Genomic DNA, 55,401 nt, shown 5'->3' with positions numbered 1-55,401 from the left:
TGGGCTCGTCGCCCTGGTGCTGCTCGTTCATGATGTCGTCCTCGTGGCCGGGGCCGCCCCGTTCGGCGACCTGGGTCCATTCGACGACCGCGCGCATCGCGGCGGCTGGACGAATCCTATGGGCGGCTTATGAAGGTGGGGGAGGCGTTGACCGGGCGTGGCCGCCCCCGTTGATCGAGTAGCCCGCGAAGCGGGCGTATCGAGATCCACCAGCGTCGGACGGGCGGATCTGAGGAACGGTCTGCTGAAGCTGGTGGGTCTCGATACGCCCCTGCGGGGCTACTCGACCAGCAGGCGGGGGAGGGGATCGATCGATCAGCAGGAGTCGGCAGGAAATAGTTGTGGCTACAACTGAGTTGGGTCTAGCGTGAACGAGATGACCGCCACCGCACCCGACCTGCTCGCGCCCGACACCACGATGGGCGCGGTCACCCTCCGCGTCGCCGACCTCGACGGGATGATCGCCTACTACCGCGACGCCGTCACCCTCGACCTGCTCTCGCACGACGGACCGGTCGCGGTGCTCGGTCGCGGCGGTGTCGCCTCCGTGATCCTGCAGCACGCACCGGAGCTCCGGCACGCCGGGCCGCGCAGCGCGGGGCTGTTCCACACGGCGATCCTCTTCGAGTCGGAGGCGGCGCTCGCCGCAGCGGTCTACAGCGTCGCGACCCGGCACCCCGGCTCGTTCACCGGCAGCTCCGACCACCTCGTGAGCAAGGCCTTCTACTTCGACGACCCGGAGCACAACGGCGTCGAGCTGTACTGGGACCGCGACCGCACGCAGTGGTCGTGGACCCACGGCCGGATCGAGATGTCGACGCTGTTCCTCGACCCGAACGAGTTCCTCCGGGAGCACCTGATGGACGAGACGATCGTGCAGCCGCGGCTGGGCGGCGCCTCCGTCGGGCACGTGCACCTGAGCGTGGGCGACGTCGCGACCGCGAAGGAGTTCTACGTCGACCGGCTCGGCTTCGAGACGACGATCGCCTACGGCGGGCAGGCGCTCTTCGTGTCGGCGGGCGGCTACCACCACCACATGGCCATGAACACCTGGAACTCGCTCGGCGCCGGTCGACGCCAGCTCGCGCTCGGCCTCGGGCAGGTGGAGATCGTGGTGCCGGGGGCCGACGATCTCGGCGCCCTCGGCGAGCGACTCCGTCACGCGCGGGTCGCGACGCAGGACGACGGGCGGACGCTGGCGTTCGAGGACCCGTGGTCGAACGCGATCCGGGTGACGCCGGCGAGCTGAGGCGCGCGCCCGCTCCGCGGGATTCCGCGGCGGGTACGATGGGGGCGCGGAATTCGCACTCCCCCGAGACTCCGGAGTACACGGTGCCCACGATCGTCGTTGAAGTCATGCCCAAGGCCGAGCTGCTCGATCCGCAGGGGAAGGCCGTCGCCGGAGCGCTCTCGCGGCTCGGGCACTCGGCGGTGACGGGCGTGCGCGTGGGCAAGCGCTTCGAGATCACGGTCGACGAGGTCACCGACGAGGTGCGCGCGACGGTCGAGGCGATCGCCGACGACATGCTGTCGAACTCGGTCATCGAGGACGTCGTCGGCATCCACTACCCGGCGGCCGTCTGATGCGCATCGGCGTCATCACGTTCCCGGGCTCGCTCGACGACCGCGACGCCCAGCGCGCGGTCCGCTTCGCGGGGGCCGAGGCCGTCGCCCTCTGGCACGGCGACCACGACCTCGACGGGGTCGACGCGATCGTGCTGCCCGGCGGCTTCTCGTACGGCGACTACCTGCGCTGCGGAGCCATCGCCTCCCACTCCCCGATCATGCGCGAGGTCATCGACGCGGCGAACGCCGGGATGCCGGTGCTCGGCATCTGCAACGGCTTCCAGATGCTGACCGAGGCGCACCTGCTGCCCGGCGGCCTGATCCGCAACGACGTCGGCTCGTTCGTCTGCCGCGACCAGCGCCTCCGCGTCGAGAACGCGTCGACGGTGTGGACCGGCGAGTTCGAGGCCGGCCAGGAGATCACGATCCCGCTGAAGAACGGCGAGGGCGGCTACATCGCGTCGGCCGAGACGATCGCCGAGCTCGAGGGCGAGGGTCGCGTGGTGTTCCGCTACCTCGGCAAGAACCCCAACGGCTCGATGAACGACATCGCCGGGATCAGCAGCGCCCGCGGCAACGTCGTCGGCCTGATGCCGCACCCCGAGCACGCGGTCGAGGCGGGCTTCGGCCCCGACACTCCCGCCGCGATGCGCTCGGGCGTGGACGGCCTGGCGTTCTTCACGTCGGCCGTGAACGCGCTGCTGCAGACGGCGTAGACGCGGTTGGGGCGCATCACCGTCGCCGGCCCGCTGGTCGAGTAGCCGCCGCAGGCGGCGTATCGAGACCCACCACGTCAGAACGGGTGCCTGCACACCTCGGCTTCTGACGCTGATGGATCGCGATACGCCCGCTGCGCGGGCTACTCGATCAGCAGGCGGACGGACGCGCCTCCAGGTCGAACCGCGGTCGAGGCCTACGGGCCCGTCATCACCTCGGGCTCCGCGGCCATCGTGATCGTGGGGATCGAGGCGGTGATCACGGTGCCGTCGGAGCGGCGGGTGCCCTCGATGTCGGACGTGGTCGGCGCGCCGATCAGGCGCGGGCCCTGGTGGCCGAGTCCGACGCGGACCGGGTTGCCGGCCTCGACGTGCACGCGCTCGTCGCGGACGGTGATCGAGGCGGCGTCGCCGGTCTCGACGGTCAGGAGCACCGACTCCTGCGTCACCTCGACCCGTACGCGGGTGCCGTGCAGCGTGATGCGGAAGGTCAGGCGGTCCCAGTCGTCGGGGAGGCGCGGGTCGAGCGTGATGCGCCCGCCGTGGTCGCGCATCCCGCCGAAGCCGTAGACCAGCGCGCTCCACACGCCGCCGGTCGACGCGACGTGGATGCCGTCGGCCGTGTTGCGGTGGAGGTCGGCGAGGTCGACGAACAGCGCCGACAGGAAGTAGTGCCGCGACAGCTCGTTGTAGCCGACCTCGGCCGCGATGATCGACTGCACGACCGCCGAGAGGGTCGAGTCGCCCGTGGTCAGCGCGTCGTAGTACTCGAAGTCGGCGCGCTTCTGCTCGGCGGTGAACTCGTTGCCCTGCAGCAGCAGCGCGAGCACGACGTCGGCCTGCTTGAGCACCTGGAAGCGGTAGATCACCAGCGGGTGGAAGTGCAGCAGCAGCGGGCGCTTGCTCGCGGGCGTGTTCTCGAGGTCCCAGAGCTCCTTCTCGAGGAACGCGGCGTCCTGCGGGTGGATGCCGGCCCGGTCGTCGAAGGGGATGTGCATCTTGTCGGCCGCGCGGGCCCACTCGATGACCTCGTCCTCGACGACGTGGAGGCGCGCGACCATCCGCTCGTAGGCGGCCGGCTCGACCGCCTTCAGCAGCTCGACGGCGCGCGCCGCGGCACGGAGGTTCGAGCGGGCCATCACGTTCGTGTAGAGGTTGTCGTTGACGACGGTCGTGTACTCGTCGGGGCCGGTCACCCCGTGGATGTGGAAGTGGTCGTCGCCGTTGCTGCGCCAGAAGCCCAGGTCGGCCCACATCCGCGCGGTCTCGACGAGGATGTCGATCGCTCCGCGGGCGAGGAAGTCGTCGTCGCCGGTCGCCGCCACGTACTGCATCAGCGCATACGAGATGTCGGCGTCGATGTGGTACTGCGCGGTCCCGGCGGCGTAGTACGCCGACGACTCCTGACCGTTGATCGTGCGCCAGGGGAACAGCGCGCCGCGCTGGTTGAGCTCGGCCGCGCGGGAGCGGGCGGAGTCGAGCATGTTCTGCCGGAAGCGCAGCGCGTTCCGAGCGACGAGCGGCGCGGTGTAGCTGAGGAACGGGAGGACGTAGACCTCGGTGTCCCAGAAGTAGTGCCCGCCGTATCCGGAGCCCGAGACGCCCTTCGCCGCGACGCCGCCGCCGTCGGTCCGCGCGGTCGACTGCGCGAGCTGGAAGAGGTTCCAGCGGGTGGCCTGCTGGATCGCGGGCTGGCCGTCGATCTGCACGTCGGAGCGCTGCCAGAAGTCGTCGAGCCACTCGCGCTGCTTCGCGAACTGCTCCTCCACCGGCGTCTCGCGGGCGCGGTCGAGGGTGCGGTCGCAGCGGTCGGCGAGCTCGCGCACGGGCACGCCGCGGGAGGTGTGATAGGTCAGCGTCTTGACGAGCCGGACCGGCACTCCAGCCTTCGCCTTGACGCGGTAGACGTGCTTGGCGAGGTCGTCGTCGATCTGGGAGGTCTGGTCCCACTCGTTCTCGGTCTCGAGCACGTGCTCGGCACCGCAGGCGATGGTCATCCCGGAGTTGGTGGTGCGGTAGCCGAGCAGGTAGCGGGTGCCGTTGACCCGCTTGAGGCGCGGCTGGAGCACGCGCTCCTCGAAGGACTCGGCCTTGCGCGGGTCGAAGCCGGCGCCCTCGCTGCCGGAGGGCGCGTGGTACTCGTCGATGCCGTCCTGGCGGTTGAGGATCTGGCTCGAGATGAGGACGGACGCGTCGTCGTCGATCATCTCGACCTCGTAGTCGAGGATCGCGAGGTGCCGGTCGGTGAACGACACGAGGCGGCGCGCGCGGATGAGCACCCGCTTGCCCGACGGAGTCCGCCACTCGATCTCGCGGGTGAGGACGCCGTTCGCGAAGTCGAGGCGGCGCGTGTAGGCGAGGACGTCGGCCTCGCTCAGCACGAACGGCTCGTCGTCGACGTAGAGGCGGAGGATCTTGGCGTCGGGGACGTTCACGATGGTCTGGCCGACGCGGGCGAAGCCGAACGCCTCCTCGGCGTGCCGGATGGGCCAGGTCTCGTGGAACCCGTTGATGAAGGTGCCGTAGGCGTAGCCGTCGCGACCCTCCTCGACATTGCCGCGGAGGCCGAGGTAGCCGTTGCCGGTGGCGAAGAGCGTCTCGGTGCGGCCTTGGAGCTCGGTCGCGAACTCGGTCTCGACGAGGGCCCACTCGTCGACCGGGAAGCGGTTGCGGTCGAGCGGGTCGGAGGTGATGGGGTTCATGCGGCGTCCTCGGGGGCGGGGGCAGAGGGGAGGAAGGGGAGCAGCTCGGCGAGGTCGTCGACGACGATGTCGGCGCCGTGGGCGAGCAGGGTCTCGCGACCGACGCCGCGGTCGACTCCGACGACGAGGCCGAAGGCGCCCGCGCGGCCTGCGGCGACTCCGGAGTGGGCGTCCTCGACGACGACGCACTCGGCGGCGGTGAGCCCGAGGAGCTCGGCGGCGTAGAGGTAGGTGTCGGGGGCGGGCTTGCCCGCGATCCCCCGGTCGGCGGCGAGCAGGCCGTCGACGACCACCTCGAAGCGGTCGCGGAGGCCGGCGGCCTCGAGCACGGGCACGCCGTTGCGGGAGGAGGTGACCACGGCCACCTCGACGCCCGCGGCGATCGCGGCGTCGAGGAACGCGAGCGAGCCGGGGTACGGGGAGACGCCCTCCTCGTCGAGCGTGGCGTTGAACGCCGCGTTCTTGCGGTTGCCGAGACCGCAGACCGTCTCGAGTGCGGGGTCGTCGCTGGGCGAGCCCTCGGGCAGGGTGATCCCTCGGGAGGCGAGCAGCGCGCGGACGCCGTCGTAGCGCGGACGCCCGTCGATGTACTGGAAGTAGTCGGCGTCGCTGTAGCCGCGCTCGATGCCCTTCGACTCGAGGTACGGCGTGAACAGGCGCGCCCAAGCGTGCATGTGCACATCGGCGGTCGGGGTGAGAACGCCGTCGAGATCGAACAGGAGCGCCTTCAACCCGCGCAGGGCGGAGGCGTCGGGGCGCGGCGGGGAAGCAGTCACGGCGGGGAGGCTCTCGGATCGGGGCTCGATGCGGCGGGATCCGCCGGTGACGGCCGTCCGCCGAGGACTGGAAGGTATCGTATCGGCCCCGCGGGCGCCTCCTGGAACCGTTTACACGTCTGACATCTGCGCGCCGTCGAGGGCGGCATCGCGCGCCATGGGCGGCGACGGAGCCGCAGCGGCGTCAGGCGCTCTTCGTGTACTCGAGCGAGCCGTCCGAACCGGCCTCTGACGCGAGCTGCGAGACGCGGGCGGGACTGATGTGCAGGGCGGCCGCGGCGGCCTCGACGGTGTAGCCGCCGCCGCGGAGGGCCCGAACGGCCTCGCGACGGAGGTCGCCGGCGTGCCGGAGCGCGGCGCGAGCCTCCTCTTCGGCGCGGGCGCCCTCGTTCCACTTCGCGAGGATCTCGGCGGGTGCCTCGATGGTGACCCGCACATCCACCTCGTCGACTCCGACGTCGAGGAACACCGCCGCCAGTTCGCGCGCCGCTGCCGGTATGCCTCTGGTCGAGACCGCACCCCCTGTCGCGACCAGGTCGACTCCGTTGGGCGCCGTCGACCTGAGCTCGGGGATCTCGATCGTCCACCACCCGCCGCTGTCCCGGTAGGCGCGCGCAGTGAGGACGCGGGGCTCGCTCGTCATGCTCGATTCCATTCGCTCGGGGTGTCGTCGAAGACCGACTGCAGCTGCCGGACCACGCCCGGCGAGACCTGGCCCCTGTGCTGCACGAGGGTGAAGGTCGTACCGCCTCCGGCCGGGCTCCATGTCTCGTGGCTGCCCCTCTGGCGAGTGCGCTCCCAGCCACGGGAGCGGAGGAACCTCGTGACGTCGCGGTACTTCTGCGGCCTGGTCATCAGGCTATTCCAGCCCTCCCTTCACCTCAAGTGTCAGGGTGGGCTTCAATCTGGTGAGGATCCGGCTGTTCCACTCCTGGGGAGGAGACTCTGCGCTCTGAGGGCGATGCAGCGATACCGCGGCGCGCGACCGAGGACCGCGGTCACCGGCGTCCGTGGCTCACAACTGAGGCTGAGGCAGGGGAAACGCTGGATTCTCGAGGATCTCGGCCGTTCAGCCTTGCTTGCGAGGGTCCGGAGCCAGCCGGTGGCGGCCGAGGGGCAGCATCAGCGGCGTGCCGGAGGTGGGGTCGGTGATGATGCGGCTGTCGAGGCCGAAGACGGCGAGCACGGTCTCCTCGGTGAGCACCTCGGCCGGAGTTCCGGAGGCGTGCACCGCGCCGCCCGCGAGCGCCACGAGGTGGTCGGCGTAGCGGGCCGCGAGGTTGAGGTCGTGCAGGACCATCACGATGGTCGTGCCGCGGGTGCGGTTGAGGTCGACGAGGAGGTCGAGCACCTCGATCTGGTGGCTGACGTCGAGGAACGTCGTCGGCTCGTCGAGCAGCAGCAGATCGGTCTCCTGGGCGAGGGCCATCGCGATCCACACGCGCTGGCGCTGGCCGCCCGAGAGCTCGTCGACCGCGCGGTCGGCGAGGGAGGCGGTGTCGGTCGCGTCGAGCGCGGTGGCGACGGCCTCGTCGTCGTGGGCGCTCCAGCGGCTGAGCAGGCCCTGGTGCGGGTGGCGGCCTCGACCGACGAGGTCGGCGACGGTGATCCCCTCCGGCGCGATCGGCGACTGCGGCAGGAGGCCGAGGGTGCGGGCGAGCTGCTTCGCAGGCGTCCGGTGCACAGCTCTGCCGTCCAGCAGCACGGTTCCGGCGCGCGGGGCCAGCAGCCGCGACATCGAGCGGAGGAGGGTCGACTTGCCGCAGGCGTTCGCGCCGACGATCGCGGTGATGCGGCCGGGCGGCACGACCAGGTCGAGGCCGGTGACGACGGTGCGATCGCCGTAGCCGAGGGACAGGTCCTCGACGACGAGGGTGTGGTCTGCGGTCACAGTGAGCCTCCCGACCGGTTGCTCCGGACGATCAAGTAGATGAGGTAGGGGGCGCCGAGGACGCCGGTGACGACTCCGACGGGATAGCGGATGTCGAGGGCGAACTGCCCGACGAAGTCGGCGACGAGGACCAGCAGCGCGCCGACCAGGGCCGAGGGGACGAGGAGGGAGGCGCCGGGGCCGACGAGGCGCGCGGCGATCGGACCGGCGAGGAAGGCCACGAAGGCGATCGGCCCGGCGGCGGCGGTCGCGAAGGCGATCAGGCCGACGGCGGCGACGATCACGACGAGCCGGGTCGCGTTCACGCGGATCCCCAGGGCGGAGGCGGTGTCGTCGCCGAGCTGCGTCGCGACCAGATCGCGCGAGCGCGAGAGCAGCACCGGAGTGAGGACGACCACCGCGATCAGAACCGGCACGACCTGGCCCCAGCTCGCGCCGTTGAGGCTGCCGGTGAGCCAGCGGGTGGCCTCCTGCAGATCCCACGCGGCGGCCTGGGTGAGGACGTAGGCGGTGAGGCTGTCGAGCATCGCCGCGACGCCGATCCCGATCAGGATGAGGCGGGTGCCGGCCACTCCGCTCCGATACGCGAGGGCGTAGACGATCAGGGCGACGACGAGGCCCGCGGTGATGGCGAGGATCGAGACCTGCGTGGACCCGAGCGACAGGGTGACGATGGCGAAGGCCGCCGCCGCGCTCGCTCCCGCGCTGATGCCGATGATGTCGGGGCTCGCGAGCGGGTTCCGGAGCATGGTCTGGAAGCTCACGCCGCCGAGCCCGAAGCAGAGGCCGACGAGGACGGCGAGGACCGCGCGCGGGAGGCGGAGGCGGCCGACGGTGAAGGTCGCGCCGGGCACCTGCTCTCCGGCGATCACGCGAAGGACCTCGGCCGGCGTGTAGACGGTCTGGCCGACGAGCAGCGAGACGGCGAACGCGGCGACGATCAGGAGCGCGAGGACGAGCACGACGACGCGGCGGCGGGCGCCCCGGCGACGGCGGCCGGCCGCGACGGCCAGGGCGGTCGGGCCGGGGGCGGGTGCCGTCACAGCTCGCGCACCTTCTGCCGGCGGACGATCGCGATGAAGACCGGCGCCCCGATGAGCGCGGTGATGATGCCGACGTCGATCTCGCTCGGCCGCGCGACGAGGCGGCCGATGATGTCGGCGCCGACGAGCAGCACTGCACCGGTGACCGCCGAGAACGGCAGCAGCCAGCGGTGGTCGACCCCGACGAGGAGGCGGCACGCGTGCGGCACGACGAGTCCGACGAAGCCGATCGGTCCGGTGACCGCAGTGGTCGCTCCGCAGAGGACGACGGCGCCGAGGGCCGCGGCACCGCGCGCCACCGCCACGCGCTCGCCGAGGCCCGCGGCGAGCTCGTCGCCCAGAGCGAGGGTGTTCAGGCTCTTGGCCGAGAGGACGCAGAGCGCGAGGCCGGCGACCAGGAACGGCAGGACCTGGCCGATGCTCGCGTAGCTGCCGCCGCCGACTCCGCCGATCTGCCACGAGCGGATGCCGCCGGCGAGATCGGCGCGCGGCAGGACGATCGCGCTGATCAGCGAGACGAGGGCGGCCGAGGTGGCGGCTCCGGCGAGCGCGAGCTTGAGCGGAGTCGCTCCCCCGCGGCCCAGCGAGCCGACGGTGTAGACGAACAGCGCGGCGAGCGCGGCCCCCGTGATGGCGACCCAGATGTAGCCGGTCGCGGTGTCCAGCCCGAAGAAGACGATGCCGGTGACGACCGCGAGCGAGGCGCCCGTGTTGACGCCCAGGATCCCGGGGTCGGCGAGCGGATTGCGGGTGACGCCCTGCATGAGGACGCCGGCGACCCCGAGCGCCGCGCCGGCGATCGCGGCGAGGAGAGTGCGCGGGAGGCGCTTGGCGACCGCGGCCTGCTCGAATCCGTCGGTGGAGCCTCCGAGAGCCGCGACCACGTCGCTCCACGACACCTCGCGCGAGCCGACCGTCACCGACAGCACCGCGACGGCCGCCAGCACGACGAGCGCGACGAGCAGCCAGAGGGCGCGCCGACGTCGCGGACGTCGCACGGCGGCGACGCCCGCGGCGGGCGGGGCGGTGACGGTCACGCGGAGACTGGCGCTACTCCGCCTTGTCCGCGGCCTCGGCGAGGAGCTCGAGGTAGTCGTCGAGCACCCACGAGATCGACAGCGGAGCCGGGTTGGCGGCGGTGCCGAGCGGGGTGGAGGGCAGGCGCACGATCGCGTCGTCCGCCACGGCCGGGATCTGCGAGAGCAGCGGGTCGCCCTTCAGCGCGTTCACGAGCTCGTCGTCGCCGTAGGTGACGATCACGTCGACGTCGCTGAACGCGTCGGCCTGCTCGGCGCTCTGGGTGAGCGAGAACTTGTCGGTGGCGTCGGATGCGGTCGCGATGCTCTCGGGAGTGGTCAGGCCGAGGTCGGCGAAGAACGCCGGGCGGGTGTCGTGGGTCGTGTAGAAGCTGACCTGGCTGAGGTCGGTCGGGTCGACGTGGGTGAGGAACATCGCGGAGGTGTCGGCGAGCTGCGGGTACGCGGCGACCTTCTCCTCGATCTCGGTCTCGAGGTCGGAGATGAGCGCGGCGCCCTCGTCGGCCTTGCCCATCGCCTCGCTGTTCAGCGTGATCATGTCGCGCCAGGAGGTGCCCCAGGCGGTCTCGGGGTAGGCCACGACGGGAGCGATCTCGCTCAGGGTGTCGTAGTCCTCCTGGGTCAGGCCGGAGTAGGCGGCGAGGATGACGTCGGGCTGCGTGTCGGCGACGGCCTCGAAGTCGATGCCGTCGGTCTCGTCGAAGAGGACGGGGGTCTCGCCGCCGAGCTCGTCGAGCTTCTCGGTGACCCACGGGAGGAGCCCGTCGCCGTCGTCGTCGCCGAAGTTGGCGGCGGCCATGCCGACCGGGACCACTCCCAGCGCGAGGGGGACCTCGTGATTGGCCCAGTTGACGGTCGCGACCCGCTCGGGCTCGGCCTCGATGGTCGTCGTGCCGAGCGCGTGCTCGATCGTGATCGGGGTGAAGCCGCTCGAGGCCTCCTCCGACCCGGTCGCGGCGGAGGAGCAGCCGGCGAGGCCGACGGTGAGCAGAGCAGTGGCGAGCAGCGCGAGCGGCTTCGTGGCGCGGGGCATCGTTCCCTTTCGGAAGGCGGTTCGTGGGGTGCCCGCGACCCTTGGGAGGGGTGAGCACTAAGGACAGCCTAACCAAAGAATGTGCGGGTTCTCAGCCGGGGTCGGTCGTTGCGAGCGGATCTGCGTGCACAACCGAGGTTCAATCCGGGCCTGGGGCGTCCCTGGCAGGAGACGCGGCCTCTCCGCCTCGGTTGCGCACATCGGCGCCTCGGGCTCAGGTTGAGACGAGCTTCTCGACGGTGCGGAGGTTGCGCGTCGTCGTCGTCGAGCGGTACGCCGCGCGGGCGAGCACCTTCGCGGCGGGGGTGTCGGTCGAGGAGCCGCGGGGGCAGCGCCAGTAGACGACTCCGTCGCCGCGGGCGAGCAGCTCGATCGCGGGGTCGGTCTCGCCGATCGCGGCCTCGAGCGCATCGAGGGCCGCGTCGTCGGAGCCGAAGACGACGTAGGGGTGCGCCTCGTCGTCGATGCGCGGGAACGGGTAGGCGCGCGCGGCCGCGGCGAGCGCCTCCTGAGTGAGGAGCACGATCCAGGCGTCGTAGCCGAAGCGCTCGCCGAGGGCCGCCTCGAGCACGGGCTTGAGGTCGTCGCGGTCGGAGTCGAACGCGACGTTGCCGCTCGCGAGGACCGTGCGGACCCGCTCCACCCCGAGCGCGGCGACGGTCTCGGCGAGCTCCGCGCTCCGGACGGTGCGTCCGTTGACGTTCACTCCGCGCAGCAGTGCGACGAATCGGGTCATGCGGCCGACGGTAGCGTGGCCGCATGGCGCACGGAAGACGACGGAGCGACGGGCTCGAGGACGACATCCTGCGCGCGAGCACGCGGGGACCGGGGGCGCGCACCCGGGCCGAGGTCGCGCCCGCGTCGGGGCGGCACCTGGTGCTGCCGGCCCACTCGGGGACGGTGCTCGACGTCGACGTCGAGGCGCTGATCCGGATCGCCGCCGCTGCCGATCTGGTCATCGCGCTGGAGCGGCGACCGGGCGACTTCGCCGTGGCCGCGACTCCGCTGCTCTCGTGGTGGTCGTCGATCGAGACGATCCCGACCGAGGAGGAGGAGCGGCGGCTCGACGCGGAGATGCTGACGGCGGTCGCGCTCGGCCCGGGCCCTGGGACCGACGTGGACTCGCAGCTGCGGGCACTGGCGGCCGGCGGCGGCCTCGATGCGCTCGCCTCCGCGCTGGCCCTGCTCGCGCGGGTGCCGGATCCGCCGGCGGCGTTCCAGGACGCGGACGGGTTCCTGCGGGTGATGACGCCCGAGGAGCCGTTCGAGCGGCGGCTGGCGGCGGTGCCGCTCGAGACGCTGCCGGTGGAGCGGGCGCTGCTGCTGCTCCGGGACTGCGCGTTCACGGCGACGCTGCCGCGGCGGCGCGCGGCGGTGGCGGAGGCGTCGGCGCGGGTGGTCGCGGCGGCTCCCGAGGCGACGGCGCGGGTGGGCGAGCTGGCGGACGCGGTGGAGGCGGCGCTCGATCGGCGGTGGTCGGCGGTCTGACGGACCTCGGGCTCGTGGGAAGGCGTTGGGCTCGTGGGAACCGGCGGATTCGACGAGCCGAACCGGGATCTTCGAGCCGGAGGCGATCGGGGCTGCCGGGCGGTCGGGGCGGGCGGCCGATTCCGGCGCGGAACGGCGACCGGCGCGCCCGGTCAATAGGCTGGACGGATGTCCCTCCCCGGTCTCGACTTCCGACGCTTCCCCGCCGCCCTCTCCGCCGACGGCGGTCCCGACACCGCCACGGCGTCCTGGGGCGTCGCGATCAACGCGGGGTTCCACGAGAAGGAGTACACGCCGGAGCAGTGGCGCGACTGGGCCGAGCACATGGTCGCCGACCGCCGCGTGCTGACCGCGGTGCTCGACTCCGCCGCCCCCGAGGGACTCGACGGCGCGGGCGTCCCCGTCGCGACGTACGCCGGCTTCCCCGGCTCGCTGCAGGTCGGGCGCGGGCGCGAGATCGCCGCGCACCTCGTCTCGCAGGTGACGGTGCGGGCGACGCACCGACGCCGCGGCATCCTCCGCGCGATGATCACGGAGGATCTCCAGCTCGCCCAGGAGAGCGGCGCCGCCGTCGCCGTGCTCACCGCCAGCGAGGCCTCGATCTACCGCCGCTTCGGCTTCGGCCGCTCGGCGTTCACCCGCTCGGTGCGCGTCGACACCGGACCTCGGTTCGGCCTGCAGGTCGAGCCCGCCGGCCGCGTCGAGGTCGTCGCGACGACCTGGCTGCAGTCGCGGGTCGAGGAGGTGTTCACCCGGTTCCACGCGCGGACGCCCGGGTCGCTCACCCGCCAGTCGCGCTACGCCGCGAACGCCGTCGGCACCGAGCCGGGCGCGACCGATCCGGCGCGCGACGTCCGCTCGGCCGTGCACCTCGCCGCCGACGGGACCCTCGACGGCTACGTCACCTACCGCGCCACCGGTCCGGACGAGGACGACCGCGTCCTCGAGATCGTGGACTTCGTCGCGGGCGGCGACGAATCCTACCTCGGACTCTGGGGCTTCCTCGGAGCTGTCGACCTCGCCTCCTCCGTCACCTGGGACATGGCGCCCGGCGACGACCCGCTCGCGTGGGCGCTGCGCGACCCGCGCGTGGTGTCGGTGACCGGGGTCTCCGACCTCATCTGGACGCGGGTGCTCGACGTCGCCGCCGCGTTCGGCGCGCGCCCGTGGACGACCGACGGCACTCTGGTCGTCGCGGTGCGCGACGCGCTCGGACTGGTCGAGGGCTCCTACCGGATCGCGGTCGAGAACGGCGAGGGTCGCATCGAGCGCACCGACGAGAGCGCGACCGTCGAGCTCGACGTCGCCGACCTCGGGTCGCTGCTGCTCGGGTCGGTGCGGCCGTCGACGCTGGCGCGCGCGGGCACGGTCGACATCGCCGACGGGGAGCGCGAGCGAGTCGACCGCTTCTTCGCGCCGATCGCGGAGCCGTACTGCATCTCGTTCTTCTGAGCCGGTTCGCGGCCGCGACTCGCAGGCTCCTCCGGGCCTCCCCGCATCCGTCGTCGGTCATGCTGGAGGACCCCCGCCCGCCGAGACCGTGAGGAGCCCCGCATGGGTGCATCGGTGATCGTCGACGTCCTCGTCGTGCTCAGCCTGGTCGGCGCGCTCGTCGACGGACTCCGCCGCGGGCTGTTGCGCACGGTCGGCGGGCTCGCGGGCATCGTCGCCGGCGCCGTCGCCGCCTCCTTCGCCGTGCCGGCCGTCTCGTCGTGGGCCGCGGGCAGCGAGTGGCGCCTCCTCGCCGTCATCGGCACGGCGGTCCTGTGCCTGGGCGTCGGCTACGCGATCGGAGCGGCGCTCGGCGCGGTGATCGGGCGCGGCGCCGACAAGGTGAAGCTCGGGCTGCTCGACCGCCTGGCGGGAGGCGTCGCGGGCGTCGCGATCACCGGCCTCGTCTGGATCGCGATCACCTCCGCCGTCTCGCTCCTCGGGATCCCGTTCGTCACCACCTCCGTCGCCGGGTCCACCGTCATCCGGACGATCGACGACCTGACCCCGGATCCGGTCCGCGGGTTCCTCGCCCAGCTGCAGTCGACCGTGGTCGACCAGGGCACGTCGTGGATCGTCGAGGCGATCGACGCGCCGACGCAGGCGCCGAGCATCCCCGACGTCGCCACCGACGACGCGGAGGTGGCGAGCGCCGTCGCGTCCGTCGTGCGCGTCTCCGGCACGGCCTGGGCGTGCGACGTGGGAGTGACGGGCAGCGGATTCGTGGTGGCCGACGACCGCGTCGTCACCAACGCGCACGTGGTCGCCGGAGTGTCGGAGCCCGTGGTCGAGGCGCCCGGGGAGCCTCCGCGCACCGGCCGGGTGGTCTACGTCGACGCGGTCGCCGACCTCGCGGTCATCGCGGTCGACCGCCTCGACGCGACTCCGCTCGCCCTCGACGACGCGGTCGCGGCGGGCGACGACGCGGTCGTGGCCGGCTACCCGTTCGGCGGGCCGCTGACGCTCGGCTCCGCCGAGATATCCTCCGACGCGATCGTCTCGCTGATGGTCGACGGCACGCCGACCCTCCGCGAGGTGCTGACACTGGCCGCAGTGGTGAACCAGGGCAACTCGGGCGGACCGCTGCTCTCGCTCGACGGCACGGTGTCGGGAGTGGTGTTCGGCAAGGCGGCGTCGGTCGACAACGTCGGCTACGCGATCCCGCTCTCGGTGCTCGCGCCGGTCGCGTCGCAGGCCGCGGGACTGTCGGCGTCGGTCGATCCCGGAGCGTGCACCTCGTCCTGAGGGCCGAGGCGTCAGGGCGCGCCGAGCACGAGCGTCAGCCGGTCGAGCTGCACCACCACCGGATCGGTCTCCAGGTAGGCCTCGACCTCCGGGACGACGGGGAACCGCGCCGACCGCTGGATCGCGATCGCGACGATCCCCTCCGCCTCCGGATCGGTCGTGACGCGGTCGAGGATGTACGGCGCGTAGACGCCCGACGACATCCCCTGCACCAGGATCAGCCCCTCGTCGAGCCCGCGCTCGCGCAGCGCGTCGGAGACCCGCGCGATCCCGGTCGGCCGCTCATGGGCGATCCCGGCCGACGTCGCCGCGGCGATCACGACGGAGGCGGCGAGCAGCAGGGCGCCGAGCGGTCGCGCGAAGGGCACGACCAGCCCGCCGCGCAGCGCCTCCGCGATGCCGACGCCCGCCAGCGCGCAGAGCAGCCACGCCCACGCCTCGTAGTAGTGCGGGAGGGCGACCGAGCTGATCAGCAGGTGGAAGACCAGGAGGAGCGCGGTGGCGCCGCCGAGGTAGAGGACGAGGGCGCGCTGTCGCGGCGCGAACAGGGCGAGGAGGCAGCCGATCACCAGGACGGCGAGCGCGAACGGTCCGATGCCCGCAGCCGTGAACCACAGGTTCGCCCACCACGGCGGGAACTGGTACGCCCGGCCCGCGACGTCGATCAGGTGCCCTCCGGCGTTGTGCTCCGACTGGAAGTCGAGCAGGTAGCGGATCGCCTCGACAGGATGCACGGGCAGGTAGAGGAGCAGCCCCGCGACCAGGAAGGCGGCGGAGAACGCGACGAACCCGCGCACCGCGCGGCGGCGACTCCCGACCATGATCAGCGGCAGGAGGAAGACCGGCGCCAGCACGACGGTCGTCAGCTTCGACGTCACCGAGAGCGCGAAGAGCACGCCGGCGAGGGCGATCAGCCAGCCCCGGTCGCGCTCCTCCGATGTGCCGCGCCGCGCCCAGGCCCACGCGGCCGCCATCGCCGCCACCGCGAACAGCACCATGAACGGCTCGAGCAGGGCGAGCCGGTCGATGCGGGTCGTGCCGTCGGGCGTGGTCCGCGGGAAGAGGAGGAACAGGCCGGCGGGGACCAGCGCGAGGACGGAGCCCAGCTCGCGCTTCAGCCAGGACCAGAGGATCACGCCGGTGAGGAACGCGGCGGCGCCCGCGGCGATCCGTCCGGCGAGGAGCCCCTCGCCCAGGAGGAGCTGCGCGGCGCCGAGCAGGTACTTGGCGGTCGGCGGGTGCTCGAGGTTCGCGCTCACGTCGCCGTGCAGGTAGTCCCAGCCGGCGGTGAGGTAGACGGGCTCGTCCGAGGAGACGTTCGCGGCGCCGAGGCTGCCGAAGCACTGGTAGAGACCCCAGACGAGGATGCCGATCAGCGCCACCCGCCTCGATGCCACCCGTCCCGCTGCCGCCCGCTCCACCCGCCCGAGCCTAGGCGGGCGGCACCCTCGGGGGCGCCTCCGACGGCCGGTAGGATCGTCGGGCATCCCGCCCCCCTCTCCTGGAGCTCTCGAGCCATGGCACACAGCGTCCCCGACACCACTGCGAACGCCGAGGCGACGCCCGAGCGCGAGCAGCCGTACGCCGCCCTGGGGCTGAAGCCCGACGAGTACGCGAGCATCCGCGAGATCCTCGGCCGGCGCCCCACGAGCGGCGAGCTGGCGATGTACTCGGTGATGTGGAGCGAGCACTGCTCGTACAAGTCGTCGAAGATGTACCTCCGCCAGTTCGGGCAGAAGGTCTCGCCCGCCATGAAGAAGAACCTCATGGTCGGCATGGGCGAGAACGCCGGAGTCGTCGACGTCGGCGAGGGCTGGGCCGTCACCTTCAAGATCGAGAGCCACAACCACCCGAGCTACATCGAGCCGTTCCAGGGCGCGGCGACCGGAGTGGGCGGCATCGTCCGCGACATCATCTCGATGGGCGCGCGGCCCGTCGCCGTCATGGACGCGCTGCGCTTCGGCCACATCGACGACCCCGACACGGCCCGCGTCGTGCACGGCGTGGTCGCCGGCATCTCGTTCTACGCCAACTGCCTCGGCCTGCCCAACATCGGCGGCGAGACCTACTTCGACTCCGTCTACCAGGGCAACCCGCTCGTCAACGCGCTCGCGGTCGGCGTCCTCCGCCACGAGGACCTGCACCTCGCGAACGCCCGCGGCGTCGGCAACAAGGTCGTGCTCTTCGGGGCGCGCACCGGGGGCGACGGGATCGGCGGCGCGTCGATCCTCGCCTCCGACAGCTTCGCCGACGGCGGCCCGACCAAGCGCCCGGCCGTCCAGGTCGGCGACCCGTTCGCCGAGAAGGTGCTCATCGAGTGCTGCCTCGAGCTCTTCGCGAAGGACCTGGTCGAGGGCATCCAGGACCTGGGCGCCGCGGGCATCTCGTGCGCCACCTCCGAGCTGGCCTCGAACGGCGACGGCGGCATGTTCGTCGAACTCGACTCGGTGCTGCTGCGCGACCCCTCGCTCACCGCCGAGGAGATCCTGATGTCGGAGTCGCAGGAGCGGATGATGGCGGTCGTCCGCCCCGACAAGCTCGACGCGTTCCTCGAGGTCGTCGGCAAGTGGGACGTCGAGACCAGCGTGCTCGGCGAGGTCACCGACTCCGGCCGCCTGATCATCCACTGGCACGGCGAGGAGATCGTCAACGTCGACCCGCGCACCGTCGCGGTCGACGGCCCGGTCTACGAGCGCCCCCTCGAGTACCCGGCGTGGCTCGACGCGCTGCAGGCCGACTCCTCCTCGCGTCTGCCCCGCTCGAGCGACGGCGAGGCCCTGCGCGCAGAGACCCTCGCACTGCTCGGCTCGGCGAACCTCGCCGACAAGAGCTGGATCACCTCGCAGTACGACCGCTACGTGCTCGGCAACACGGCGCTGAGCTACCCCGACGACGGAGGCATGGTCCGCGTCGACGAGGAGTCGGGGCTCGGCTTCGCGGTCGCCACCGACGCGAACGGGCGCTGGTGCCAGCTCGACCCGGCGCAGGGCGCTCGCCTGGCTCTCGCGGAGGCGTTCCGCAACGTCGCCGTGACCGGGGCGACCCCGGTCGCCGTGTCGGACTGCCTCAACTTCGGCAGCCCCGAGAACCCCGAGGTGATGTGGCAGTTCCGCGAGGCCGTGGGCGCTCTCGCCGACGCGTGCCTCGAGCTCGAGATCCCCGTCACCGGCGGCAACGTCTCGTTCTACAACCAGACCGGCGACGTGCCGATCTTCCCGACGCCGGTCGTCGGCGTGCTCGGCGTGATCGACGACGTCGCGCGCCGCATCCCCTCGGGCTGGCAGGACGAGGGCGACAACGTCTACCTGCTCGGCGTCACCCGCGACGAGCTCGACGGCTCCGCGTGGGCCGGCACCGTGCACGACCACCTGGGCGGCCTGCCTCCGCAGCTCGACCTCGGCGACGAGAAGGCCCTGGCCGAGCTGATCTCGGCGGGCGCGCGGGAGTCGCTGATCGCCTCCGCCCACGACCTCGCCGACGGCGGACTCGTCGTCGCCCTGGCCGAGTCCGCGCTGCGCTTCGGCGTGGGCGTGCGCATCTGGCTCGACGAGCTGATGGAGCGCGACGGCGTCGACGCGACCGCCGCCCTCTTCTCGGAGTCGACCGGCCGCGTGCTCGTGTCGGTGCCGCGCGAGGACGACGTGAAGTTCCGCGGACTCTGCGAGGGCCGGGGCTACCCGGTGCTCCGGATCGGCGTGACCGACGCGGAGAGCCCCGTGGTCGAGGTGCAGGGCCTGTTCACGCTCCCCCTCGACGAGCTGCGCGCCGTGAACGGCGCCGTGCTGCCCGCGCACTTCGCCTAGGCGGCCGCCTGGAGCGTTCCATCCGCCAGGAGTTGTCGTACTCGGCCTCCCAGCACGACAACTCCTGGAGTCTCGATCGACCCCGGCCCGCGGCGCTCCTCCGCGTGCCCGCTCGCATGCACGCTGGTCTGAATCGTTCCACCCTCCAGAAGTTGCGGTAGTCGCGCTCGACTACCGCAACTTCTGGCGAGTGGGCGGGACTCGGTTTCCGTTATTACGGAATGTTTGCAATAGTCGAGGCATGACCGAACCTCCGCGTGACCTCGGCGCCGAGCTCGACGAGCTCCGGGAGCGGATCGACCGACTCGAGAGCGCGGGTGCCGTCGCCGCACAGCGCGACGCCTCCGCGGAGAGCACCGACCCCCTGTGGGCCCTCACCGCCCTCAAGCAGCGGCTGCCCTCCCCCGGCGGCGTCGTCTTCGCCGGCGCGGTCGGCACCCCCGAGGGCCCGGTCGAATGGCAGTACGGCCTCACGACCGACGCCTTCTTCGAGCGCGACTGGGGATCGAGCCCCGGCCCGACGGCGCTGGCCGCGCTCGGCAGCCCGGTGCGCCTGCGCTTCCTGCAGGCGATCGCCGGCGGAGTCGAGACCGTCGCCCAGCTCGCCGAGAGCGAGGGCGCCGGCACCACCGGTCAGATCTACCACCACGTCAACCAGCTCGTCGCGGCCGGCTGGCTCCAGGCGCGCGGGCGGGGCCGCTACGGCATCCCGCCCGAGCGCCTCGTGCCGCTGCTCGTGATCCTGCTCGCCTCGGGAGGCCCTCGATGAACCGTCTGAAGATCGCCGCCGGCGCCGCCGCACTCGCCGTCCTCGCCGCCGGCTTGCTGCTGCGCCCGACCGTTCCGGCCCTCTCGGCCGAGCGCACCGGCGATGCCGAGATCGCCGACTGGCTGCACGAGAACGTCGAGCGCGGCGCCCGCGACCAGCTCGTCGCCGCCGTCGTCACCCCCGACGGCGTCCGCTTCGCCGGTCTCGGCGCCAACGAGAGCACCGAGGTCGAGATCGGATCCGTGACCAAGACCATGACGGCCCTCCTGCTCGCGCAGAGCGCCGCGAACGGCACCGTCTCGCTCGAGGACCCGGCCGCGGACCACGCCGAGCTCGGCGGCTTCCCCGGCACCCTCGAGGAGCTCGCGAGCCACCGCTCCGGGCTCCCCCGGCTCTCGTCCGACCTGCGCGACACCGCCGTGACCCTGCTCGCCCAGCTGCGCGGCAGCGATCCGTACGCCTCGTACTCGGCCGAGGACGCCCTGCGCCACGCGGCCGCGGCTCCGCTCGGCGAGCCCGAGGTCGCCTACTCCAACCTCGGCGCCGCCGTCCTCGGGCAGGCCGTCGCCCGAGCGGAGGGGGTCGAGTACGCCGACCTGCTGCGCGAGCGCGTGTTCACGCCGCTCGGGATGGACGCCAGCTCGATCCCGACGACCGCCGACGCCCTGGCGCCCGACGCGCCGACCGGCTACTCCGAGTCGGGCCGCCCGGTCGACGCGTGGACCCTCGAGGGGTACGCGCCGGCGGGAGGCGTGCGCTCGACCGCCGCGGACATGGCGCGGTACGCCGAGGCGCTGCTGACCGACGACCCGGCGCTCGGAGTCCCGGCCGCCGAGGTGCTCGATCCGCGGTTCGACGCGGGTGGGAGCGGCCGGATCGGGCTCGCCTGGTTCACCTCCGACGCGGTCGGCGGCGGCTCGGCGACCTGGCACAACGGAGGCACGGCCGGCTACTCGACGATGCTCGCGATGGACCGCGAGCGCGGAGTCGCCGTCTTCGTCAACGGCAACACCGCGAGCTCGGTCGACGGGCTCGGGATGCGACTGCTCGACCACGTCCTGGAGGAGGACTCGTGATCACCATCGCCAGCGTCATCGCCCTGATCATCGCGGCGTACACGGCCGTCCGCTTCGCGCTGGGGGTCGTCCCCCTCCGCGCGAAGCTCCTCGACCGCGACCGGCTCCGGGTGCTGACCCGCGGCGTCGAGGCGGCCGTGGTCCTGCTGATCGTGCGCGTGTTCGCCGACTGGACGCTCCTGAGCATCGTCCCCTGGCTCGCGCTGGTGCTCGTGACGGCAGGGGGCGCGGCCGGCGCGGTCCTGCGCTGGGGGTCGCTGCCCTGGCTCGAGGACCCGTCCCGGCGCCGCAGTCGCGCGATCGGCTTCGCCGGCACGCTCGCCCTGTCGGCCGCGTTCGTCGGCGTCGTCGGCCTCTGAGCACCGGCTCCGCGCCGCTGGACCGTTCCACGCCGCAGAAGTTGCGGTAGTCGAGCTCGACTACCGCAACTTTCGAGGAGTGGGAGGCGATCGAAGCGGCCGGGGAGGTCGAGACGAGACGGGCGAGCCCGAACGCCGGTCAGTCCTGGGCGGGCAGCGGCTCGGGCTCGGGGTTCTCGAGCACGCGCCCGTTCTGCGTGCCGACGCTCGTCACGGTCGACGGGCTGAGGTTGAGGGTGTCGCCGCCGTACAGGCTGTCGATCGAGACGCCGTCGCGGCGCACCGAGTTGAGCGCGTCGAGGTACTCGGGGCTGACGCAGAACCGGTCGGCGATGCTCTCGCTGATGTCGCCGGCGGCGACCAGGTAGGAGGCGGGCGTGCCGTCGGCCGCCGTCGTCACCTCTCCGGTCGCGCCGGTGCGCGGGCCGCGGTCGCGGACCAGCTCGATGTCGAGGCCGCCGACCGTGCCCGCCTCGGCGGCGTCGACGTAGCCGACCTCGCACTCGCCGGTGGCGGGGACCGGCTGGGTCGTGCTGACGACCGGCTCGGGCGTGGCGGTGACGCTCGGGACCGGCCGCGGGCCCGCCTCCGCCTCGCCCGACCCCGTCTCTGCGGGGGCGGCGGGCGCCGCCTCGGACGACGACGGGGTCGCCGCGTCCGACGTCGCCGCGGTCTCGGGCGCCGAGGTGCAGCCCGCAAGCAGCAGCACCGACGCGAGGGCGATCACGGCGCGCGGGGGGAACGTCCTGGTGGTCACCCCGCGACTCTAGCCCGGGGCGGAGGCGCCGATCGGGCACCCCGCCGCGCGCCCATTCACCTCCGCCGCCGCTGAATCCCATCGCGCCTCCGTGTTGGACACCCGCCACGCGGAGGCGTTGGCTGGGGTCATGCAGTACACCCACCTCGGCCGCACCGGCCTGTCCGTCTCCCGCGCCGTCCTCGGCACCATGAACTTCGGCCCCGAGACCACCGAGCCCGACTCGTTCGCGATCATGGACCGCGCGCACGAGCTCGGCGTCAACTTCTTCGACACGGCGAACGTCTACGGCGGCGAGGGCGCGCGCGGCGCGACAGAGGAGATCGTCGGCCGCTGGTTCGCGCAGGGCGGCGAGCGCCGCGAGCGCACGGTGCTGGCGACCAAGTTCTTCGGCGACATGGAGCAGTACGCGGCGCCCGGATCCGAGCGCGGCCGCGACTCCTGGCCCAACGGCGGCCGCCTCTCGGCTCTGAACCTCCGCCGCGCCCTCGACGACAGCCTCCGCCGCCTGCAGACCGACCACATCGACCTGTACCAGTTCCACCACGTCGACCGCTCGACCCCGTGGGACGAGATCTGGCAGGCGATGGAGGTCGCCGTGCAGCAGGGCAAGGTCCTCTACGTCGGCTCGAGCAACTTCGCCGGCTGGCACATCGCCCAGGCGCAGGAGGCGGCGAAGGCCCGCCACTTCACCGGCCTCGCCTCGGAGCAGTCGATCTACAACCTCACCGTGCGCGACATCGAGCGCGAGGTTCTGCCCGCGGCGCTGCACTACGGCCTCGGCGTCATCCCCTGGTCGCCGCTGCAGGGCGGCCTGCTCGGCGGCGTGCTCGAGAAGACGGAGGCGGGCGGGCGGCGCACCTCGGCCCGCGGACTCGAGGCGATCGAGAAGCACCGCCCCGCCCTCGAGCAGTACGAGGCCTTCGCCCGCGAGCGCGGCATCGCGCCCGGTGAGCTCGCGCTCGCCTGGCTGCTGCACCAGCCCGGCGTCACCGGACCGATCACGGGTCCGCGCACGATGGCGCAGCTCGAGAGCGCGGTCGCCGCGGTCGACATCACCGTCGACTCCGACGACCTCGCCCGCCTCGACGAGATCTTCCCCGGGCACCGCACGGCGCCCGAGGACTACGCGTGGTGACGGGCTCCGCCTTCGTCTCTCGCTGATCGGTCAGCTCGTAGCGGCCCCCTTCTCGCTGATCGAGCCCGCAGCCCGCGCAGCGGGCGTATCGAGATCCACGTCCGTCAGAAGGCCGGGTCGGAAGGCCTCTCTGCTGACGGACGCGGGTCTCGATACGCCGCCTCCGGCGGCTGCGGGCTCGACCAGCGAGCCTGTCCCCCACTCCTCCCCCACACGAAGGACCACACCCATGAAGCAGCGCACCCTCGGCGACCTCCAGGTCGGCGCCATCGGACTCGGCGGCATGCCCCTCTCGATCGAGGGCCGCCCCGACCGCGAGCGCGGGATCGCCACGATCCACGCCGCCCTCGACTCCGGCGTCACCCTGATCGACACGGCCGACGCCTACCACCAGCCCGTCGAGGGCGACCTCGGCCACAACGAGCTCCTCATCGCGGAGGCGCTGCGCAGCTACGGCGGCGACACCTCCGCCGTGCTCGTGGCGACGAAGGGCGGGCACCTCCGTCCCCCGGGCGAGAACTGGACCCAGGACGGCCGCCCCGAGCACCTGAAGGAGGCGGCACGCGCCTCCGCCCAGCGCCTCGGCGTCGAGGCGATCGGCCTCTACCAGTACCACCGGCCGGACTCGCGGGTGCCCTACGCCGACTCGATCGGCGCGCTCGCCGAGCTGCTCGACGAGGGTGTCATCGTGCGGGCCGGCATCTCGAACGCCGACCCCGACCAGATCCGCGAGGCGCACGGGATCCTCGGCTCTCGGCTCGTGTCGGTGCAGAACCAGTTCTCGCCGTCGTTCCGCTCGAGCGAGCCGGAGCTCGAGCTGTGCGCCGAGCTGGGGCTCGCGTTCCTGCCGTGGAGCCCGCTCGGAGGCATCGGCGGAGCCGCCGAGGTCGGCACGCGCAACGCCGCGTTCGGCACCGTCGCCGAGGCCCACGGAGTCTCGCCCCAGGTCGTCTGCCTCGCCTGGGAGCTGGCGAAGGCTCCCGTCGTACTGCCGATCCCCGGCGCGTCCCGGCCCGAGAGCATCCGCGACTCGGCGACCGCGGCCGAGCTGACGCTCACCGCGGAGGAGCTGGCCTCGCTCGGCTGAGGTCGCCACCCATGCTGATCGAGCGACTCGCGGGGCGGGCGGATCTTCTCCCGCTGATCGAGCCCGCAGCCCGCGCAGCGGGCGCATCGAGATCCACGTCCTTCAGAACGCCGGGGCAGAAGCCTGATCTGCTGACGCTCGTGGGTCTCGGTACGCCCCTGCGGGGCTACTCGACCAGCATGCACCGGCCACTCCTTGATTGCGTTGCTCAGCCAGCAGGCAAGGAAGCGCCAGGGTCGGGCGGCTCGACCAGCAGGGGCAGAGCCGCTCCTCAGTCCTGCTCGGCGCCCGGCAGGGCCGCGACGAACGCTCGCGCCGCCGCGCTCGGCCGCTCCGGGACGGCCACCATCGTCCGCCAGACCAGCAGCGGCTCGTCCAGCGGCACCGCCGTCAGCATTCCGGGCCGCTTCTCGGCGAAGTGCGCCGGAACCACCGCGATCCCCATCCCGTACTCGACCAGGTCGAGCAGCGTGTGCACGTCGTTGACCTCGAGCTCGACCTCGAAGGGCACGCCCTGCTCGGCGAACGCCTGCGCCGCCAGGTGCCGCGCGCCCCAGTGCTCCTGCAGCCCCACGACGGTCTCGCCCTCGAGGTCCGGGATGCGGCAGACGTCGCGATCGGCGAGCGGATGATCGGGGTGCAGGAGCACCGCGAAGCCCTCGCCGGCCAGCGGTCGCGTCCGCACCCCCGACGGCGTCGCGCCGATGTCGGCGACGAGCGCGAGATCGAGCCGGCCGGCGGCGACCGAGTCGAGCAGAGTGCCCGACCCGTCGTGCGTGAGCCGCAGGGCGATGGCCGGGTGCTGGCGGCGGAACGTCGCCAGCTCGCGCGGCAGGTGCACGCCGCCGAGGCACTCCTCGGTGCCGACGGAGAGGCTGCCGCGCAGCACTCCCTGCACCGCGAGCACCGCGTCGCGGGCGGCGACCGCGCTGGCGACCGAGCGCTCCGACTCCTCGAGCATCGCGCGGCCGGCCGGGGTCAGCTCGACCCGGCGGGTGCTGCGGGTGAAGAGCGGGCTGCCCAGCTCGCTCTCGAGCGCGCGGATCGACGCCGACAGCCCCGACTGCGAGATCTGCAGGGCGCTCGCCGCGCGGGTGAAGTGCTGCTCCTTCGCCACGGCGAGGAAGTGTTCGAGCTGACGCAGTTCCATGGGTCCATCCTCGTCGGGCGGAAGCGCCGTCGGGGACGCGGTGGTCAGCCGGTAGTGCGAGAGATCGCCAGCACGACGGCGGTGAGGGTGCTGCGCAGGCGCTCGAGCGCGGCCGCGTCGGAGTCGGCCTCGAGGATCGACTGCTTCACCGCGTCGTCGTAGCTCGCGATGAGGAGGCGGACGGCGGTCGTCGGCTCGAGCGCGAACTCGCGCTGCACCTGGGCCAGAGCGTCGTCAACGATCTGCACGAGCGACGCGTCGAATCCAGCGCGGAAGTCGCGGTACTGCGGAGCGATCGCCGCATCGCGCAGCGCCAGCAGCTCGAACTCGGACTGCACGACGCACCAGCGCCGGTTGTCGTTGAACGGGCCCTGGAGGAAGTCGAGGATGACGACGGCGAGCGTCACGGCCGTCAGCGGTTCGTCGGCCACCTTCGGGAGGGTCCGCCCCATCTGCTCGACGAGCGTGGCGATCCGGGCATCGTTCTCGCGCTCCATCAGGGCGAAGAACAGCTCCTCCTTGCTCGAGAAGTTCGAGTAGAAGGCGCCGCGCGTGAACCCGGCGGCCTCGCTGATCTGCTCGACCGAGGCGGTGTGCACGCCGGTGTCCGCGAAGACCTCGTAGGCCGCGTCGAGCAGGCGCTCGCGGGTGCGACTGCGGCGTGCGGTCTCCGGGACGTCGGAGGTCATCCTGTGTCTCCTCCCGGAGCATCGGAACGGCGTTGAGATACATCACTGTATCGGATACATTCACGTATCGGATACGTTCTTGTATCGGGTACGAAGACGTATCGCCTCCCTCCCCCCATCGTCAGGAGACCTGCGTGTCGTCGCTGCTGTACCGACTCGGACGCTGGGTGCATCGCGCCCACCGTCTCGTCGCCGTCCTCTGGCTCGCCGTCGTCGTCCTCGCGGGCGGAGGCGCGCTGCTGCTGAACCAGGGCACCGACAACGCCTTCGCCATCCCGGGCACGGAGTCGCAGACCGCGCTCGACCAGCTCGAGCGCACGTTCCCGCAGGTCAGCGGCACCTCCGCCCGCTACGTGGTGGTCACCGCCGACGGCGGCAGCGTCGAGGACGCCTCGATCTCGGGACCGGTCGGCGAGGCCGTGACGGAGCTCGAGGGCATCGACGAGGTCGCCGCCGTCACCGACCCGTACTCCGACACCGTCGAGGGCACGATCTCCGAGAAGGGCGACGCCCTGGTCATCACCGTCCAGATGGACGGATCGGCCACCACCACCTCGACCGAGTCGCGCGACGCCCTGAAGGCCGAGGCCACCACGCTCGAGGAGTCCCTCCCCGCTGGCACCACCGTCTCGCTCGGCGGCGACCTCTTCTCGCAGAGCCTGCCGGGCGTCACGATCACCGAGGCGATCGGCCTCGTCGTCGCCCTCGTGGTCCTGGTGCTCACCTTCGGCTCGTTCCTCGCCGCCGGCATGCCGCTGGTCACCGCGCTGCTCGGCGTCGCGCTCTCGATGTCGGCCATCTTCATCGCCACCCGCTTCGCGTCGATCTCGTCGACGACTCCGCTGCTCGCCCTGATGCTCGGCCTCGCGGTCGGCATCGACTACGCGCTCTTCATCATCAGCCGCCACCAGGACCAGCTGCGCGAGGGCATGGACCCCGAGGAGTCGACCGCGCGCGCGACGGCGACCGCCGGCTCCGCCGTGGTGTTCGCCGGCCTGACCGTCATCATCGCCCTCGTCGGGCTGTCGGTCGCGGGCATCCCGTTCCTCACCACGATGGGCATCGCGGCGGCGGGCGGAGTCGCGATCGCCGTGGTCATCGCGCTCACGCTCACACCCGCGCTGCTCGGCTTCGCCGGCGAGCGCCTCCGCCCCAAGCCGCGCAAGAAGAAGGGGGCGAAGGCCGCGCACGCCGACCCCGAGACCGCCGTCACCGCCGACCCGCACGCTCCCGCCGAGGTCCCCGCCGGCTTCTTCCGCGGCTGGGTGCGCGTCGTCACCCGCTTCCCGCTCGTCACGATCATCGCCGTCGTGGGCCTCCTCGGCGTCGCCACGATCCCGACGCTGAGCCTGCGCCTCGCGCTGCCCGACGCCGGCTACCAGGCCGAGGGGACGCCCGCGCGCGACACCTACGACCTGCTCGCCGAGAACTTCGGCCCCGGCTACAACGGCCCGCTCATCGTCACCGGCACGATCATCGGCTCGACCGATCCGCTGGGCCTGATGGCCGACCTCAAGACCGAGATCGAGGGGCTCGACGGAGTCGCCTCCGTGCCCCTCGCGACCCCGAACGAGGACGCCGACACCGGCATCATCCAGGTGATCCCCGAGGGCAGCCCCGACTCCGAGGCGACCAAGGCGCTCGTCGCCGAGATCCGCGACAAGCACGACTACTTCCGGGAGGAGTACGGGGTCGATCTCGCGGTGACCGGTCAGTCCGCGGTCGGCATCGACATCTCCGACCGGCTCGCCCAGGCCCTGGTGCCGTTCGGCCTGCTCGTCGTCGGGCTCTCGCTCGTGCTGCTGACCATGGTCTTCCGCTCGCTCTGGGTGCCGCTGAAGGCGACGCTCGGCTACCTCCTGTCGGTCGGCGCCTCCTTCGGCGCCGTCGCGGCGGTCTTCGAGTGGGGATGGTTCGCCGACGCCCTGCACGTCGACAAGACCGGCCCCATCATCAGCTTCATGCCGATCATCCTGATGGGCGTGCTGTTCGGGCTCGCGATGGACTACGAGGTGTTCCTCGTCTCGCGGATGCGCGAGGACTACGTGCACGGGCGCTCGGCGCGCGCGGCGGTCGAGTCGGGCTTCGTCGGCTCGGCGAAGGTCGTCACCGCGGCCGCGATCATCATGTTCTCGGTCTTCGCCGCGTTCGTGCCTGAGGGGGACACCAGCATCAAGCCGATCGCCCTCGGTCTCGCGGTCGGCGTGTTCGTCGACGCGTTCATCGTGCGGATGACGCTCGTGCCGGCCGTGCTGCACCTGCTCGGTGACCGCGCGTGGCACATGCCGCGCTGGCTCGACCGCATCCTGCCGTCGTTCGACGTCGAGGGCGAGGGGCTCACCAAGGAGCTCGCGCTGCGCGACTGGCCCGAGCCGGGTGCGACCGACGCGGTCGCGGCCGAGGGCCTGACGCTGAGCGGGCCCGACGGCCCCCTCTACAGCGATGTCGCCGTACGCGTCCCCGCCGGCGGATCGCTCGTCGTGCACGGGCCGCACCGGTCGGGCCGCACCGCCCTGCTGCTGACCATCGCGGGCCGGCTGGCGCCCGACTCCGGCCGCCTGAAGGTCGCCGGACTCGTCGTGCCGATCCGCGCCTCCGCCGTCCGCGGCCGGGTAGGGCTCGTCCGGCTGGCCGGCGAGGCCGATCCGCTCGGCGAGGTCCGCTCGGCGCTGGGCTCCTCCCCGGCGGTCCTGGTGCTCGACGACCTCGACACGGTCACCGATCCGCAGCTGCGCAAGCAGATCAGGCGCGAGCTCGACTCGATGCGCGAGCACGCACTCCGTGACGGACGCACCTTCACGGTGATCGCCTCCTCCGTCGACGCCGACGCGCTCGACGACCTCCTCCCCTCCGATCACTCGGTGCTCTCCTCCGCGGCCGAGCGCCGCGACATCGCAAAGGTCCTCTGACATGGCTCTGCTCTCCCTCGAACGCCCGCGCGGCGTCAAGAAGGTGTCCTGGCTGACCCTTCTCGGCATCGTCCTGGTGCCCCTCGCGATCGGCGGCCTGCTCGTCTGGGCGCTGTGGAACCCGACCGACCGCCTCGACCAGATCACGGCCGCGGTCGTGAACGAGGACACCCCCGTCGAGATCAACGGCCAGACCGTGCCGCTCGGCCGCCAGCTCGCGGCAGGGCTCGTGACGGGAGGCACCGAGAGCACCGCCACGGCGTCGCCGACCCCGGTGCCCAACGTCTCGGGCTCCGACTCGTCGGGCAACTTCACCTGGGTCCTCACCGACAAGGACGACGCCGCGCAGGGGCTCGCCGACGGCACGTACGCGACCGTCGTCACGATCCCCTCCGAGTTCTCCGCCGCCGCCACCTCCTACTCCGGAGACGCGGCCGAGGCCACCAAGGCGACCATCGACATCGCGACGAGCGACAAGGCCAAGCTCGTCGACGACGCCATCTCGGCGACGGTGACCAGCACGGCCACATCGCTGCTCAACACGCAGCTGACCACCGCCTACCTCGAGAACGTCTACGTCGGCTTCAACACGCTGAACGAGCAGATCGGCCAGGCGGCCGACGGCGCCGGCACCCTCGCCGACGGCGCCGACGAGCTGGGCACGGGCGCCTCCTCGCTCGCCGACGGCACCTCGTCGCTCGCAACGGGCATCGACGACCTCGCGACCGGTGCCTCCTCGCTCTCGGACGGAGTCGCACAGGTCGGCACGGGCGCCTCGTCGCTCGCCGACGGAGTCGCCCAGGTCGGCACCGGCGCGTCCTCGCTCGCCGACGGAGTCGCGCAGCTCGGCACCGGCGCCTCCGACCTCTCGGGCGGCGTCTCGCAGCTCGCGACCGGCACGCAGCAGTCGGCCGACGGGGCGACCGGCCTCGCCGACGGGCTCGACGGGCTCGCAGCGGGAGTCGCGGCGCTCGGGCAGACCGCGTCCACCGCCTCCGGAGTCGCCGCCCAGTCGGCGACCACCACCGGCACCTCGCTCGGCACGATCGCCGCGCTGGCGGAATCGTGCGCGGCGACCGACCCGGTCTGCGCGGCGATCCTCGCCGAGGCCGGCACCCAGCTCGACACCACCAACCAGAACGGCGCGCTCTACCAGGCGGGCGCGACGGCGCAGTACACGGCGGGGATCGCCTCGGGCATCAACGACGGCACCGACGGGCAGCCCTCGCTCGTCGCGGGCACCCAGCAGTCGGCCGCCGGCGCGCGCAGCCTGGCCGGCGGGCTCTCGCAGCTCGCCACCGGAGCCGCCACCGCCGCTCAGGGTGCCGCCGCGCTGTCGACCGGCGCCGCGTCGGCCGCCGATGGCGCCGCGCAGCTGGCGACCGGAGCCGCCTCGGCCTCGACCGGAGCCGCCCAGCTCGCGACCGGAGCCGCCTCCGCGGCCGACGGAGCCGCGCAGCTCGCCACGGGAGCCGCCTCCGCCGCCGACGGAGCCGACCAGCTGGCCGACGGAGCGACCGGCGTCTCGGACGGCGCCGTGCAGCTCGCCGACGGCACCCGCACTCTCGCCACCGGCCTCGACGCGGCCGTGGCGCAGCTGCCGACCTACACCGACGCGGAGTCGACGAACCTCGCCGACGTCGTCGCCGATCCGGTCGAGAACGCGAGCTCGTCGACCACCCTGTTCGGAGCCTCGAGCGTGCCGTTCTTCACGACGATCGCACTGTGGCTCGGAGCGCTCGCCAGCTTCCTCGTGCTCGCCGCGTTCTCGCACCGCGCGCTCTCGTCGACCCGCTCGTCCGCGGCGCTCGCCCTCTCCTCCTACGTGCCGGCGCTCGTGATCGGCCTCGTGCAGGGTCTGGCGGTGGCGATCGTCATGCAGTTCGTCGCCGACCTCGAGCCGTGGACGTTCGTCGGCTTCACCCTGCTGTCGATGCTCGTCGGCGCCTCGTTCGCCGCCGTCAACCAGGGCCTGGTCGCCCTGCTCGGAGGCACGGGCCGCTTCATCGCGATGCTCGCGGCGGTCATCGGGCTCGGCGCCGGCATCATCTCGACGGTGCCGGGCGTGTTCGACGACGCCCTCGGGTTCCTGCCGCTGTCGGCCGCGCAGACCGCGCTGTCGGGCGTGGTCGAGGGCTCGGGAGGTGTCGGCGGCTCGGTCGTCGGCCTCGTGATCTGGCTGCTCTTCGGCCTGCTGCTGACCGTCGCCGCGATCGCCCGCCGCCGCGTCGTGTCGGTCCGCGCCCTCCGCAGCCCCGCGGAGGCGTAGGCCCGGCGAGCATGCTGGTCGAGTAGCCCCGCAGGGGCGTATCGAGACCCACCATCGTCAGCAGATCGGTCCTCAGATCCGGGCTTCTGACGGACGTCGATCTCGATACGCCCGCTTCGCGGGCTACTCGATCAGCAAGGGGGCGCAGCGCGGAGAAGCGGTCCGTGACGCGGGATGGAACAGCGCTCCGCGAAGTCGACGCCCGTCGCCATGCATGCTGGTCGAGTAGCCCCGCAGGGGCGTATCGAGACCCACCATCGTCAGCAGGTCGGTCCTCAGATCCGGCCTTCTGACGGACGTGGATCTCGATACGCCCGCTTCGCGGGCTACTCGATCAGCAAGGGGGCGCAGCGCGGAGAAGGGGTCCGTGACGCGGGATGGAATAGCGCTCCGCGAAGTCGACGCCCGTCGCCATGCATGCTGGTCGAGTAGCCCCGCAGGGGCGTATCGAGGCCCACCAGCGTCAGCAGATCGGTCCTCAGATCCGGCCTTCTGAAGGACGTCGTCTCGATACGCCCGCTGCGCGGGCTACTCGATCAGCAAGGGGGCGCAGCGCGGCCGCGGAGCAGGTCAGTCGGCCGCGCCGCTCGCGATGCGCTCGTGGTGGTGGATGACCTCGGCGACGATGAAGCCGAGGAACTTCTCCGCGAACGCGGGGTCGAGGTGCGACTCCTCCGCGAGCGCCCGCAGCCGGGCGATCTGACGCGCCTCGCGGTCGAGATCGGCGGCCGGCAGCCCGTGCGCCGCCTTCAGCCGCCCGACCTTCTGCGTGAACTTGAAGCGCTCCGCGAGCAGGTGGATGAGGGCCGCATCGATGTTGTCGATGCTCTGCCGGATCTGCTCGAGCTCGGCCCGTGCCTCGGCCTCGTCGCGCGCCACGTCGTCGGTCATGCTCTCGACCCTAACCGACGACGAAGGCCCCCTCCCGGAAGCGAGAGGGGGCCTTCGTGAGAGTCGCGTCAGTCGACGATGCTGAGCGTGACCGGGACGTTGCCGCGCGTGGCGTTCGAGTACGGGCACAGCGTGTGCGCCTTCTCGGCGACCTTGTGGGCGTCCTCGGGACTCGCCTTGGGCACGTAGATGTCGAGCTCGACCGCGAGGCCGAAGCCCTCGTCGTTCTTGCCGATCGAGACGCTCGCCGAGACAGCCGCATCGGTGGTGTCGATCTTCAGCTCGCGGCCGGCGCCGTGCAGGGCGCTGAGGAAGCAGGCCGAGAACCCGGCGGCGAAGAGCTGCTCGGGGTTGGTCCCGTCTCCGGAGCCTCCGAGCTCCTTCGGCGGGCGGGTGTCGAGGTCGAGGCGGTCGTCCTCGGTGCGGACGTGGCCGTCGCGTCCTCCACCGGAGGCGTGGGCGATAGCGGTGTAGATGGCATCCATGCCCCCATCCCACCACTGATCACCCGAGTGCGAGGTGAACGCCCGGTGCACGCCGCATCGGAGCCGAGCATCCGCTGCGAGACCCGCGCCGACAGCCGTCAACCCCCTGCCTCCTCCGGCGCGCGGGGTGTGGCGTGGAGGGGAACGTCCGGCGTCGGCCGGACAGAACGGAGCAGCAATGCGCGCACTCACCTGGCAGGGCGTCGAGAAGGTCTCGGTCGAGACCGTTCCCGACCCCCGCATCCAGCAGCCCACCGACGCGATCGTCCGCATCACCTCGACGGCGATCTGCGGCTCGGACCTGCACCTGTACCGGATCCTCGGCCCCTACCTCGACAAGGGCGACGTGCTCGGCCACGAGCCGATGGGCATCGTCGAGGAGGTCGGCAGCGCGATCACGAAGCTCAAGGTCGGCGACCGCGTCGTCGTCCCCTTCAACATCTCCTGCGGCGAGTGCTTCATGTGCCGGAACGGTCTGCAGTCGCAGTGCGAGACGACGCAGGTCACCGAGTACGGCTCCGGCGCCTCGCTGTTCGGCTTCACCAAGATGTACGGCCAGGTCCCCGGCGGTCAGGCGGAGCTGCTCCGCGTGCCGCTCGCCGACTACAACACCGTGGTCGTCGGCACCGATCTGCCCGACGAGCGCTACCTCTTCCTCAGCGACATCGTGCCGACCGCCTGGCAGGGCGTCGACTACGCGCAGGTCCCCGACGGAGGCTCGCTCGTCGTCTTCGGCCTCGGACCGGTCGGCCAGCTCGCCGCCCGCATCGGGCTGCACCGCGGCTACCGCGTGATGGCGATCGACCCGGTCGCCGAGCGCCGCGCCATGGCCGCGCGCCACGGCGTCGAGGTGTTCGACCTCGCGGACGACGTGCTCGCCGAGCTGCGCGACCTCACCGACGGCCGGGGCCCCGACTCCGTCGTCGACGCGGTCGGCATGGAGGCGCACGGCTCGCCCGTCGAGTCGTTCGCGCAGTCGATGGCCGGGCTGCTGCCCGACCCGATCGCGCGCAAGGCGATGGACACCGTCGGCGTCGACCGGATGGCGGCGGTGCACGCCTCGCTCGACCTGGTGCGCCGCGGCGGCACCGTCTCGCTGAGCGGGGTCTACGGAGGCGAGGCCGATCCGATGCCGCTGAAGTCGATGTTCGACAAGCAGGTCACCATGAAGATGGGCCAGTGCAACGTGAAGCACTGGATCGACGACGTGCTGCCGCTGGTCGAGGACTCGAGCGATCCGCTCGGCGTCATGGACCTCGTCACCCACCGCGCACCCCTCGAGGACGCGCCGGGCCTCTACGAGACGTTCCAGAAGAAGGAGGACGGCTGCATCAAGGTCGTGCTGCAGCCGTAGGGCTCCCCTCGCTGGTCGAGTAGCCCGCGGAGCGGGCGTATCGAGACCCACCTCCGTCCGGAGAGGAGATCTGCACTCCCTCCCTTCTGACGCTGGTGGGTCTCGATACGCCCCTGCGGGGCTACTCGACCAGCACGGGGCGTCGCCCCTGCGGGCCTGCGGGCTCGATCAGCACCGGCGTTGATGCTCCGGGAACGACGAAGGCGGCGCCCCCGTGGGGACGCCGCCTTCGTGTGGTGAGACCTACTTGAAGACGTCCTTGACGTCCTCGCCGACCTTCTTGGTCGACGCTGCGGCCTGGTCCTTCTGGCCTTCGGCCTTCAGGCTGTCGTCGTTCTTGTGCTCGCCCAGTGCTTCCTTCGCCTTGCCGGCGATGTCCTGAGCAGCGTTCTTGATCTTGTCATCGAGCCCCATTGCGGTGCCTCCTTCGTGATCGGTCGTGCGTGGTACGTGATGACCCGACCGTAGGAGTGGAGGCTGCCTGTCCCCTGTGCGCGGGGAGGGGCTTGCCCGGGCACCACTCGAGTGCCACGATTCACCCCCGCGATCAGGTCGCGGGCGTAGCCGTCTCGGAGGGGACCGTCTGCGACGGCTCGTTGGTCGGCGTCTGGCTCGACCCGTCGTCGGCGCTCGTCGGTACCACGACGCCCGACTGCACCGGAGTCTGCGCGTCGCCCGTGCAGCCCGCGAGCAGTCCGACCAGCAGGGCGGAGGCGCCGAGCGCTCCCAGAACGCGGCCGACGGTTCGAGCGGGCGGATCGAGCCGGAGGGAAGTCATACGGGCGACGCTAGGCGGGCCTTCCGCGCGACAGCAGGGGCTTGACTTCTCCTCCCCCCGCCCGCGGACGCCCCGCATCGGAGGGGCGCGCGATGGTAGCCCCGTCCGGGGCCCGAGCGCTACCGCCTGTCCCTGCTGGCGGGCGCCTCGCAGACTGGCGACGCCGGCACGCATCCATCCCCCACTCGATCCTGGAAGGGAACGACGATGTCTACCATCGATCCCGCTACACCTCCGTTCGGAGACGGCGCCGCGAACTTCGCCGCGACCGACACGACCTTCGACGACACCACCACCGCGACGTCCCACTCCACGGGCTCCGGCGCGTCCGGCAAGGTCGACGCAGCCAAGGAGCAGGCCGGTGCCGCCAAGGACCAGGCCGCCTCGGTCGCCGGCGACGCCAAGCAGGCCGCGGGCGACGTCCTCGCCACCGGCAAGGAGGAGGCCGCCAACGTCGCGCAGGAGGCCAAGACCCAGGTCAAGGACCTCCTCGACCAGAGCCGCGGCCAGCTCACCGAGCAGGCCCACGCCCAGAAGGAGAACGCCGCCAAGGGCGCCCGCGCCTTCAGCGACGACCTGACCTCGCTCGCGAACGGCGAGGGCGGCCAGGACAACATGGCCGCGAACCTCGTCTCGAACCTCGCCGGCCGCGCCCAGGGCGTCGCCACCTGGCTCGAGGACCGCGAGCCGGCCGAGCTGCTGGAGGACGTGAAGTCGTTCGCCCGCCGCCGTCCGGGAGCGTTCATCCTGCTCGCCGCCGCGACCGGCCTCGTCGCCGGCCGCCTGGTCCGCGCCCTCACCGCCGAGGCCAAGGATGAGAAGGAGGCCGCGACCGACACGTCCGGCCCCGAGTTCGCCGCTCCGGCTGCGTCGACCTACGGCACGTCGAGCACCGATCACCTCCCCACCGAGCCGATCGCCGACCCGCTGAGCGTGCCGACGACCTCGGCCGGCTACGACTCCTTCCCGACGGGACTCCGACCGTGACCGACTCCTCCGGAGCGCATCGCGCCGGACTGGGCGAGCCGACCCCCGACCAGCGCGCGGGCAGCACGTCGCTCGGCGACCTGCTCGGCGAGGTCTCGCGCGACCTCTCGACCCTGATCCGCCAGGAGATGGCGCTCGCCAAGGCCGAGCTCAAGGAGTCCGCCGGCAAGGCGGGCAAGGGCGCAGGCCTCCTGGGCGGCGCCGGCTACGCGGCGATCATGGCCGTGCTGTTCCTCTCGATCGCCCTCTGGTGGGCGCTCGGCACTCTGATCGGCAACGGCTGGTCCGGAGTCGTCGTCGCCGTGATCTGGGGCATCGTCGCCGCGATCCTGTACTCCGTCGGGCGCAAGAGCCTGAAGACCATCGAGGGCGCACCCGAGACGGTCGACTCCCTCAAGAAGATTCCCGAAACCCTCAAGCCGAACGGGGCAGGACGATGACGTACGACTCTGCAAGCACTGACTACTCGAACAAGACGCCGGAGGAGATCCGGGCCGAGATCGAGCGCACCCGCCTCGAGCTCGGCGGCGACGTCGACGCCCTCGCCGAGAAGGTCAGCCCCAGCGCCATCGCGCAGCGGCAGACCGACAAGGTGAAGTCGGCCGTCGGCTCCGTCCGCGACCGCGTGATGGGCGCCGCGCACGACGCGGGCGACTCCGTCTCCGGAGGCGCGGACTCCGTCAAGGGCGCCGCCGGCTCGGTCAAGGGCAAGGCCGAGGGCAACCCGCTCGCGGTCGGCCTGATCGCGCTCGGCGCCGGCATGCTCGTGGCGTCGCTGATCCCGGCCTCCAGCGCCGAGAAGCAGGCAGCCTCGAAGGTCAAGGAGACGGCCCAGCCGGTCGTCGACAAGGTCACCGAGGCCGCGAAGGACGCCGCCGGCGAGCTCCGCGAGCCCGCCCAGCAGGCCTTCGCCTCGGTCAAGGAGACCGCGACCGACGCCGCGCAGAACGTCAAGGAGGCGGGGACCTCCGCCACCGACGACGTCAAGGACTCGGCCCGCGAGGCCAAGCACGCGGTGCAGGAGAACGGCCAGGCGTAGAGCCTGCACGACTCCCGGGGGCGCTCGATCTGCGGATCGGGCGCCCCTTCGTCGTCTCGGGAATACCTCCGAGCCCGCGGCTCTTGTCGCAAGCATGAGATCCATCGTCTACTCCCGCACCGGCGCCTCCTCCGTCCTCTCGCTCGTCGACCGCGAACCCGCCGCCCCCGGCGCCGCGGAGGTCCGGGTGCGCGTGGTCGCCTCCGGAGTGAACCCGACCGACTGGAAGGCCCGAGCGGCGGGCGATCTCGCCTTCGACGAGGTCGTGCCGAACCAGGACGGTGCAGGAGTCGTCGACGCGGTCGGCGACGGGGTCGAGGGTCTGGCCGTCGGCGATCGCGTCTGGGTGCACCTGGCTGCCCACCGCCGCCCGACCGGCACGGCGCAGGAGTGGACCGTCCTCCCCGCGAACCGCGTCGTCCGCCTGCCCGACGGCATCGGCTTCGACCTCGGCGCGAGCCTCGGCGTCCCGGCGATGACGGCGCACCGCGCGCTGACCGTGCACGAGCACGGGCCCGCGCGGCTGTCTCCCGGTGCGCTCGCCGGTCGCACGGTCCTCGTGCAGGGCGGGGCCGGAGCGGTCGGCCACGCGGCGATCCAGCTCGCGGTCTGGGCCGGGGCGACGGTGATCGCCACCGTGAGCAGCGACGGCAAGGCCGCGCTCGCCACGGCGGCCGGCGCGCACCACGTGCTGCAGTACCCCGACGAGGCGCTCGCCGCGCGGATCCTCGAGATCGCCCCCGACGGAGTGGAGCAGATAGTCGAGGTCGCGCCCGCCCAGAACGCCGCCCTCGACGTCGAGGTGCTCGCCAACCACGGCAGCATCGGCTACTACGCGAACAACAACGGAGACGAGTTCTCGGTGCCGATCGTCGCGAGCTTCGCGAAGAACGCGCGCTGGCAGGGACTCCTGCTCTACACCGTCGGTGACGAGCCCCTGGCGGCCGCCGCCGAGGACATCACCGCCGCGCTCGAGGACGGCGCTCTGCCCATCGGCGAGGCCGCAGGCCTGCCGATCACGTGGTTCCCCCTCGAGGAGACGGCCGCCGCCCACGACGCGGTCGAGCACGGTGTGACCGGCAAGGTGCTCATCCGCGTCTCCGACGAGGCCTGACGGCCGCGGCGGCGCGGGCACGCGCCCGCCCGTCCCAGCTGATCGAGTAGCCCGCGCAGCGGGCGTATCGAGATCCACGTCCGTCAGAAGGCCGGGGCAGGGAACTGCTCCACTGAAGCGCGTCGCCCCGTTCCTCGCTGATCGAGTAGCCCGCACCGCGGGCGTATCGAGATCCATGTCCGTCAGAAGGCGAGGGCAGAAGCCTCCACTGCTGACGCTGGGTGGGTCTCGATACGCCCCTGCGGGGCTACTCGACCAGCATGGGATGCGACGGCCGCTGGCAGCACGCAGGCGAGCAAGCGCCTCCTGAATGCTCGAACCCCACCCGCAGGCTCAGCCGCGCAGCGGTGGCGAGCCCGCGACCGTGGCGCGGTCGGCGAGGCCGTCGAGCAGCTCGGCGAGCGCCTCCTCGGCGGTGCGCGTCGGCTCCCAGCCGAGCACCGACCGCGCCCTCTCGGTCGACATGATCGGCACGTTCGTCGCGATGTCGAGCCAGCCGGCGTCCGTGCGCTGGAGTCGCAGCCGCCAGGTCGCGCTCACGATCCCCCGGAGGAGACCCGCCGGCACCGTGACGAGGCGCGACCCGACGAGGTCGGCGATGCGCTGGGGCGTGAGCACCGGCTCCGCGGCGATGTTGAACGCCCCGCCGGCCCGGCGGTCGAGCGCCCGCCAGAACGCGTCCGCCACGTCGTCGGCGTGCACCCCCTGGAAGATCAGCGTGCGCGGCAGCGGCAGCACCGGCGGCCGGACGACCCGGAGCCACCGCGTCGGGTACCGCGGCCCGGCGAACAGCCCCGCGATCTCGGTCGCCGCACCGCGCTGGAACACGAGCCCCGGGCGCAGCCTGGTGACCACCACCTCCGGGTGCTTCGCCTCGAACGCATCGAGGGCGCGCTCGTTCGCCGCCTTGTGCCGACTGTAGGTCGAGGTGTGCAGCCCGCCCGTCGGCCAGCTCTCGTCGACGCGGGTCGTCTTCGACGCCGCGCTGTAGGCGCCGACCGACGAGGCGACGGCGATGTGTCCCACCCCCGCGGCCGCGGCAGCCTCGAGCACCGAGGCGGTGCCTCCGACGTCGACCAGCCGCTGGAACGGCTCGTCGTGGCTGGGCTGCAGCGCCCACGCGAGGTGCACGACCGCGTCCATCCCGGTGAAGGCCTCGCGGAGCAGCCGCGGCGCCTCGCTCGACGCGACGTCCACCTCGACCCAGCGCACATCGCGGTACTCCGGCGACTGGGGCCGCCCCTGCCGGCGGGCCACGCCGACGATCTCCTCCACCTCCGGCTCGTCCCGGAGCCGCCGCAGCAGCGCCGTGCCCAGGTTGCCCGTCGCTCCGACGATCGCGATGCGCATGTGATGGTCCCTCCGCGGCGGCGCGGATGCCGTCGTCCTCCGAGGCTAGGCAGCGCCGAGCGCGGCGCGGAGGCGGTTGACAGCCGAGCCCCTATCCCACGCGCGGGTCGCCGCGCATCCCCGCGCGGGTGCGGCGACCCGGTCCCTACCCTGGGGCCATGCCCCTCCCCCGACGCGATCCCTCCGTGCGCCACGTGATCGACGGTGTCGAGCTGCGCTCGTACACGACCGGCTCGTCCCGCTCGGAGCGCACCTTCGTCCTGATCCACGGGATCGGGATGTCGCACCACACGTTCTCCCGGCTCGCCGTCCACCTGCGCGAGCACGGCCGGGTGATCGCCGTCGACCTCGCCGGCTTCGGGTCGAACCGCACGCCGGAGCAGCGCGTCGGCATAGCCGATCACGCCCGCTTCGTCGCGCACGTGCTCGCCGACCGCGGCGTCGAGAGCGCGGTCGTCGTCGGCCACTCGATGGGCAGCCAGGTCGCGGTCGAGCTGACGGCGCGCTCGCCCGATCTCGTCGACGGCGTCGTGCTGATCGGCCCGGTCGTCGATCCGCAGCGCCCCACGGCGCTCCAGCAGGGCCTGGCCCTCGCCCGCGACACCCTCGGCGAGCCGGTGCCGGTCGACCTGCTCGTGTTCGCCGACTACGTGCGCGGAGGCCTGCGCTGGTACCTGCGGCAGCTCCCCGAGATGCTGCACTACCCGATCCAGCGCCGCCTCGAGGCCGTGACCCGGCCGGTGCTCGTCGTCCGCGGCCACGACGACCCCGTCGGCACCCGCGACTGGTGCGAGCGCCTCGTCGCGCACGCTTCCGACGGCCGACTGCTCGAGATGGGCTCCTCCCGCCATGTCGTGCCGAGGACGGAGGCGGAGCCGCTCGCCCGCGCCCTCGTCCGCTTCGCCGCGGGCCTCGGGGCGGCACGGTGAGGAACCTCGTCCGCGACGCCGTCTGGTGGGCGGAGGACTACGCCTACGCCGTCGCCTGGCAGGTGCGGGGCGTCCTCTCGCGCCGCGCCCCCGACGACTACCTCAGCGGCGACCTGCGGCCGATCCTGGTGCTGCCCGGGATCTGGGAGACGTGGTCCTTCCTCCGCCCGATCATCGACCCGCTGCACGCGCACGGGCATCCGCTGCACGTCCTGACGAGCCTGGGCCGCAACGGCCGCCCGGTGGTCAGGACCGCCGAGGACGTCGCCGCCTACCTCGCCGAGCACGACCTCCGCGGAGTCGTCGTCGTCGCGCACAGCAAGGGCGGGCTGATCGGCAAGTACGTCATGACCGAGCTCGACCCCGAGGGCCGCGTCGACCGCATGGTCGCGGTGTCGACGCCGTTCGGCGGATCGCGGTACGCCGCCTACCTGCCGCTGAAGAGCCTCCGCTCGTTCTCTCCCCGCGACGCCACGACGCTGCTGCTGTCGAGCCGGCCGGAGGCGAACGCCCGCATCACCTCGGTCTACGGGCTCTTCGACCCGCACATCCCCGAGGGGAGCAGGCTCGAGGGCGCGACCAACGTGCGGATCGAGACGGGCGGGCACTTCCGGATCCTCGGCGACCCGGGCACCCTCAAGGCGGTCGTGAAGGCCGTGTCGGCCTAGGCGGGCGGCGGAGTGATCACGGTCGCGTCGGCCGGGCAGTCGATCGTCCCGACGGCGCCGTCGCCGGAGTCGTCGCTCGCGACCGGACCTGCGGCGGCGAAGGCCACCTCGAAGCAGAACGCGTCGGTCCCGGCATCGGGGAACTCGGTCGGGTCGACCGGCGTGCGGAAGGACAGCGTGCCGAACGCTCCCTCGGGCGTCTCGGCGGCGTAGGAGGCGATGCCGATCAGGTCGACGCCCTCCGCCTCCGCCGCGGCCGCCTCGCGCGCGAACCCGAACGTGTCGACCTGCGGACCGGTGAGCGAGTCGACGAGGGCGGTGACCCGCTCGCGCGACTCCTCGCGGGCCGCCGTCGCCGTGTCGGCGGGCTCCTCCGCTGCCGGAGCGGTGCAGCCGGCGAGCGCCAGCACCGTCAGGAGGACGGCGGCTGCTCGCGTCTGCTTCACGCCCCCGACCCTAGCGCGGCGGCGCCGGCCGGCGGCCCCGCCTCCGACCCGCACCGGATCGACCTTCGGCTCGCACGATCGTGCTCGGCTCGCAGAGGCCGCGGATTCCGACGAGCCGAACCGGATCCGACGAGCCCTGACACGACCCTCGCTCGCTCCGCCCGGGCGATTAGCAAGCCACCACCGTCATGCGCAAACCCCTTTGCCGAGGAGGCGGCCCGGCGGAGCGTGGGGCCATGCCCACTTCGCGCACGACCGGACCGACCGAGCTCCTCCTGGTGCGCCACGGCGAGAGCACGGCGAACATCGCGGCGAGCGCCGCCGAGAAGGCGGGCGCGCTCGACATCGAGGTCGACCGCCGCGACGCCGACGTCACCCTCTCCCCGGCGGGCGAGGAGCAGGCGCGCGCGCTCGGTCGCTGGCTGGCGGCGGAGGCGGCGCCGGTCGCCGCGTGGACCTCGCCCTATCTGCGCGCCTCCTCGACCGCCCGGCTCGCCCTCGCCGAGGCCGGACTCGAGCTGCCGCTCCGCGCCGACGAGCGCCTGCGCGACCGCGACCTCGGCATCACCGACCGCCTGACCACCGCCGGAGTGCGCGCGCGGTTCCCGGAGGAGGCGGCGCGGCGGGAGTGGCTCGGCAAGTACTACTACCGTCCGCCGGGGGGCGAGTCGTGGACCGACCTCGCGCTCCGGGTCCGCGCGTTCCTCGACCATCTCGACGCCACCGCACCGACGGGGCCCGTCGCCCTCTTCTGCCACGACGCCGTCGTCCTGATCATCCGCTCGGTCTGCGAGGGGCTGACCGAGCGCGAGCTGCTCGACATCGGGGCGTCCACTCCGGTGGCGAACGCCTCCGTCACCCGGCTCCTCCGCGACGGAGACGGGTGGCGGCTCGAGCGCTTCAACCACACGGGGCACCTCGACCGGGCCGGCGCTCCGGTCACCGAGCACGACGACCGCGAGGCCGGAGAGGGTGACCCCCATGAGTGAGATCATCGACCGCGCGCTCCTCGAGCGCGACTGGCCCCTCCCCGCCGCCGAGGGCTCGAAGCACGCGCGCGGTGACGTCGTCATCATCGGAGGCGCGCGCAAGACGCCCGGCGCGGCGATCCTCGCGGGCATCGCCGCGTTGCGCGTGGGTGCCGGTCGCATCACCCTCTGCGTGGCGGAGTCCGTCGCCTCCGCCACAGCGGTCGCGCTGCCGGAGTGCGGCGTGATCCCCCTGGAGGAGTCGCGGAGCGGTTCGATCACGGGCCGCGGCCTCGACGCGCTCTCAGGCGAGCTCGGCTCGGCCGACGTCGTCCTCGTCGGCCCGGGCCTCGACGATCCGAAGGCCACGGCGTCGACCCTCCGCGCTCTGGTGCCGCTCCTGCGCGACGTCCCCGCGGTGCACCTCGACGCCTTCCCGCTCGGCATCCTGCCCGGTCAACGACGAGTGGCCAGGGCACTCGCGGGGCGCCTGCTGCTCACGCCCAACAGCGAGGAGGGCGCGCGCCTGCTGGGCGGGGACGTGGACGACCTCGAGCAGGCCGCCCTCGCCATCGCCCGGCGCTACGACGCGGTCGTGAGCCTCTCGAACGTCATCGCCGACCCCGGGGGGACCGTCCTGCGCGTGATCGGGGAGCACTCGGGCCTCGCCACAGCGGGCAGCGGTGACGTCCTGGCGGGCGCGACCGCCGGGCTCCGCGCGCGCGGGGCCGCCGGAGTCGCCGCCGCGGCCTGGGGGACCCACCTGCACACGGAGGCTGACACGCGTCTGGCGGCCCGGCTGGGCCCCGCCGGCTACCTCGCCCGAGAGATCCCGGGCGAGTTCCCGGCGCTCCTGGCCTGAGGCCCCACCCTCGGGTCAGCGCGCGACGTCGGCGACCGCGAATTCCACTCCCGGAGTGATCAGGATCGACGTCTCCCGCGGCTCGCCCTCGCCCTGGTTCACCGCGAGCCAGCGCGACGCCGAGCCGTCGAGCGCCCGCTCGACGCTCTCGCGGACCTCGGCGGCCGAGGTGTCGTGCAGGCTGTACGGCTTCCCGCCGTAGGTGATCTCGACCCGCTTCACAGCGCACTCTCCTCGGTCTGACGGCTTGCGCCGTGCGGCTCCTCGCTGATCCGCAGCCCGTGCGCGGTGTGCGAGTCGGCGACCAGCTGGCGGATCCACTCCGGATTGATGGCGGGTGCACGGCCGCCGTGGTACTTGAAGCGCAGCGGGATCGCCGGGTGCAGCCAGATCGACGTGCGACCGTCGCCGACGGCCTGGGAGTCCTTCCACGAGAAGTAGAACGACTCGTTGCGCGCCAGCTTCGAGCCGATCACGATCTGCAGGTGAGCCAGCAGGCGGTCGTCGAAATCGGCCTCGAGCGTCGAGTCGTAGATGAGGCGGCCCATCAGATCGGTGTCCTTTCGAGTTCGCGCCGTTGCAGCAGGGTCAGGGCCGGAGACGGCATCGCGAGTGTATCGGTGCGCCTCAGCGGTCACCGTCGTCGTGGAAGCGGGGAATGTCGAAATCGGGAACGTGCAGTGCGTCCTCGTCCAGGTCGGTCTCGGTGATCGGATGCGAGACCCCGAGCCCGTCCGCCTCGCGCGTCAGGCGCGCCACCAGCTCGTCGTCGACCATCTCGTCGCCGTCCGAATCCTCGGACTCCGAGAACAGCTGACTGGCCGGCCCGATGAGCAGGGATGCGCGGCCGTCGCTCCCGGAGGAGCGGCGCACCGGGATCTCGACGGTCCTCGAGCCCTTGCGCAGGGCGAGCGCCTCCGCGTAGCGCACGAGAGCGCGCGCTATCGCACTGCCCGTGAGGAGGGAGCTGCCCGCGTAGTGGATGCGATCCATCCGACTTTCCTACCCCTCGGGAACGGGCAGGGCATCCCGTTGCGCGGCACCCCGGCTCTTGCTAGCGCAGCGCGTCGATCCGCCGGTCGAGCCCCTCGCGGACGGCGGGCCACTCCTCGACGAGGATCGAGTGCACCGCGGTGTCGCGCCAGGAGCCGTCGGCCCGCCGCTGGTCGTGGCGCAGCACGCCCTCGAACACCGCCCCCAGACGGAGGATCGCCGCCCGCGATCGCGCGTTGGCGGCGTCGGCCTGCAGCTTCACCCGCGAGTACCCGCTGTCGAACGCGAGCCCGAGCAGCAGCCGCTTCGCATCGGGATTGACCGCGGTGGCCCAGACCTCGGGCGAATAGGCGGTCCAGCCGAGGTGCGCCGCCTCCTTCTTCTCGTCGAAGTCGGCGAGGGAGCTGGTGCCGACGACCCGGCCGTCGAGCAGGACGGCGTAGGAATTGCCGGTCGCCCACGGGTAGTAGCGGCGGGTGAAGGCGCGGAACTCCTCGAGCGACTCCGGGAGACCGGCCGGGCCGCCGCCGTAGCCGCCGGCGAACACCTCGGGGCGGGCGATCGCGCGCAAGAGCGGCTCGACGTGCTCGTCACTCAGCGGCTCGAGGACGACGACACGTCCGGTGAGGACGGCGGGGGCGGGTCGGCGGATGCTCACTCCGACAGTCTGGAGTCCCGCCGCGCGACGGACGGGTCCAGTTCGCGTGCCAGCATGTGGTCCATGGACAGCGCCGCGATGTTCGAGACCTCCGCCACTGAGTTCCTCCGCCTGCTGGAGAGGATCGGCGAGGGACCAGTGGGCGCAGCCCGGTCTGGGCGAGTGGGACGTCCGCGGCCTCGCCGGGCACACCGCTCGCGCGATCCTCACCGTCGAGACCTACCTCCTCGCCGAGCCCCCCGCTCGCCGCACGATCGACGACGCCCCCGCCTACTACCGCGCCCTCGCGGGAACCGTGGCCGATCCCACCCAGGTCGCTCGCCGCGGAGTCGAGGCGGGCGTGCGGCTCGGCGACGCGCCGGCCGAGGTGGTCGCGCAGGACCTCGCGCGCGCCACGGCCCTCCTCGCCGCGCAGCCCCGCGACCGCCTCGTCGCGATCGGCGCTCATGCCCTCGAGCTGCGCGAGTACCTCCGCACCCGCGTGCTCGAGCTGGTGGTGCACACCCTCGACCTCTCACGGGCCACCGGCATCCCGCACGGCCTCCCCGCGGAGGCGGTCGAGGCGAGCTGCGCCCTCGCGGGCGCCCTGGCCGCGCGAGCCGGTCGGGCCGAGGAGCTCCTGATGGCGCTCGGCGGCCGCGAGCAGCTCGCCGCGGGCTTCTCGGTGGTCTGACCGTCAGGCGACGGCGAGCGCCTCGACCGGAGTCACCCGGGTCGCCCGGCGCGCCGGCACGACGGCCGAGACGACGGTGATCACGGTGCCGACGACGACCACGGCGACGAGGATCGGCACGGGGATGCTCGGCGGGATCACTCCGATGCCGGGCAGCGAGCCGAACACGGCGATCGCGCCGCTCCAGCCGTAGGCGATGCCGAGGAGCAGCCCGAGCAGGGTCGCCGCGACGATCATCTGGGCCGCCTCGAGCACGACCATCGAGCGCACCTGCGACGCCGTGAATCCGAGCGCGCGGAGCAGCCCCAGCTCGCGTCGGCGCTGCAGCACGCTCAGCGACAGCGTGTTCACCATGCCGACCGCCGCGAGCACGACCGAGAACCCGAGCAGGACGCTCATGATCGCCGTGCTGGCCGAGATGAACTGCTGGAGGGCGGCGATCACCTCGGGGTTCGCGTCACTGGAGGCGCGCATGACGGTGCCGAACGTCTCCGCGGCGACGGCGAACATCGTCACCAGCGTCACTCCGATCACCAGGCCGATGACCGCTCGCGCACTGCGCGCGGGGTGGCGGATGGCGTTGGCCGAGGCGAGCCTCGCCACAGGGCCGCGGCCGAACGCCCGCCCGACGAGAGCGGTCAGCGGAGGCAGCAGCACCGGCGCGCCGAGGATGATCCCCGTGAACGAGACCATGCCGCCCACCAGGCCGATCAGCACGCCGACCGGCGAGACGAGACCCACCGCGACTCCTCCCGCGAGCAGCACGAACCCGACGATCACCAGCGTGATCGCGGCGGTGTTGCGCCCGCGGCGACCCCGCAGCTCGTCGTAGCGGGGCTCGGCGGAGGAGCCGGCGGCCTGCGCCGGAGCGACCTCGAGCACGCGGCGGGAGCCCGCCCACGAGGCGAGGACGGTCGAGGCGATCACGGCGAGCATCGGCAGCAGCAGTCCCGGCGAGGCGAGCGGGACGGCGAAGCGGGTGAGCGTGCCGGTCTGGAACGCGATCTCGGCGCCGGCGGCGACCAGCACGACGGCGACGACCGCGCCGATCACCGCGCCGAGGAGTCCCTGCACGAGTCCGCCGCGCACGATCTCGCCGCGGAGCGAGCGGCCGGAGGCGCCGAGCAGGCGCAGCAGGGCGATCTCGCGGGTCCGGCCGGCGATGACGGTCGAGACGGCGTTGGCCGTGACGATGCCTCCGACGAACACCGCGATGCCGAAGAAGACGCCGCCCACGACCGCGAGGGTGACGGCGATCTGGGCGATGCCGGTGAGGCCGGCCGCGTCGAACGCGACGGTGAGGTCGACGATGAGCTGGACGAGGATGCCGCCGAAGGTCGCGGAGAGCGCGGCGACGGTGACGACCGCGCCTCCGCCCTGCCGCGAGCCGGTCCTGATGCGGCTCACGCTGCACGCTCCATCTCGAGCATGGCGCGCGAGACCTCCTCGGCGCTCATCCCCCGGCGGTCGTCGACGACGACCCCGTCGCGGAGGAAGACGATGCGGTCGGCGTAGGACGCGGCGATCGGGTCGTGGGTCACCATCGCGATCGACTGCCCGTACTCGCGGGTCGAGGCGCGCAGCAGGGCCAGAACCTCCCGGCCGGTCCGGGAGTCGAGGTTGCCGGTGGGCTCGTCGGCGAAGACGAGCTGCGGACGGGTGGCCAGCGCCCGCGCGATGGCGACGCGCTGCTGCTGTCCGCCCGACAGCTCGTACGGGCGGTGGGTGAGGCGCTCGCGGAGCCCCAGCGACTCGATCAGGCGCCCGATCCACTCCTCCTCCTCGGCGGTGACCGCCCGGCCGTCGAGCTCGAACGGGAGGCGGATGTTGCCGCGCACGTCGAGGGTCGGGACGAGGTTGAACGCCTGGAAGACGAAGCCGACGCTGCGGCGGCGCAGCAGTGTGAGCTCGGCGTCGCCCATCGCGGTGATCTCGACGTCGCCGAGGAGCACGCGGCCCTCGGAGGCGGAGTCGAGCCCCGCGAGCACGTGCATCAGGGTCGACTTGCCGGAGCCGCTGGGCCCCATGATCGCGGTGAACTCTCCGCGCTCGATCGAGAGGGTGACGCCGTCGAGGGCGACGACGGGCGGGGTGCTTCCGTAGAGCTTGCGCACGTTCTCGACGCGCGCCACGACGGTGGAGGTGTGGTTCTGCATGCCTCCGACGCTACGGAGGCGGGTCCGTCGCGGTCGTCGCCCGCGGGTCCCGCCGCGTCATCCGCGTGGGCTCCGCCGAGTCATCCCTCCGAGGGACGGGTCAGCGCGGGCGGAGGCCGGCGCGGCGGAGCGCGAGGGCGGCCAGGGCGGCGGTCGCCCCGGGGTCGCCGGCGCGCCAGGCGGGGACGGCATCGGGGTGGACCGCGAGGATGTCGCGCGGTGACGCCTCCGTGAGAGCGCGCAGGGCCAGCAGCTCGGAGCCGGCCGGCGTGGAGCCGAGGGCCCGCAGCTCGGCGGTGCGGCGGGCGAAGCGCAGCCGGGGCCGCAGCCACAGGACTGCGAGCAGGAGGAGCGGCAGCCCGCCGACGGCGAGCCCCGCCACCACGGCGAGCGTCGTGGCGAGCTGCTGCTGATCGCGCCCCGCCGCCGCGAGGACGGCACCGGCTCCGCTCGCCTCGTCGAACGGCGCGCGGACGGCTTCGCCGAGCAACGGGATGCCGCCGAGCGTCGACCCCGCATCGCTCATCGTCGTGCCGAATCCGCTGCCGGCGCTCTCGAGGCGTCGGCCGATCTCGGCGAGCCCCGCGATGAGCGTGCCGACCGCGATGCCGGCGGCCACGGCGATCACCGCGACGGCGACCGCGAGCGCGTCGGCCGTGATCTGCCGCGCACGCGCGGCGGGGAGGTCGGCGTAGATCTGCATGCGCCGATTATCCGGTCACCGGCTGCGCCCGCGCCCGCCGAGGAGGAGCGGGCCGCTCCGGTTCGCGCGGGAGACGGCGGCACCGCGGAGGGTGGCGCGCGATCGGCCCTGCCCGGAGGCCGCGTGCGAGCATGGGCGCCGTTGTCGGCGGAAGGGTGAGCACGCATGGGCGAGACGGATCCGCGCTTCCCCGCGGCGTTCCAGCGCGGAGGCGGGTCGGGCCCGCCGGTCCGACGGGGAGCGGACCACCTCGGGCGGCAGGGCGCCCCCGATCCGACCCGTCCCGAGTCCTCGCCTCCGGCGGACGGATCAGGCTCGACCGACGTCATCGGGGCGGAGCCGCCCGCCGCCGACGGCGCGGAGGCCGGAGCAGGGTCCGGGCGCGGCGGAACGCTCGGAGTGCCGGCGCGCGTCCCCGCGGCGCTCGCCGTCTCCGGCGCCGTCTGCACGGCACTGGGCGCGGGCGTGCTCTGGTTCGAGTCCGGCGCCGTGTGGGCGGGAGGGCGGACCGAGACCGAGGAGTTCCTGATGACCTACCTCGCGGCGGTCCCGACACCCGCCCTGACCGTGGGGCTCCTCAGCCTCGGCGCCGCCGCAGTGGCGCAGATCATCCGGACCTCGCGCCCGTGACGACGTCGCGCCCCTGGTGGGCCGTCGCCTGCGGCGGGGTCGCCGCGCTCTGGCTCGTCGCGCTCGCCGCTCCTGTGGTGATCGCCGCGGTTCCGGACGAGTGGGCGCGGACCGGTGGCACCGCGGTTCCCCTTCACACGATCGCCAGGCAGGCGCTCGCGAACGCCCTGCCCTCCGTCCTGACGGCGGCCCTCGCCCTCACGATCGTCCTCGTCGTCCTCCGTCTCGCGCTGGCCGGCGAGCGGGTCGACGAACCCGATCCCGGCGCGGCCGACGACCACGACGGCCGCTGACCTCACCCGAGCGGATCCGGCCTGCACCGCCGGCGGGACGAGCCGGGACGACCTCCCGGGGGAGTTCAGTCGAGCAGGTCGTGGAGCACGACGACCTGCTCGCGCTCCGGGCCGACGCCGATGGCCGAGAAGCGGGCGCCGCTCATCGCCTCGAGCGCGCGGACGTAGTCCTGCGCCGCCTGGGGCAGGTCGGCGAACTCGCGGCAGCCCGAGATGTCCTCCTGCCAGCCGGGGAACTCCTCGTAGATCGGCTTCGCGTGGTGGAAGTCGCTCTGCGAGACGGGCACCTCGTCGTGGCGGACGCCGTCGACGTCGTAGGCGACGCAGACCGGGATCGTCTCGAGGCCCGAGAGCACATCGAGCTTGGTGAGGACGAAGTCGGTGACGCCGTTGATGCGCGCCGAGTAGCGGGCGATCGGAGCGTCGTACCAGCCGCAGCGGCGGGGGCGGCCCGTGGTGGTGCCGAACTCGAAGCCCTGCTTGCGGAGGTACTCGCCCCACTCGTCGAAGAGCTCGGTCGGGAAGGGGCCTGCGCCGACGCGGGTCGTGTACGCCTTGATGACGGCGATGACGCGCTCGATGCGGTTGGGGGCGACTCCGGAGCCGGTGGCCGCGCCTCCGGAGGTCGCGTTCGAGGAGGTGACGAACGGGTAGGTGCCGTGGTCGACGTCGAGCATGGTCGCCTGGCCGGCCTCGAACAGCACGGTCTTGCCGGCGTCGAGCGCCTGGGCGAGCACGAGGGAGGTGTCGGCGACCATCGGCCGGAGGCGCTCGGTGTACTGCAGCAGGTCCTCGAGCACCTGCTCGACGAGGATCGCGCGGCGGTTGTAGACCTTCACCAGCAGGTGGTTCTTCTGGTCGAGGGCGCCCTCGACCTTCTGGCGCAGGATGTTCTCGTCGAACAGGTCCTGGATGCGGATGCCGACGCGGTTGATCTTGTCGGCGTACGCCGGGCCGATGCCGCGGCCGGTGGTGCCGATCTGGCGCTTGCCGAGGAAGCGCTCCGTCACCTTGTCGAGGGTGCGGTGGTAGCTCGTGATGACGTGCGCGTTGGCGCTGACGAGCAGCTTCGACACGTCGACCCCGCGGGCGCTGAGCGCCTCGAGCTCGTGGAAGAGCACCTCGATGTCGACGACGACGCCGTTCGCGATGACGGGCACGACTCCGGGGGTCAGGATGCCGGAGGGCAGCAGGTGCAGGGCGTACTTCTCGTCGCCCACCACGACCGTGTGGCCGGCGTTGTTGCCGCCGTTGAACTTGACGACGTAGTCCACGCGGCTGCCGAGGAGGTCGGTCGCGCGTCCCTTGCCCTCGTCGCCCCACTGGGCGCCGATGATGACGATTGCTGGCATGGCGTGTCCTTCGCTGTGGGCGGAGTCGGGGTTCGCCGAGCCTCGGCGGGCCGGCCGGGCATCGGATGCCGCATCCGCGCGGCCAGCCGATCGATTCTAGCGGAGAGGCGGTGAGGGCGGCCGGAGCCCTCCATCGTCGAGCAATGCTCTCGAACCCGAAACGACTCGTTCACACGGAGCGCATAGGTTCGAGAGCGTTCACACTCCACCCATCACGCGAACAGGAATCCGATGCGCTCACTCCGCGCTGCAAGCCTCCTCGCCGTTCTCGCCGTAGGGGCCGCCACCGTCGCCCCCACCGCGACCGCGGCCACCCTCGACGACGGCGTCGAGCTGACCCTGGTGTCGACCACCGACGTCCACGGTCACGTCTACAACTGGGACTACTTCGCGAACGCCCCGTACGAGGGCGAGGACACCCTCGGACTCACGCGCGTCGCGACCGAGGTCGACCGCCTCCGCGCCGAGAAGGGCGACGAGTCGGTCCTCGTCTTCGACAACGGCGACGCCATCCAGGGCACGCCGCTCACCTACTACTACGGACTCGGCGACGGAGCCGCGGGCGTCCTCGCCGACGAGACGACGCATCCGATGGCCACCGCCTTCAACACCATCGGCTACGACGCCCAGGTGGTCGGCAACCACGAGTACAACTACGGGCTCGACATGCTCAGCGCCTACGAGGGCGACCTGGAGGCCCCGCTGCTGGGCGCCAACGTCGTCGAGGTCGCGACCGGCGAGCCCTACCACAAGCCCTACGAGCTGATCGAGCGCGAGATCGACGGCGAGACCGTCACGATCGGCGTCCTCGGGCTCGTCACCCCCGGCGTCCGCGTCTGGGACAAGCAGTACGTCGACGGCGTGCTCGAGTTCCAGGACATGGTCGAGGCAGCGAAGCAGTGGGTCCCGGAGGTGCAGGAGCAGGCCGACGTGGTCGTCGTCCTCGCGCACACCGGCCAGGGCACGGTCGCCGACGCCGACTACGACCCGGCGGACCTCAACGAGGACGTCGTCAACAACATCGCGACGCAGGTGCCCGGCATCGACGTCGTCGTCGCGGGCCACAGCCACCAGGACGTGCCGCAGACGCTCTACACGAACGTCGCCGGTGAGCAGGTGCTCGTGACCCAGCCCTACTACTGGGCGCAGGGGCTCACCGAGGTGACCCTGAACCTGGTGCCCGACACCGCCGGCGACCTGCAGGTCGACTGGTCGGAGGGATCCGCTCCGGTCGCGAAGCCCGTCTACGCGCGCGACATCCCCGAGGAGTCGACCGCCGTGCTCGACGCCCTCGCCGAGCAGCACGCCACGACGATCGACTACGTCAACACTCCGGTCGCCGAGTCGGTGGAGGAGCTCTCGGCCGAGACCTCGCGCTACGAGGACACCCCGATCATCGACTTCATCAACAATGTCCAGGCCGAGACCGTCGACACGGCGCTCGAGGGCACGGAGTGGGCCGACGTCCCGGTGATCTCGCAGGCGTCGCCGTTCTCGCGGACGGCGGTCTTCCCGAAGGGGCAGGTCACGATCCGCGACATCGCCGGTCTGTACATCTACGAGAACACCCTCCGCGGAGTCGAGATGACGGGCGCCCAGGTGCGCGAGTACCTCGAGTTCTCGGCCCTCTACTTCAACCAGGTCGCCCCGGGTGCCGTCTTCGACCCGGCCACGGGCACGAACGCCGTCACGCCGGACCGCCCGACGGGCACCCCGGACTACAACTACGACGCGCTGTCGGGTGTGGACTACGTGATCGACATCTCGCAGCCCGCCGGCTCGCGCATCCGCGATCTCGCGCACCCCGACGGCACGCCGGTCGCCGATGACGACGTCTTCGTGATGGCCGTCAACAACTACCGTCAGAGCGGCGGAGGCGGCTACCCGGCCGTCGCCGAGGCACCGGTCGTCTACGACGAGCTGCAGGAGATCCGCCAGCTGCTCATCGACTGGGCGAGCGCGCGCGGCGTGATCGACAAGGCCGACTTCTACGACGAGAACTGGTCGCTGACGACGGTCGCAGCCGAGGCGCCGGCCGAGCCGGGTGCGCCCGTCACGCCCGTCACGCCGACGGACCAGCCCACGGCCGCTCCGTCGTCGACGGCCACCGCGGTCCCGGTCGCCGGGGGCTCGCACTCCGGCCCGCTCGCGAACACCGGTGTCGAGTCGGGGGCTCTCCTCGGCGGGGCGCTGCTGCTGCTCCTGTCGGGAGCCGCGCTGCTGATCGCGCGACGCCGCCGCACCGCCTAGCGGCCGCGCCTCCGGAGCACCTCCGGCTCGCAGGAACCCGTTCGGCTCGCAGGATCCTCGTGATCCTGCGAGCCGAACGGCGTTTCACGAGCCCGAGCTGCGCGACGACTCGCGCCGACGGCCCTCGACTCGCAGAATCCGGGTCGGCTCGCGGGATCCGGCGGTTCTCACGAGCCGAACGCGGTTCAGCGAGCCGGAGGTGCGTCAGGAGGTGCGACCCGCTCGGTCTCCGTCCGCGTGGGGACGGGGCCGTAGCCGTCGCGCACGACGGTGACGACGGCCGCGGCGACCGCCCACGCGATCAGGGCGGCGATGACGATGAGGAAGACCACGGCGAACTCCTTGAGATCCGAGCGCTCTCTGCGCCGGGATCGACGATCCGCGTAAGACCCCCTGGCGCACATCGGGCGATCGCCCTATCCCCTCGGGACCGCGCCGGAGCAGCGATCGCGGGCTGTCCAGCACCGATCGGAGGGCCCTCCTCCGCCGACCGCACGCGCCGGGACCGCCTCGCCCTCCTCCGACCCCGCACCGCCTCAGCCCCGCGCCCCGCCGACAGCTCCGGGATAGGGCGACCGCCCGATGTCCCGGGCCCTCCCCGCACGCGAGCCTCTCCTCATCGCTTCGACGAGAGGACAGACATGATGCTCAGCGAGTACTCCTTCCCCGCCCTTCTGGAGGATCGGGAGCGCCGCCTCGACCGGGACGCCGAGATCGAGCGGCAGCGCCGGGAGCGCGCACCCCGACGCCCCGCGCGGCGCCTGCCCGTGCTGCTCCGCTTGCTCAGCCGCACCGTGCACGCCCGCGCCTGAGCGTGCGCGGACCGTTCCGGTCGGCGACCCGCGGGAAACCGACACGGTCCCCGCCACGCCCCCGTCCGTGTCGGGCGTCGATGGCAGCATGATGCCCATGCCCCTCCCGCTCGCGCCGTCCGCCCTCGTGGGCCGCGACGACGACCTGGCGGCGCTGCGTCGGGCCTACGAGCGGATGCTCGTCGACGGCACGCGCACCGTCGTGGTGGGTGGCGAGGCGGGCATCGGCAAGAGCCGGCTCGTGGCCGAGTTCGTGCAGCGGCTGCCGCGCGAGGCGCTCGTGCTGCGCGGCCAGTGCGTCGATCTCGACCGGGACGCCCCTCCCTACGCTCCGATCACCGCACCGCTGCGCGAGCTGGCGCGCAGCCTGGGCGCCGACGAGCTCGCCGCGCTGGCGGGTCCTTCGATCGAGGGGCTGCGCATCCTGCTGCCGGAGCTGCCCGCGAGCGGGGAGCCCGCCGCCGCCGCCCCGCCCGTCCTCGAGGCCGTCACGGTCGCGCTCGAGGCCGCGTCGCGCCTCCGCCCGATCGTGCTGGTCGTCGAGGATCTGCACTGGGTCGACCCGGCGACGATCGGGGTCCTGCGCTTCCTGGTGCGCGTCGCGACCGCCGGGCGGATCCTCGTGGTCCTCACCTTCCGGAGCGATCAGCTGCGCCGCGGCGATCCACTGCGGGCCTGGCTCCCCGAGCTCGAGCGGAGCGACCGGGTGCAGCGGCGCGAGCTCTCGCGGCTCGACCGGCACGATGTCGAGGCCATGGTCGCCTCCCTCCGCGGTGCCGCGGTCGCCCCGCGCGACCTCGCCCTCGTGGTCGAGCGCACCGAGGGGGTGCCGTTCTTCGTCGAGGAGTTTGCGCGCGCCGAGGCGTCGACGGTGCCCGACTGCTACCCGGAGTCGCTGCGCGACGTCCTCCTCGCCCGCTACGACGGGCTGAGCGAGCCCACGCAGAAGATCCTGCGCACGCTCTCGGCGGGCGGGACCTGCGTCGAGCACGACCTGATCACCGTGGTCCACGGCGATGCCGAGGCCGTCGAGACGGCCGCGCGCGAGGCGATCGCCGGCGGGGTGCTGGTCGTCGACGGCAGCAGCTACAGCTTCCGGCACGCCCTCGTCCGCGACGCCATCCACGACGAGCTGCTGCCCGGCGAGCGGGTCCGCGCGCACACCTGCTACGCCGACGCGCTCGAGGCCAGGGGCCCGGCCGCCGCCTCCGAGATCTCGTACCACTGGATGGCCGCGCACGACTCCGAGCGGGCCTTCGCCGCCTCGCTCCGCGCCATGGCGCACGCCCGCGCCTCCTTCGCCCACGCCCTCGCCGCGCGCATGGGCGAGCGCGCCCTCGAGCTGTGGGAGCAGGTGCCCGCCGACGCGCACGGGCGCGATCGCGCCGATCTCCTCGGCTCGACCGCCCACCACTTCCGCGACGCGGGCGAGAGCGAGCGGGCGATCGCGCTCGTCGACGAGGCGCTCGCGATCGAGGGGCTCGACGCGCCGCGCCGCGCGACGCTCCTGCGCGACAAGGCGTCCTACCTCGCGAACCTCGGGCAGGTCGGCTCCGTCGCCCTGCTGCGCGAGGCGCTCGCGCTCCTCGGCGGTCCCGCGGAGCCGAGCGTGCTGCGCGCCCGCATCCTCGGCGAGCTCGCCGCGCGGCTGATGCTCGAGGCCGATCTCGACGAGGCCGTCGCCGTCGCCGACCTGGCCGAGGTGGAGGCCGAGTCGGTCGGGTCGCACGGTCGGAGGAGCGTGGCCGTCAACATCCGCGGCACGGCGCTCGTCGAGCTCGGCCGGGTAGAGGAGGGCCTCGCTCAGCTCGAGCTCGCGGGGGCTCTCGCGGGCGATGACGACTCCGCCCGCCTGCGCTACTGGCTCAACCTGTCCGACGCCCTCTCGCTCGTCGGCCGGTTCCGCGAGGCGGTCGCCGCGGCCGAGGAGGGCGCCGAGCACGCCCGGCGCCACGGGGTCTCGCGCACCCTCGGCGCGATGCTGATGGCGAACGCGGCCGACGCCCTCGCCTCGGT

General features: G+C 72.7%; 58 protein-coding genes (2 of these 58 only partly in view). 29 read left to right on the top strand and 29 right to left on the bottom strand.

Translation table 11 applies throughout. The features are described from left to right. Positions 1-31: the 5' end (the start) of a S1C family serine protease gene (locus tag GRS96_RS03950; RefSeq protein WP_159855644.1), read on the bottom strand. 1,277 nt of this gene lie to the left of the window's left edge; only the first 31 of its 1,308 coding nucleotides appear in the window; it begins with the start codon at positions 29-31; the stop codon falls past the left edge of the window. 345 nt (positions 32-376) lie between these two features. On the opposite strand from GRS96_RS03950, the gene GRS96_RS03945 reads away from it, so the two are divergent. From GRS96_RS03945 to purQ, 3 genes are all read left to right on the top strand, one after another. Beyond that, the gene (locus GRS96_RS03945) at positions 377-1,249 is read left to right on the top strand and encodes a VOC family protein (RefSeq protein WP_159987777.1); all 873 of its coding nucleotides are present in this window, start codon (positions 377-379) and stop codon (positions 1,247-1,249) included. 83 nt (positions 1,250-1,332) lie between these two features. Beyond that, complete coding sequence (purS, locus tag GRS96_RS03940; protein WP_159856300.1) at positions 1,333-1,584, top strand: phosphoribosylformylglycinamidine synthase subunit PurS; 252 nt, start codon at positions 1,333-1,335, stop codon at positions 1,582-1,584. After that, entirely contained in the window at positions 1,584-2,282 is a 699-nt protein-coding gene (purQ, locus tag GRS96_RS03935) for a phosphoribosylformylglycinamidine synthase subunit PurQ (RefSeq protein ID WP_159855648.1), read from the top strand. The genes purS and purQ overlap by 1 nt, the downstream gene beginning before the upstream one ends. Before the next feature lie 197 nt (positions 2,283-2,479). Here the strand turns inward: purQ and GRS96_RS03930 are convergent, their stop codons facing one another. From GRS96_RS03930 to GRS96_RS03890, 9 genes are all read right to left on the bottom strand, one after another. Beyond that, positions 2,480-4,984, bottom strand: coding sequence for a glycoside hydrolase family 65 protein (locus GRS96_RS03930; protein ID WP_159855650.1), 2,505 nt, complete (start codon positions 4,982-4,984; stop codon positions 2,480-2,482). Next, a complete protein-coding gene (locus tag GRS96_RS03925) occupies positions 4,981-5,760 on the bottom strand; it encodes an HAD family hydrolase (RefSeq protein WP_268817143.1) in 780 nt (259 codons plus the stop codon). Before GRS96_RS03925 ends, GRS96_RS03930 begins: the two co-directional genes overlap by 4 nt. Before the next feature lie 184 nt (positions 5,761-5,944). Further along, complete coding sequence (locus tag GRS96_RS03920; protein ID WP_159855652.1) at positions 5,945-6,403, bottom strand: hypothetical protein; 459 nt, start codon at positions 6,401-6,403, stop codon at positions 5,945-5,947. Next, a complete protein-coding gene (locus tag GRS96_RS03915) occupies positions 6,400-6,615 on the bottom strand; it encodes a type II toxin-antitoxin system HicA family toxin (protein WP_159855654.1) in 216 nt (71 codons plus the stop codon). Before GRS96_RS03915 ends, GRS96_RS03920 begins: the two co-directional genes overlap by 4 nt. Positions 6,616-6,829: 214 nt before the next feature. Next, on the bottom strand, positions 6,830-7,651 hold the full coding sequence (locus GRS96_RS03910; RefSeq protein WP_159855656.1) for an ABC transporter ATP-binding protein: 822 nt from the start codon (positions 7,649-7,651) through the stop codon (positions 6,830-6,832). After that, on the bottom strand, positions 7,648-8,694 hold the full coding sequence (locus GRS96_RS03905; RefSeq protein WP_159987776.1) for a FecCD family ABC transporter permease: 1,047 nt from the start codon (positions 8,692-8,694) through the stop codon (positions 7,648-7,650). The genes GRS96_RS03910 and GRS96_RS03905 overlap by 4 nt, the downstream gene beginning before the upstream one ends. Continuing rightward, positions 8,691-9,731 (bottom strand): FecCD family ABC transporter permease, encoded by a 1,041-nt coding sequence (locus GRS96_RS03900; RefSeq protein WP_159855660.1) that lies wholly within the window; start codon positions 9,729-9,731, stop codon positions 8,691-8,693. The genes GRS96_RS03905 and GRS96_RS03900 overlap by 4 nt, the downstream gene beginning before the upstream one ends. A 13-nt stretch (positions 9,732-9,744) precedes the next feature. Continuing rightward, the gene (locus GRS96_RS03895; RefSeq protein WP_159987775.1) at positions 9,745-10,764 is read right to left on the bottom strand and encodes an iron-siderophore ABC transporter substrate-binding protein; all 1,020 of its coding nucleotides are present in this window, start codon (positions 10,762-10,764) and stop codon (positions 9,745-9,747) included. Between the two features lie 214 nt (positions 10,765-10,978). Beyond that, a complete protein-coding gene (locus GRS96_RS03890) occupies positions 10,979-11,500 on the bottom strand; it encodes a DUF1697 domain-containing protein (RefSeq protein ID WP_159855664.1) in 522 nt (173 codons plus the stop codon). Between the two features lie 23 nt (positions 11,501-11,523). On the opposite strand from GRS96_RS03890, the gene GRS96_RS03885 reads away from it, so the two are divergent. The 3 genes from GRS96_RS03885 to GRS96_RS03875 all read left to right on the top strand — a co-directional run bounded on the left by GRS96_RS03885 (position 11,524) and on the right by GRS96_RS03875 (position 14,988). Beyond that, on the top strand, positions 11,524-12,252 hold the full coding sequence (locus GRS96_RS03885; RefSeq protein ID WP_159855666.1) for a DUF2254 family protein: 729 nt from the start codon (positions 11,524-11,526) through the stop codon (positions 12,250-12,252). Positions 12,253-12,420: 168 nt separating this feature from the next. Then, positions 12,421-13,704, top strand: coding sequence for a GNAT family N-acetyltransferase (locus GRS96_RS03880; RefSeq protein WP_159987774.1), 1,284 nt, complete (start codon positions 12,421-12,423; stop codon positions 13,702-13,704). A gap of 102 nt (positions 13,705-13,806) precedes the next feature. Then, complete coding sequence (locus tag GRS96_RS03875; RefSeq protein ID WP_159987773.1) at positions 13,807-14,988, top strand: MarP family serine protease; 1,182 nt, start codon at positions 13,807-13,809, stop codon at positions 14,986-14,988. Positions 14,989-14,999: 11 nt separating this feature from the next. Here the strand turns inward: GRS96_RS03875 and GRS96_RS03870 are convergent, their stop codons facing one another. Next, entirely contained in the window at positions 15,000-16,409 is a 1,410-nt protein-coding gene (locus GRS96_RS03870; protein WP_159987772.1) for a glycosyltransferase family 39 protein, read from the bottom strand. Between the two features lie 96 nt (positions 16,410-16,505). Here GRS96_RS03870 and purL point away from each other — a divergent pair, with 96 nt between their 5' ends. The 4 genes from purL (at position 16,506) to GRS96_RS03850 (ending at position 20,995) form a co-directional block, all read left to right on the top strand. Next, the gene (gene purL / locus GRS96_RS03865) at positions 16,506-18,791 is read left to right on the top strand and encodes a phosphoribosylformylglycinamidine synthase subunit PurL (protein WP_159855683.1); all 2,286 of its coding nucleotides are present in this window, start codon (positions 16,506-16,508) and stop codon (positions 18,789-18,791) included. A 241-nt stretch (positions 18,792-19,032) separates the two neighbouring features. After that, positions 19,033-19,560, top strand: coding sequence for an ArsR/SmtB family transcription factor (locus GRS96_RS03860; protein WP_159987771.1), 528 nt, complete (start codon positions 19,033-19,035; stop codon positions 19,558-19,560). Beyond that, the gene (locus GRS96_RS03855) at positions 19,557-20,636 is read left to right on the top strand and encodes a serine hydrolase domain-containing protein (protein WP_159987770.1); all 1,080 of its coding nucleotides are present in this window, start codon (positions 19,557-19,559) and stop codon (positions 20,634-20,636) included. Before GRS96_RS03860 ends, GRS96_RS03855 begins: the two co-directional genes overlap by 4 nt. Next, positions 20,633-20,995 carry a hypothetical protein gene (locus GRS96_RS03850; protein ID WP_159987769.1) on the top strand — a complete coding sequence of 121 codons (363 nt, stop codon included), beginning with the start codon at positions 20,633-20,635 and terminating at the stop codon, positions 20,993-20,995. Before GRS96_RS03855 ends, GRS96_RS03850 begins: the two co-directional genes overlap by 4 nt. A gap of 139 nt (positions 20,996-21,134) precedes the next feature. Here GRS96_RS03850 and GRS96_RS03845 read toward each other — a convergent pair whose 3' ends face one another. Beyond that, entirely contained in the window at positions 21,135-21,752 is a 618-nt protein-coding gene (locus GRS96_RS03845; protein ID WP_159855691.1) for a hypothetical protein, read from the bottom strand. Positions 21,753-21,882: 130 nt separating this feature from the next. Here GRS96_RS03845 and GRS96_RS03840 point away from each other — a divergent pair, with 130 nt between their 5' ends. Together GRS96_RS03840 and GRS96_RS03835 are read left to right on the top strand one after the other, a co-directional pair. Then, positions 21,883-22,890 (top strand): aldo/keto reductase, encoded by a 1,008-nt coding sequence (locus GRS96_RS03840; RefSeq protein ID WP_159987768.1) that lies wholly within the window; start codon positions 21,883-21,885, stop codon positions 22,888-22,890. Positions 22,891-23,119: 229 nt separating this feature from the next. After that, positions 23,120-23,977, top strand: coding sequence for an aldo/keto reductase (locus GRS96_RS03835; protein ID WP_159855695.1), 858 nt, complete (start codon positions 23,120-23,122; stop codon positions 23,975-23,977). 271 nt (positions 23,978-24,248) lie between these two features. Here the strand turns inward: GRS96_RS03835 and GRS96_RS03830 are convergent, their stop codons facing one another. Together GRS96_RS03830 and GRS96_RS03825 are read right to left on the bottom strand one after the other, a co-directional pair. Next, positions 24,249-25,127: a LysR family transcriptional regulator gene (locus GRS96_RS03830; RefSeq protein ID WP_159987767.1), complete on the bottom strand. Its 879-nt coding sequence runs from the start codon at positions 25,125-25,127 to the stop codon at positions 24,249-24,251. Positions 25,128-25,171: 44 nt separating this feature from the next. Beyond that, on the bottom strand, positions 25,172-25,816 hold the full coding sequence (locus tag GRS96_RS03825) for a TetR/AcrR family transcriptional regulator (RefSeq protein ID WP_159855699.1): 645 nt from the start codon (positions 25,814-25,816) through the stop codon (positions 25,172-25,174). Between the two features lie 134 nt (positions 25,817-25,950). On the opposite strand from GRS96_RS03825, the gene GRS96_RS03820 reads away from it, so the two are divergent. Then, positions 25,951-28,725: an efflux RND transporter permease subunit gene (locus tag GRS96_RS03820; RefSeq protein WP_159987766.1), complete on the top strand. Its 2,775-nt coding sequence runs from the start codon at positions 25,951-25,953 to the stop codon at positions 28,723-28,725. Position 28,726: 1 nt separating this feature from the next. Beyond that, positions 28,727-30,994 (top strand): YhgE/Pip domain-containing protein, encoded by a 2,268-nt coding sequence (locus tag GRS96_RS03815; protein ID WP_159987765.1) that lies wholly within the window; start codon positions 28,727-28,729, stop codon positions 30,992-30,994. 570 nt (positions 30,995-31,564) lie between these two features. Here the strand turns inward: GRS96_RS03815 and GRS96_RS03810 are convergent. Together GRS96_RS03810 and GRS96_RS03805 are read right to left on the bottom strand one after the other, a co-directional pair. Further along, positions 31,565-31,885 carry a chorismate mutase gene (locus GRS96_RS03810; RefSeq protein WP_159855705.1) on the bottom strand — a complete coding sequence of 107 codons (321 nt, stop codon included), beginning with the start codon at positions 31,883-31,885 and terminating at the stop codon, positions 31,565-31,567. Between the two features lie 68 nt (positions 31,886-31,953). Next, positions 31,954-32,370, bottom strand: coding sequence for an organic hydroperoxide resistance protein (locus tag GRS96_RS03805; protein ID WP_159855707.1), 417 nt, complete (start codon positions 32,368-32,370; stop codon positions 31,954-31,956). 178 nt (positions 32,371-32,548) lie between these two features. Between GRS96_RS03805 and GRS96_RS03800 the strand changes: the two genes are divergently transcribed. Next, positions 32,549-33,724 carry a zinc-dependent alcohol dehydrogenase gene (locus GRS96_RS03800; RefSeq protein WP_159987764.1) on the top strand — a complete coding sequence of 392 codons (1,176 nt, stop codon included), beginning with the start codon at positions 32,549-32,551 and terminating at the stop codon, positions 33,722-33,724. 243 nt (positions 33,725-33,967) lie between these two features. Here the strand turns inward: GRS96_RS03800 and GRS96_RS03795 are convergent, their stop codons facing one another. Both GRS96_RS03795 and GRS96_RS03790 read right to left on the bottom strand, forming a co-directional pair. Then, positions 33,968-34,138, bottom strand: coding sequence for a CsbD family protein (locus GRS96_RS03795; protein ID WP_159855711.1), 171 nt, complete (start codon positions 34,136-34,138; stop codon positions 33,968-33,970). Between the two features lie 133 nt (positions 34,139-34,271). After that, positions 34,272-34,502, bottom strand: coding sequence for a hypothetical protein (locus GRS96_RS03790; RefSeq protein WP_159987763.1), 231 nt, complete (start codon positions 34,500-34,502; stop codon positions 34,272-34,274). Between the two features lie 207 nt (positions 34,503-34,709). Here GRS96_RS03790 and GRS96_RS03785 point away from each other — a divergent pair, with 207 nt between their 5' ends. The 4 genes from GRS96_RS03785 to GRS96_RS03770 all read left to right on the top strand — a co-directional run bounded on the left by GRS96_RS03785 (position 34,710) and on the right by GRS96_RS03770 (position 37,642). Next, the gene (locus tag GRS96_RS03785) at positions 34,710-35,489 is read left to right on the top strand and encodes a hypothetical protein (protein ID WP_159987762.1); all 780 of its coding nucleotides are present in this window, start codon (positions 34,710-34,712) and stop codon (positions 35,487-35,489) included. Continuing rightward, a complete protein-coding gene (locus tag GRS96_RS03780) occupies positions 35,486-35,929 on the top strand; it encodes a phage holin family protein (protein ID WP_236553554.1) in 444 nt (147 codons plus the stop codon). Before GRS96_RS03785 ends, GRS96_RS03780 begins: the two co-directional genes overlap by 4 nt. After that, positions 35,926-36,528: a DUF3618 domain-containing protein gene (locus GRS96_RS03775; RefSeq protein WP_159855717.1), complete on the top strand. Its 603-nt coding sequence runs from the start codon at positions 35,926-35,928 to the stop codon at positions 36,526-36,528. Before GRS96_RS03780 ends, GRS96_RS03775 begins: the two co-directional genes overlap by 4 nt. Positions 36,529-36,622: 94 nt before the next feature. Continuing rightward, positions 36,623-37,642 (top strand): NADPH:quinone reductase, encoded by a 1,020-nt coding sequence (locus tag GRS96_RS03770; protein ID WP_159987761.1) that lies wholly within the window; start codon positions 36,623-36,625, stop codon positions 37,640-37,642. A 333-nt stretch (positions 37,643-37,975) separates the two neighbouring features. On the opposite strand, the gene GRS96_RS03765 is transcribed toward GRS96_RS03770, so the two are convergent. Then, entirely contained in the window at positions 37,976-38,992 is a 1,017-nt protein-coding gene (locus GRS96_RS03765) for an NAD-dependent epimerase/dehydratase family protein (RefSeq protein WP_159855721.1), read from the bottom strand. Between the two features lie 158 nt (positions 38,993-39,150). On the opposite strand from GRS96_RS03765, the gene GRS96_RS03760 reads away from it, so the two are divergent. Beyond that, positions 39,151-39,921: an alpha/beta fold hydrolase gene (locus GRS96_RS03760; RefSeq protein WP_159855723.1), complete on the top strand. Its 771-nt coding sequence runs from the start codon at positions 39,151-39,153 to the stop codon at positions 39,919-39,921. Beyond that, the gene (locus tag GRS96_RS03755; RefSeq protein WP_159855725.1) at positions 39,918-40,589 is read left to right on the top strand and encodes an esterase/lipase family protein; all 672 of its coding nucleotides are present in this window, start codon (positions 39,918-39,920) and stop codon (positions 40,587-40,589) included. The genes GRS96_RS03760 and GRS96_RS03755 overlap by 4 nt, the downstream gene beginning before the upstream one ends. Here the strand turns inward: GRS96_RS03755 and GRS96_RS03750 are convergent. Further along, the gene (locus tag GRS96_RS03750; protein WP_159987760.1) at positions 40,586-41,035 is read right to left on the bottom strand and encodes a hypothetical protein; all 450 of its coding nucleotides are present in this window, start codon (positions 41,033-41,035) and stop codon (positions 40,586-40,588) included. The two genes, GRS96_RS03755 and GRS96_RS03750, sit on opposite strands and share 4 nt — an antisense overlap. 236 nt (positions 41,036-41,271) lie before the next feature. Between GRS96_RS03750 and GRS96_RS03745 the strand changes: the two genes are divergently transcribed. Beyond that, entirely contained in the window at positions 41,272-42,024 is a 753-nt protein-coding gene (locus GRS96_RS03745; protein WP_159987759.1) for a histidine phosphatase family protein, read from the top strand. Then, the gene (locus GRS96_RS03740; RefSeq protein ID WP_159987758.1) at positions 42,017-42,865 is read left to right on the top strand and encodes an ADP-dependent NAD(P)H-hydrate dehydratase; all 849 of its coding nucleotides are present in this window, start codon (positions 42,017-42,019) and stop codon (positions 42,863-42,865) included. Before GRS96_RS03745 ends, GRS96_RS03740 begins: the two co-directional genes overlap by 8 nt. 15 nt (positions 42,866-42,880) lie before the next feature. Here GRS96_RS03740 and GRS96_RS03735 read toward each other — a convergent pair whose 3' ends face one another. From GRS96_RS03735 to GRS96_RS03720, 4 genes are all read right to left on the bottom strand, one after another. Beyond that, on the bottom strand, positions 42,881-43,087 hold the full coding sequence (locus tag GRS96_RS03735; RefSeq protein ID WP_159987757.1) for a hypothetical protein: 207 nt from the start codon (positions 43,085-43,087) through the stop codon (positions 42,881-42,883). Then, the gene (locus GRS96_RS03730; protein ID WP_159855735.1) at positions 43,084-43,413 is read right to left on the bottom strand and encodes a DUF7882 family protein; all 330 of its coding nucleotides are present in this window, start codon (positions 43,411-43,413) and stop codon (positions 43,084-43,086) included. Before GRS96_RS03730 ends, GRS96_RS03735 begins: the two co-directional genes overlap by 4 nt. A 79-nt stretch (positions 43,414-43,492) precedes the next feature. Then, positions 43,493-43,858: a hypothetical protein gene (locus GRS96_RS03725; RefSeq protein ID WP_159855737.1), complete on the bottom strand. Its 366-nt coding sequence runs from the start codon at positions 43,856-43,858 to the stop codon at positions 43,493-43,495. 61 nt (positions 43,859-43,919) lie between these two features. Continuing rightward, positions 43,920-44,516, bottom strand: coding sequence for a GNAT family N-acetyltransferase (locus GRS96_RS03720; protein WP_159987756.1), 597 nt, complete (start codon positions 44,514-44,516; stop codon positions 43,920-43,922). Here GRS96_RS03720 and GRS96_RS03715 point away from each other — a divergent pair. Next, positions 44,509-45,189, top strand: coding sequence for a maleylpyruvate isomerase N-terminal domain-containing protein (locus GRS96_RS03715; protein ID WP_236553553.1), 681 nt, complete (start codon positions 44,509-44,511; stop codon positions 45,187-45,189). The two genes, GRS96_RS03720 and GRS96_RS03715, sit on opposite strands and share 8 nt — an antisense overlap. A 3-nt stretch (positions 45,190-45,192) precedes the next feature. Here GRS96_RS03715 and GRS96_RS03710 read toward each other — a convergent pair whose 3' ends face one another. The 3 genes from GRS96_RS03710 to GRS96_RS03700 form a co-directional block, all read right to left on the bottom strand. Further along, a complete protein-coding gene (locus tag GRS96_RS03710) occupies positions 45,193-46,596 on the bottom strand; it encodes an ABC transporter permease (RefSeq protein WP_159987754.1) in 1,404 nt (467 codons plus the stop codon). Beyond that, the gene (locus tag GRS96_RS03705) at positions 46,593-47,345 is read right to left on the bottom strand and encodes an ABC transporter ATP-binding protein (RefSeq protein WP_159855745.1); all 753 of its coding nucleotides are present in this window, start codon (positions 47,343-47,345) and stop codon (positions 46,593-46,595) included. Before GRS96_RS03705 ends, GRS96_RS03710 begins: the two co-directional genes overlap by 4 nt. Positions 47,346-47,445: 100 nt before the next feature. Further along, complete coding sequence (locus GRS96_RS03700) at positions 47,446-48,048, bottom strand: hypothetical protein (protein ID WP_159855747.1); 603 nt, start codon at positions 48,046-48,048, stop codon at positions 47,446-47,448. A gap of 165 nt (positions 48,049-48,213) precedes the next feature. Between GRS96_RS03700 and GRS96_RS03695 the strand changes: the two genes are divergently transcribed. Then, positions 48,214-48,678 carry a hypothetical protein gene (locus GRS96_RS03695; protein WP_159987753.1) on the top strand — a complete coding sequence of 155 codons (465 nt, stop codon included), beginning with the start codon at positions 48,214-48,216 and terminating at the stop codon, positions 48,676-48,678. Further along, complete coding sequence (locus GRS96_RS03690) at positions 48,675-48,971, top strand: hypothetical protein (RefSeq protein ID WP_159987752.1); 297 nt, start codon at positions 48,675-48,677, stop codon at positions 48,969-48,971. The genes GRS96_RS03695 and GRS96_RS03690 overlap by 4 nt, the downstream gene beginning before the upstream one ends. A 65-nt stretch (positions 48,972-49,036) precedes the next feature. Here GRS96_RS03690 and GRS96_RS03685 read toward each other — a convergent pair whose 3' ends face one another. Further along, entirely contained in the window at positions 49,037-50,323 is a 1,287-nt protein-coding gene (locus tag GRS96_RS03685; protein ID WP_159855753.1) for an adenylosuccinate synthase, read from the bottom strand. A gap of 231 nt (positions 50,324-50,554) precedes the next feature. On the opposite strand from GRS96_RS03685, the gene GRS96_RS03680 reads away from it, so the two are divergent. Then, entirely contained in the window at positions 50,555-52,573 is a 2,019-nt protein-coding gene (locus GRS96_RS03680) for a bifunctional metallophosphatase/5'-nucleotidase (protein ID WP_159987751.1), read from the top strand. Between the two features lie 185 nt (positions 52,574-52,758). On the opposite strand, the gene GRS96_RS20445 is transcribed toward GRS96_RS03680, so the two are convergent. Continuing rightward, on the bottom strand, positions 52,759-52,905 hold the full coding sequence (locus GRS96_RS20445) for a hypothetical protein (protein WP_204162027.1): 147 nt from the start codon (positions 52,903-52,905) through the stop codon (positions 52,759-52,761). 309 nt (positions 52,906-53,214) lie between these two features. Here GRS96_RS20445 and GRS96_RS03675 point away from each other — a divergent pair, with 309 nt between their 5' ends. After that, positions 53,215-53,385: a hypothetical protein gene (locus GRS96_RS03675; protein WP_159987750.1), complete on the top strand. Its 171-nt coding sequence runs from the start codon at positions 53,215-53,217 to the stop codon at positions 53,383-53,385. A gap of 97 nt (positions 53,386-53,482) precedes the next feature. After that, positions 53,483-55,401, top strand: partial view of a helix-turn-helix transcriptional regulator gene (locus GRS96_RS03670; RefSeq protein ID WP_159987749.1) — the 5' portion only. The gene runs 964 nt beyond the window's last position; only the first 1,919 of its 2,883 coding nucleotides appear in the window; its start codon is at positions 53,483-53,485; its stop codon lies beyond the right edge, outside the window.

This window comes from Rathayibacter sp. VKM Ac-2803 (assembly GCF_009807175.1).
GTDB lineage: Bacteria > Actinomycetota > Actinomycetes > Actinomycetales > Microbacteriaceae > Rathayibacter.
Note: the sequence above shows the minus strand (reverse complement) of the source record. Positions and strands in the feature narration are given on the sequence as shown.

Coding starts and splice junctions, on each gene's coding strand:
- GRS96_RS03805 (WP_159855707.1), bottom strand. CDS start 32,370: ATGGATGCCATCTACACCGCTATCGCCCACGCCTCCGGTGGAGGACGC.
- GRS96_RS03730 (WP_159855735.1), bottom strand. CDS start 43,413: ATGGGCCGCCTCATCTACGACTCGACGCTCGAGGCCGATTTCGACGAC.
- GRS96_RS03830 (WP_159987767.1), bottom strand. CDS start 25,127: ATGGAACTGCGTCAGCTCGAACACTTCCTCGCCGTGGCGAAGGAGCAG.
- GRS96_RS03705 (WP_159855745.1), bottom strand. CDS start 47,345: ATGCAGAACCACACCTCCACCGTCGTGGCGCGCGTCGAGAACGTGCGC.
- GRS96_RS03740 (WP_159987758.1), top strand. CDS start 42,017: ATGAGTGAGATCATCGACCGCGCGCTCCTCGAGCGCGACTGGCCCCTC.
- GRS96_RS03880 (WP_159987774.1), top strand. CDS start 12,421: ATGTCCCTCCCCGGTCTCGACTTCCGACGCTTCCCCGCCGCCCTCTCC.
- GRS96_RS03840 (WP_159987768.1), top strand. CDS start 21,883: ATGCAGTACACCCACCTCGGCCGCACCGGCCTGTCCGTCTCCCGCGCC.
- GRS96_RS03785 (WP_159987762.1), top strand. CDS start 34,710: ATGTCTACCATCGATCCCGCTACACCTCCGTTCGGAGACGGCGCCGCG.
- GRS96_RS03835 (WP_159855695.1), top strand. CDS start 23,120: ATGAAGCAGCGCACCCTCGGCGACCTCCAGGTCGGCGCCATCGGACTC.
- GRS96_RS03760 (WP_159855723.1), top strand. CDS start 39,151: ATGCCCCTCCCCCGACGCGATCCCTCCGTGCGCCACGTGATCGACGGT.
- GRS96_RS03920 (WP_159855652.1), bottom strand. CDS start 6,403: ATGACGAGCGAGCCCCGCGTCCTCACTGCGCGCGCCTACCGGGACAGC.
- GRS96_RS03875 (WP_159987773.1), top strand. CDS start 13,807: ATGGGTGCATCGGTGATCGTCGACGTCCTCGTCGTGCTCAGCCTGGTC.
- GRS96_RS03675 (WP_159987750.1), top strand. CDS start 53,215: ATGATGCTCAGCGAGTACTCCTTCCCCGCCCTTCTGGAGGATCGGGAG.
- GRS96_RS03895 (WP_159987775.1), bottom strand. CDS start 10,764: ATGCCCCGCGCCACGAAGCCGCTCGCGCTGCTCGCCACTGCTCTGCTC.
- GRS96_RS03700 (WP_159855747.1), bottom strand. CDS start 48,048: ATGCAGATCTACGCCGACCTCCCCGCCGCGCGTGCGCGGCAGATCACG.
- GRS96_RS03685 (WP_159855753.1), bottom strand. CDS start 50,323: ATGCCAGCAATCGTCATCATCGGCGCCCAGTGGGGCGACGAGGGCAAG.
- GRS96_RS03815 (WP_159987765.1), top strand. CDS start 28,727: ATGGCTCTGCTCTCCCTCGAACGCCCGCGCGGCGTCAAGAAGGTGTCC.
- GRS96_RS03765 (WP_159855721.1), bottom strand. CDS start 38,992: ATGCGCATCGCGATCGTCGGAGCGACGGGCAACCTGGGCACGGCGCTG.
- GRS96_RS03890 (WP_159855664.1), bottom strand. CDS start 11,500: ATGACCCGATTCGTCGCACTGCTGCGCGGAGTGAACGTCAACGGACGC.
- GRS96_RS03775 (WP_159855717.1), top strand. CDS start 35,926: ATGACGTACGACTCTGCAAGCACTGACTACTCGAACAAGACGCCGGAG.
- GRS96_RS03855 (WP_159987770.1), top strand. CDS start 19,557: ATGAACCGTCTGAAGATCGCCGCCGGCGCCGCCGCACTCGCCGTCCTC.
- GRS96_RS03725 (WP_159855737.1), bottom strand. CDS start 43,858: ATGGATCGCATCCACTACGCGGGCAGCTCCCTCCTCACGGGCAGTGCG.
- GRS96_RS03885 (WP_159855666.1), top strand. CDS start 11,524: ATGGCGCACGGAAGACGACGGAGCGACGGGCTCGAGGACGACATCCTG.
- GRS96_RS03715 (WP_236553553.1), top strand. CDS start 44,509: ATGCTCACTCCGACAGTCTGGAGTCCCGCCGCGCGACGGACGGGTCCA.
- GRS96_RS03795 (WP_159855711.1), bottom strand. CDS start 34,138: ATGGGGCTCGATGACAAGATCAAGAACGCTGCTCAGGACATCGCCGGC.
- GRS96_RS03790 (WP_159987763.1), bottom strand. CDS start 34,502: ATGACTTCCCTCCGGCTCGATCCGCCCGCTCGAACCGTCGGCCGCGTT.
- GRS96_RS03945 (WP_159987777.1), top strand. CDS start 377: ATGACCGCCACCGCACCCGACCTGCTCGCGCCCGACACCACGATGGGC.
- purL (WP_159855683.1), top strand. CDS start 16,506: ATGGCACACAGCGTCCCCGACACCACTGCGAACGCCGAGGCGACGCCC.
- GRS96_RS03680 (WP_159987751.1), top strand. CDS start 50,555: ATGCGCTCACTCCGCGCTGCAAGCCTCCTCGCCGTTCTCGCCGTAGGG.
- GRS96_RS03930 (WP_159855650.1), bottom strand. CDS start 4,984: ATGAACCCCATCACCTCCGACCCGCTCGACCGCAACCGCTTCCCGGTC.
- GRS96_RS03800 (WP_159987764.1), top strand. CDS start 32,549: ATGCGCGCACTCACCTGGCAGGGCGTCGAGAAGGTCTCGGTCGAGACC.
- GRS96_RS03695 (WP_159987753.1), top strand. CDS start 48,214: ATGGGCGAGACGGATCCGCGCTTCCCCGCGGCGTTCCAGCGCGGAGGC.
- GRS96_RS03810 (WP_159855705.1), bottom strand. CDS start 31,885: ATGACCGACGACGTGGCGCGCGACGAGGCCGAGGCACGGGCCGAGCTC.
- GRS96_RS03860 (WP_159987771.1), top strand. CDS start 19,033: ATGACCGAACCTCCGCGTGACCTCGGCGCCGAGCTCGACGAGCTCCGG.
- GRS96_RS03915 (WP_159855654.1), bottom strand. CDS start 6,615: ATGACCAGGCCGCAGAAGTACCGCGACGTCACGAGGTTCCTCCGCTCC.
- GRS96_RS03745 (WP_159987759.1), top strand. CDS start 41,272: ATGCCCACTTCGCGCACGACCGGACCGACCGAGCTCCTCCTGGTGCGC.
- GRS96_RS03825 (WP_159855699.1), bottom strand. CDS start 25,816: ATGACCTCCGACGTCCCGGAGACCGCACGCCGCAGTCGCACCCGCGAG.
- GRS96_RS03770 (WP_159987761.1), top strand. CDS start 36,623: ATGAGATCCATCGTCTACTCCCGCACCGGCGCCTCCTCCGTCCTCTCG.
- purQ (WP_159855648.1), top strand. CDS start 1,584: ATGCGCATCGGCGTCATCACGTTCCCGGGCTCGCTCGACGACCGCGAC.